This is a genomic window from Methanoculleus thermophilus, from assembly GCF_001571405.1.
Taxonomy (GTDB): Archaea; Halobacteriota; Methanomicrobia; order Methanomicrobiales; family Methanoculleaceae; genus Methanoculleus; species Methanoculleus thermophilus.
In genome coordinates, this window is sequence record NZ_BCNX01000007.1 from 1 (window position 1) to 57,671 (window position 57,671).

The window sequence follows — 57,671 nt, forward strand, 5'->3', positions numbered from 1 at the left end:
GGAACTAAAGGCACGAAAATACTGGTACCAGGTCAAAGAGATCAAGATCAAAGTGATCCTCCATAACCTAACGAAGGCAGTACAAACAGTCGTGATTGTCGTTGTCTGGAAGGAATTCAACAGAGCCGTTTTTCCGTTAACATTGTCGCGCTCCCCAGGAGAGTGAAACCCCACATCCCATATCGATGCTGCGACTTTCAGGTGCACGCTTCATGAAAAAAATGCCCGCCGATATCGTCCCACCTCATTGTTGAACCCATCTCGGCGGCCAGATGGCTGAAGTCAGACATCTGTGGCATCGATTTTCTAATATATCGGCAGTAATGTCACAAGAAAGTGATCAGAGCCGAAGCATAATATATATTTTTCTCAAAAGTGTCCAATAATAGTAATAAGGAAATAATGTAAAAACAACGATATTTTTGATCATAATTAGATTATAAATGATATAATCTGATATCCATTCATGGAAGAGCATAAATACGAGAAGTTGCGAATGTAATACTGAGGGGAGACCCTCTACGAGCCTTCTGGAGACAGATGCAGTCTCCAGAGGGGATTCCAAGGAGATGATGCATGAAGAAGACTCAAATTCTGGTACTGACACTATCCATGATGGTAGCTTTTGTTGCACCAGCACTGGCAGCCCAGAACCAGGAAGTCTCCCAGGGATCATATGATGCCGTTGTATACATCAACGGCACAAAGATCCTTGCAGAAGACAGCAACGGCCAGTTAATCAGCAGCGGAACTGCGGGAATTGATGACAGCAACGTCATACAGGCCGCAGTGAAGGCTATTAGCAATGGGACAGTTGTCCTGCAGGCCGGAACCTATACCCTGAACAGCCCGGCTAAGATCAGGGTATCAAACCCTGGGGCTGACATAGAAGACCCATCCGACGGGGCAAAGCCCTACAAGGCGCACTCCATCCCCGGTCGGATCAACTTCGTCGACTTTGACTTCGGAGGCGAAGGTGTTGCGTACCACGACACCGAAGCAGGCAACCAGGGCGGCTACACCTACCGCACTGACAATGCCGATGTCGATATCGGTAAGAGAGACGGTGTCAACACACCGGTCGTCTCACACACGTACGCTGGAGAGTGGCTCCAGTTCTCCGGGGTACAGGTAGCTGAGTCCGGAACGTATTCTGCGACGTTCTACACCAGCACCACACAGGACCAGATGTCCTTTAAGGTACTGGTCGATGGAAAAGAAGTCTCCACAGTCACGGTCCCCAACACCGGCAGCTGGTACACGTTTGCCCCCACCACGGTGAAGATCCCGCTCACCGCAGGAGTGCACACGATACAGGTTGCCATGGAGACCGGGTGGGCCGACATGGCCTACGTCGAGTTCGCAACCAATGCACCTACGCCCACGCCCACGGCCACACCGACCGTGACGCCGACGCCCACTGCAACGGCGACACCAAAGCCAACCCTGACGCCCACGCCAACACAAACCCCATCCGATGGGGTAAAGCCCTACAAGGCGCACTCCATCCCCGGTCGGATCAACTTCGTTGACTTTGACTTCGGAGGCGAAGGTGTTGCGTACCACGACACCGAAGCAGGCAACCAGGGCGGCTACACCTACCGCACTGACAGTGCCGACGTGGATACTGGCAGGCGGAACGGTCTTGATGTCCCGGTCGTTGCCCACACCTATGCTGGAGAGTGGATCCAGTTCTCCGATGTGCAGGTAGCCAAGTCCGGCACCTATGCAGCCACCTTCTACACCAGCACCACGGAAGATAAGATGTCCTTCTCGGTGCTGGTGGACGGAAAGAAGGTCGCCACGGTCAATGCGCCCAACACCGGCGACTGGTATACGTTTGCACCCACCACCGTCCAGATCCCACTCACCGCTGGAAAGCACACGGTGCGGGTCACCATGGACACCGGGTATACTGACCTTGCGTATGTCGAGTTTGCGACTGAAGCACCCACACCCACGCCCACAGCCACACCGACCGTGACGCCGACGCCTACCGCAACGGCGACACCTAAGCCAACCCTGACGCCGACACCAAAGCCGACCCAGACGCCAACACCAACCCCCAGCGACAAGGTCTACGGAGCGGATGCAAACCCGACCGGAAACCCCATCGGCGGCGGTGAAGGGTATACAGAGATCATCAGCCGAAACGACCCGCGTGTGAAGTACATCGTCGATACGCGGGATGAACTGCTCTCGGCCCTCAAGAACGCACGGTCCGGAGATGTTATCTACGTCGAAGGTAACGCGAACATCGACATGAGCGGCTACTTCAACGTTGGAGTGCCGGCCGGCGTGACCATCGCGAGCAACCGGGGCGAGGACGGAGCAGCAGGAGGGCGGATCTACCAGAAGCGGCTGTCCAGCGACTCAAAATCTCCGGACCTTCGGCCAATATTCATTACCAAAGGCTCTGGAGTGAGATTTACCGGTCTGCGCATAGATGGACCGGACACCGGAGTGAGCGTCTCGGAGTGGCGCGCTGGGATCCGTATTGAACACCCGATGGCCGAGATCGACAACTGTGAGATCACCGGCTGGGGTGGAGCCGCGATTGTCTTCTGGGGCACAGGATCTGCAAAGGATATGAAAGACGGCGGATATGTCCACCACAATTATATCCACCATTGCCAGGGATCGGGCTTTGGCTACGGTGTCGTCACCTATCTCGGATCCGTCTGCCTGATTGAGGCGAACTACTTCGACTACACCCGACACTCGATCGCCGGAGACGGGTCTGCCGGAAGCGGGTACGAAGCGAGATATAACATAAACGGCCCCAATGCCACCTATCAGAACTTCGACATGCACGGCAAGCCCAACTCCTCAGGCTCCGGGAAGATTGCGGGAGATCTCATCAAGATCCACCACAACACGTTCCTCGGCACAGAGCCTGCGGTTGCACCCCCGGTCGTCATCCGCGGCGTACCCCGTGTCGGAGCGTACATCGACCACAACTGGTTCTACTACACCAGTTATGCGCCAGTTTGGCAGGTCGACTCAAAAGGAGGCATCTACATAACGGATAACGTGATCGGGAAAGATAAGAAACTCTCCACATCTGGCCCGATACGTTACGTTACCTGGAATGAGTAGGTAGGACGGGTAAGAAAAACCCGTATAACCCTCCAAAACTTGCCCTTTTTTATTAAAAAGAGATTCCTTCCCATCTCAGATGTAATTTTCGAGGCATGACGGCAGAGAGAAGCACAGCACTCCTCCCCCAGCGTACGCAGGAGCTCTTCCCACCCTGTCTCAGTGCTCCATGGATTAACCCTCCCAACGCACTGAAGCATGCCTATGTTCAACAGAACACCTTCGAGCAAAAGGTTTATTACAGTTCTAGGAATCAGAAAGTGAGATTTAATGCGCCCAGGTGAGATGATTTCCATTGCTCTCATCCTACTTTGCGCAGTGCTGGCGACCTCGATTGTGCTTACCGACCACCCTGTGCCATCGGTGCGGAGCTGGGGAGGAATACCAACATCTCTGGAAGAACCTTCTGAGGTCCAGAAACCTTACAAGGCGCACTCCATCCCCGGTCGGATCAACTTCGTTGACTTTGACTTCGGAGGCGAAGGTGTTGCGTACCACGACACCGAAGCGGGCAACCTGGGCGGTTACGCATACCGCACGGACAATGTCGATGTGGACGTCGGCACGCGGAGCGGTGCCGACGTCCCGGTCGTCTCCCACACCTATGCCGGAGAGTGGATCCAGTTCTCCGAAGTGCAGGTAGCCAAATCCGGCACCTATGCTGCCACGTTCTACACCAGCACCACGGAAGATAAGAAGTCCTTCTCGGTTCTGGTGGACGGGAAAAAGGTCGCTACAGTCTATGCGCCCAACACCGGCGACTGGCATGCGTTTGCCCCCACCTCAGTGCAGATCCCGCTCACCGCCGGGAAGCACACGGTGAAGATCACCATGGACACCGGATTTGCAGATCTGGCGTATGTCGAGTTTGCGCTGGCAGCACCGACGTCGACGCCCAGTGGGGAATACGGAGCGGATGCAAATCCGACCGGAAACCCCATCGGTGGCGGTGAAGGGTATACAGAGATCATCAGCCCGAATGACCCACGTGTGAAGTTCATTGTCGATACGCGGGATGAACTGCTTTCAGCCCTCAAGAACGCACGGTCCGGAGATGTTATTTACGTCGAAGGTAACGCGAACATCGACATGAGCGGCTACTTCAACGTTGGAGTGCCGGCCGGCGTGACCATCGCGAGCAACCGGGGCGAGGATGGAGCGGCAGGAGGACGGATCTATCAGAAAAGGCTTTTCAGCGACCCAAAGGCGCCGGATCTCCGGCCGTTATTCATTACCAAAGGCTCTGGAGTGAGATTTACCGGTCTGCGTATAGATGGACCGGACACAGGGGCGAGAGTGTCAGAGTGGCGCAGCGGGATCCGGGTTGAACATCAGTTGGCCGAGATAGACAATTGTGAGATCTCTGGTTGGGGTGGAGCCGCGATTGTCTTCTGGGGCACAGGATCTGCAACGGATATGAAAGACGGCGGATATGTCCATCACAATAATATCCACCATTGCCAGGGATCGGGCTTTGGCTACGGTGTCGTCACTTATCTCGGATCCGTCTGCCTGATTGAGGCGAACTACTTCGACTACACCCGGCACTCGATCGCCGGAGACGGGTCTGCCGGAAGCGGGTACGAAGCGAGATATAACATAAACGGTCCCCACGCCACTTCCCAGAATTTCGACATGCACGGCAAACCCGACCCCTCAGGCTCCGGGAAGATTGCGGGAGATCTCATCAAGATCCACCACAACACGTTCCTCGGCACAGAGCCTGTGGTTGCACCCCCGATAGTCATCCGCGGTGTACCCCGTGTCGGAGCCTATATCGACCATAACTGGTTCTACTACACCAGTCATGCGCCAGTTTGGCAAATGAATGGAAAAGGAAATATTTCCATGACGTACAGCCTGATCGGGGAAAATAAAACACTCTCAACGTCGGGTCCGATACATTACGTATCCTGGGACTTATGATTGGGAAGATGGGTAAGAGAACTCCATAACTCTGTGACCATATTTTCCCTCTCGCCGGGGCTTCGTGACCCACGATCCAGAAACTATTACCTGCACCTGATATCGCGTGCCACCAGAATCCTTCAGCCCTTTTGCGGCAGAAGAGGCGGGGCAGGCTTTTGGATGCCGTTATCTGTACCCTTCCCGACCAGCGTCTCCAGGAAACCTTTGAGTTTGCGCATCTTCACCGACCAATCAAGGTGCTCCTCAGCGTAGCGGTGCATCTTCTGCGGGTGGTCTGGATCGGCGCCGATCTCTCTCGCGAATGCGAGAATCTGCTCGATATCGACGGGACTCTCATCGGCGGGGAGATGAAGGATATATGGGAAATCTGCGGGGAAGTCGGGATCGCCGCATGCAATAATATAAGGAATCCCCCGGGCACAATACTCCCGCCCTTTCAATTCAGAAGTCTGTGTCAGCCCCTTCCTGTGAATCCCAAGGCTCCCCACTGCGATATGGCACTGGTCAAAGAGGGCGTCGAGGGCTTTTCCTGTGATGAAACCGTGGAAGACTACCCGATCGCTGATGCCAAGGTCGCCGGCCAGTTTCTGGAGATAGGATAGTTCAGTTCCGTCCCCGGCAATGTGGAGTATTACTTTCGGCATTCCATTATGCGTGCTGATACCCCTGATAAGCCGGTCGAGCCCGTGCCAGCGGCTGACATTGGCGACGCAGAGTATGTGGAGGCTGTCGCCGTCGTAGTCTGGAGCATGCCTCACAGGGACTGATTGAACTGCAAACCCATTCCCTATCGTGAGATGGGGTTTTGTCGGATCTTCGGCATAGGCGATCTCATACCGGGTGATCTCATCAGTGACGCCGATTATGGCATCTGATTGGCGTCTTAATGATTTTCCAAGAAGGTATTCTAACCAATACATAAGGGGATTATTATATAGTCTGAACTCTTCCAGTTCTTTTGCTTGATGCTCTATCACAACCTTGCATGCCCTAAACCCTCTTCGGTGGCTCTTTGGGGGATATATGGGGAATGGACCATCATACCGATAATACAGTATATCATCAGAACCCAGCGATTCTATAGTCTTACCAAATATCTTGTTTATCTCGTGGAAAAGCTTGATCCAGCCAAAAATATTTCCAGTCCAGACCCTGTCCACCCTGTATATTGTAAGGTGATCGTAGGAAGGATAGTAAGCATCTCCAATACAGACGAGCACCATCTCAACATCCAGGTCTAATCGATTCAATTCCGAGACCTGGCCCAGCAATTTCTTATTTACGCCATCATTGGGATGATGGGTATTAAATATAAAATATTTTACTTTCACCAAATTCACCAGACATTCATCCACCTGTGATTAATGCAAGATAAATAAATCGATCGGATATGGAACTTGCATTGAGTACCGATTCGTCATGCCTTATTCCAATATCTAAACCGCGGATTTTCGCCGGCATTCCCCAGTCATGATTGAACAGACAGTCAGGCGGTTGTAGTACTCAAAGAAGCCTCATTCTCGCGTACTCGGGGGTGACTCACGCAAAACTTGTCAACCCGCCTATCGTGGCGTGTCCTGATGCAGGTCTAAGCCCTACCCTTCAGGGCGGGATAGTTGACCACTCTACTGATAAAGCCTGTAACACCGCTCACGTCAACTATGAGTTCATTTAGGTCATTGCTCTTCTCATTGACATAGAATCTTTTCAGTTTGAATGGATTGGTATGGCAGGTGTTAAAACCGGGATCGGTAGTAAAGCCGAACTCATATCCCGCAGCCATGCACAATTGAATATCTCTATCAGAATAATCGCCATTCGGATATGCTATTGAATTTATGGGTAAGCCGAATTCATCTTCAAGAACGGCCTTTGAAATAAATATTTCATCACGTGCTTCTCTATCGTCACACTGCGTTAAGCAGGGATGAAATAAGGTATGGGATTGGAAGTTTACATAAGGCAACATTTCGTTAATGTGATTTTTAGATAGGGCATGAGGATTTGTGTATTCTTTCTCCTGTCCAAATTCAATCTCTCTCAAAATTCGGAGTCTTTCACCATTTGGTACTTTTTTCAACTCCTCTACAGTAAGTGGGAGGTGCATCTCCTGATATAACGCCTCTTCGAACCAAAAGTGTCTGTTTGTATTTATGATCCCGGAACATAGAAATATGGTTACCGGAATGTTATACTTTTTAAAGAGCGGGAGCAGGTCATAGTTGCTCCTGTGCCCGTCGTCAAAAGTAATTACAAGCGATTTTTTAGGGAAAGTCTCCTTTTTCTTATATATGTCAATAAATTCATTCAGGCTTATGATGTTGTAGTTCCTTACCAAATATTCAAATACCACTTCGGCGGTCTTGGGTTCGATTGCATGAAAGAGTAATATACTAACCTTATTCTTCTGAAATACCTCTCTGAAGATAAAAGGTAATCCAGAGTGCCTGATACAAAAGTATATGAAGCGTTCGATACTGGCGTTCCGTCTCACAAAACTCAGAGATTTTTTTAACATTGCCTGATAATATTGGGATAAACGATCTCTGATCATGCTTCACCACACGCCCGATTAAAAAAAATCCCGTTTTCGTCTGAGATCTGGGTAAAAGTAGACATTATTCTATTAAACACCAGCAATTTTGAAGAGGTCTTTCTGGTGAGATACCCTTCAAAGTAGGTCGCCTTCAAGCATCCATGCTCCATCGGTAAACGAGATACACCATCTACCCTCCGTAGAGATAGGTTACCCATAACCTCACCACCTTCTTGCTGTAAACGGGTTCGTAATCCCTACGAGCCACTAAATATAAAAGCCATTGCTTCAAGCATGATGTTTCGGGAGCCCTTTGCTATACAGTGGATGCGCAACCGATGAAGTGCGGGCAGAGGCATGAAGAACACCATGATCTGGCACCATTATATTTTTTTCTTTCCTTCCCGGGAAACATCAGGAGCGTTTTGCTCTGGAGGCATCTCTCCGGAAATGTGTTGTGGTTTGGTTTCTTTCGACGCATGAGCCGGGAGACGACCCAAGAATGGAGGTGATGAAAGTTGCTTGAGTGAGAACGGCATGGAGGATAGAATAGCAGACCTTCGTCAAGCTCATAACACTATATCGATGGAAGGGGCTGGTGCATTTAGGCGAGGCACGCCTGTAAACATATCATTCAATCCACCTTTCGGATTGGTGCACCTGGATTGATGCACTTAGACTGTGCCATTATGATTAGAAGAGTTATGGGATGACCTCTTAATCTCCTCGAAATAATCAATAATATCTGATGTAGAGGTCTCTGATAAGTATCCTTTGGAGAAATCGAGGTCTACCTCCACAGGGCATTCATTTGTCAGTATTTGATTGATTTTATGAACGAACTCGCTTGTTGAGGAGGCTGTATGAACACACATACTAATATCCTCAGGCAATCCGGCTTTTGCCTCTGGAGAAGCGATAACCGGCTTACCACACGCAAGAGATTCGAGTATTCGGACTTTTACACCACCAGAATTCTTTAATGGTACAAGGATCGCATCCGCACCCCGGATATATTTCTCCACATTATCCACATAACCTAAATAGTTTATATCGGGGTTTCCCTTAAGATCGATCTCTTTTGGTGGTTTTCCCGATCCGAAAATGTTCATTCGAATTTTTGGCATCAATCCAGATTGTTTCAACGCCGGTATCAATGAAGATATAATAAATCTTAAACCTTCAACATTCTGTTCCCTATCCAGAGCCCCATAGAAAAGAAGATTGAATTTATCGCCACCGAAATCATATTTAGATCCGTTGCTTTGATACTTTGTAGTATCCACTCCAAGTGGGATGTAGAATACCTTTTGCTTAGGGAAATTACTCCTGACATACTCACAGTCCCTTGGCGAAAGAGCGATGATTGCATCTGCGTGTGCCATCGCATAGTGCTCGTATATTTTCATAGGGATATATAGGAGAGATTTGTTTCCCTTCAGGTATTGCCACTCGATATTATGCATCACCAGCACTAGAGGAACCTTTCGATTCTTCGAAATCATTCTTCCAAAGTGATAACTGTAAATAGTGGTGAAAACGATGTCGGCAGGGATATCCTTAAAGACTTCCCGATGAACCAGGTATTCCGGTTTGTAAATCTCTAGAGTTTTCGTAAATTTTCCCCAGGGTAGAATAGAAGGGATGTGCCTAGTACTGAATGGTATACGTGGGGGGAGAAAACCCGTTTTCCCATCTTCTTCGTACATGAAATATTCCGTTACTTCATGCCTTTGCCCCATATCATTCAGAAGGTGGAATCGGTACCAGTCTCCGCCACTGTTAATTGGAATTGGATTATAGACATCGAGAAATGCAATTTTCATTACACCTCTACCCCTCTAACTCTATTTCGTCAGCAGTATGAATGAATTCAGAATGGACTCTGTTATCATCGATAGCATTCCCATGGTCCTCGAGCATTCCACTTATTATCGTAGGCTCAATGACCCTCCTTGATAAGACGCAGAAATCTGTTGTCACGTCGTCAACAGCGAGGGCAGCAGCAATGTGCTTCTGCGCATCGGCAATGATCTCTGCAATGTAAGCCTCTTTGTCATAGACGGGCATGGCAACGAGGGTGCTGACTGCAGGGGCCTGCTGCGGTGGCAACCAACTTGGGGCGTAGGTTGTTGGACCCTTAGCGAAACGGACTGCCTCTTCAGTCGTATAGGTGACGGGAGGAAATACAACTGGTTCCCTATCAGGAACTCTCCCAGGATAGGGAGAAACGCAAGCCCGAGTTGAGAATACCTCAACCACTCTGGAGACCGTGTGGTGAGGAGGATTTCCCACACCCCCGGCTACCTGGACCCGGTCGTCAACCGCAATCCGCCCTAGCCGAACTACGCTCTCCACATAGAAAGGTATCCACCCAGACACCACAGAATCACGTCCATACACAGGCCCTCATCCAGCCACATCACTGCCTGCCGGGATGAAACAGGCGGCCCTCTTCCGGATCGGGATGACCGGAAGGTGGATGGAACACTACTACCTAAGCCAGGGGGCCGGTGGGTTATTATAATATATATATTTTTCATCGGCCTGCTCAAGGCTGGGGGAGAGCCTTCTCGACCGGCTGGGGGTGCTAACGCGGTAATTTCACAAGAAAAAACCCCAGCGAACGAATAATCGGTGCCCCCCCGCATAAAAGGGATGATCTCAGGGACTCACGAACTTTACTATGATAACAATTCTAGTAGTTATCCTCCCGTGGCGACCGCTTTAGGAACAATTTTTTGAATTATCCACTTAAAAGGGAAGTGATATCATCTCCCGGTAATTGGCGACAAGCGGAAATGCCTCTCGAACGTGAGTACCGAGAAACAGAGATCGTGCTTCAGGGAATATTGGGACTCGGGTAGGGCCTGCCCGAGTCCCTTCTTCAATAGGAGATGCAGATCCCGGTTTGGTGGGGAAACCCCCAGGAGGCTAGTGTTGCAGGTGCGTCTCCAAGTAGCAGCGGGTCGTATGTTTGCCCACGTTAGTTAACATCGGGCGGTCATGATAAGTTGTCTATGGGCAGGAGGATTTGCGAAATATTTTTAAATGACTGTTAGCATCCACATGCGACAACTGCTGTGAGGTTATGAAGCATGCCCAGTTATCAAGTGTGTACCCGTTGCGTAATGGATGTCACAGCAAAGGATATAGTATTCGATGAGGAGGGCAGATGCAACTATTGTACAGCGTTTCTGAGAGAGATGGAGGATTTCAAGGCGAGAACTGCAGACTCCCAGTCTCATTGCGATGAACTCATCTCCAGGATTAAGGCCGCCGGGAAGGGTAAGGAATACGATTGCATTGTGGGAGTATCTGGCGGTGTGGACAGTTCATATGCACTGTACCTCGCAGTAACGCATGGGCTGCACCCATTAGCGGTACACCTTGATAACGGCTGGAACTCAGATGAAGCTTCCCAGAATATCGCAAATATGATCGATAAGTTAGGTGTAGATCTCCACACGCATGTGATTGATTGGGAAGAAAACCGAGATTTACAACGATCTTTTTTCAAGGCGAGCGTCGTCGATATCGAGCTGCTGATGGATAATGCCATGACGGCCCTGAATTATCAGCAAGCGGCAAAATATGGAGTCAAATATATTCTGCTCGGAACTAACATAGCAACAGAAGGCATGAGTATGCCTCCGGGTTGGAATCACTATAAATATGACGCCTACAATATCCGGCAGATCCACAAGCGTTTTGGCAGTGTTCCAATAAAAACACACCCTCTCTTTTCGACCATGGATTATTTGCGGTATAGGCTCATACATAAGATCAAAGCAGTCTCGTTCCTCGATTATTTCCCATATAATAAGTCTGAAGCACTGGAGTTGTTACGCAAAAAGTTCGGATATAAGCCCTACCCATATAAACACTATGAATCGGTATTCACCAGATTTTATCAGGGGTATATCCTTCCGCGCAAGTTTGGATACGATAAACGGCGGCTACACCTTTCCAACCTCATTGTAAGTGGACAAATGACGCGCGATGAGGCACTGCAATTGCTAGAAGGTTCCCCTTATCCGGATCCTGAACTGGAGGAACAGGATCGCATTTTCGTGATGAAGAAACTCGGGTTTTCTGAAGATAGTTTCAATCAATACATGAATGCTCCTGAAGTTCCCCATCAGGCGTATGGGTCAGAGGAATGGTTATGGAACCTCTTGGGTTCGGTGGCAAGAACCGTCCGGAGAAGTCGATCCAGTACTCAAAATCATGCGGTCATCCCCATTCTATGAAATGAAGACTTGAATGGGGTACATAGTACTCTGGAAACTAGTGCTATCTCCAGGTAGTTACTGAGCCCCATCTACCTCTCAGAAGCATCATGCAAGGCGACCGCGAACCGACCATCGGACGAGTCCAAGGACGGCAATTACACCGTCGGCATCAAGAACTACAAGGCCATACTCCAGTTCTTCCCAAGAAGGATTCTCAATACCAGGAGACTGTTTCGGAAATGAATCGTCTTTCCTCCATCACCTCACATTGCAACCATCTGCAAACTCAGGAGATTAAAAAGACCATTCCCCGTAAATTCTTACCTTTTTCTAGAGCATTGGGAAGATCTCCACCCGATCCACCCGGAGCAAAGATCTCTTCAAGTTGACCAAAGAAATCTTTGCTCTTCGCAGTGGCACCGATATTTGCAATTGACTATAATGAAATGTATCGCTCTAACGTACTTTCAGTAGAAACGACTGTTCTTGCCAAGCGAACCAAAAAGACCACTTTCAAAGCATCGATGAGTGGTGAAGCATGGAGGGAGTTAGATTTATAAATACCAACGGCAACATTCGCCCTGATGGCATCTATTCTCCCATCCATACCACAGCAAATGAAGGAGGTTTTCGTGAGAATAGAGAGGAAGTTCCTCAGCACGATCGATCTAGGGAGATTGGATAGTCTTCACCCCATCAGCACCTCCTTTGGCAACGACCGAGGGCAGCCAATTGATCGATATTATATTGAAGACTTTCTTTCGCAGCACAAAAATGATATTTACGGCCGAGTATTGGAAATCGGAGATAATACATATACAAGAAATTTCGGCGGCAATAAGGTCGAGCAGTCCGATATCCTTCACGTCAAAGGGACTCCATCTGCCACGATAGTGGCTGACATTACACGGGCGGATAATATTCCCTCCAACACCTTTGACTGCATTATCCTGACCCAGACCCTTCAATTCATCTATGATCTCCCCTCAGCAATAAGCCATCTTCATCGCATCCTGAAGCCGGGTGGTGTGCTCCTGGCAACGATGCCCGGGATAAGCCAGATCTCTCGCTACGATATGGACAGATGGGGCGAATTCTGGCGTTTTACTACCCAGTCGGCGCAACAGCTCTTCGAGAAAGAATTCACAGAAAAAAACGTTCAGGTAAGAGCATATGGGAATGTTCTTATCGCGACTGCCCTGTTACATGGCCTTGCTGTTGAAGAACTCAAACCCGAGTATTTCAGGTACCAGGACCCTGATTACCAGGTCCTTATCACCGTGCGTGCGGTAAAGTCCCAGGCAGGGAACTAACCCGAGATGATAACGGGGATAGGTCGTATATGTCAGGCGAACTCCCCTGTCCGCTGGAACCACACCCTCTAAGAAGAACTCATAGATTTGAGATTATTAGACCTTAAGCACCCCGTTCCACCGGGCAACTGCCGACTCAAACGTAAAATTCTCCTCTACAAACTTCCGCCCGTTTTCTGAGATCTCTTCCAAATTGGGGGTGTTCAGCGCCCGGATGACATTCTCCGCGATGCACTCCGGCGAGTTGTTCTCCATGATAAATCCAGTCTTGCCATCGGTTATGATATCCGGTATTGCCCCGACCTTCGCTGCGAGCACCGGGGTCCCGCAGGCCATGGCCTCGAGTACGATGTTCGGGAGCCCTTCGGTGTAAGAAGGAAGGACAAGGAGCCGGAGTTGGTTGAAGTATTTTGGAAGGTCATCGTGGGAGATCCAGCCCGGGAGGTCGACGCGGATGGTAAGCCCCTCTTCCTGCAGGAAGGCGGCGATCGTCTCTTTCAGCGCCCCATCCCCGCCGATGAGCACACGGAGATCCTGCCGGTCATTGAGGATGGCAGGGAGGGCCCGGGCCAAGTGCTGGACACCTTTCTCCCAGCTCAACCGACCAATGTAACCAATGAGAGGCGGGCGGGCGGCCAGAGGGGTGGTGACGGTGAAGGTCTCGAGATTAAGGAAGTGCTCGTGGGCGATGCGAATCTTCTGACGGTAGGGTTCAAGATTCCAGAATGAAATAAGGCTTGTAGAGTACAGTATGATACTGGTGCACAAGTTATAACAGACCTTCGAAGGGACCGCAATTAGGCTGCATAAGATACTATTTGGCGAGAGCGAATTTTTGGATGGCAATAACCAGTAGACTTTATTGTTAAAGATCTTCGCGGTGATCATGGGTAAGAGGGGAGGGAACTCATTAAAGAAGATGACGCTCTGAAACTTTTTCCTCAATGAAAATAATTTAGAACTAACCTTTAGTTCCAATACAGCATATTTTAGAATTCGCATGATCATCGATGATCCAGGTTGATAAGGAATGGAGTGTATGCGCACCAAATCGTTTGATTCTTGAAAATGAATTTGACCGAATGCACCGATGATAACATGTGTTTCATTGGTAGCAGATAATATTCTAGATAGATTCGATATCGGAACACTGAAGGCTGTGCCAATGGGAAAAGAGACCACTGAAATACCACAAAGATCGGTATCATCCATTTTAGAGGAACTCCATCAGATTAATTAGATCGGAATGAAGCACGGCGGCTTTCATGTATCTTACACCCTCGGCCTCTGAAACTCAATGACCTGAAGAAGCATAACTCTGGCTTTTTACAGGGTATCATAATAACGCTTCAAAGGCTCTGGAACAGCCAGGTGTTCTGTGGATTTCTGGAGAGGCACTGGATCGACGAACTCTATGCCTGACATGGTGATCAACCCCACACCTTGAGGGGGAGAGCGCCAATATAAATTTTTTGGCGGCCTGCTGGTACGAAAACTACCTCAGAATATATGGAGCGTGTGCTCGAAAAGATCACTATTATTGATGAGATTCGGTTATAGCCGGCTTTCATCCGCCCTATGTGGATCCGTTCCCGAGGCGGAGATGATAACCAGGAAGAGCCGGACAATAGCACGGGACAGTTCACGTGATCTCGATCACTGCAACAATCAGTTGTGGATATGATACCTTAACCAGGCCCGGCAAGCACTTCGAAGCGATGCTGTACGGAAGAGCAGCAGGGGCGTTCCCGCAGAATCCATCAGTTCGAGAAGTAATATAGGTCGACCCCAACGTTTGAGTAAATTTTATCCTCCACAGACAATTTCCTCGCAATCTTTTGCACATTCTCTTCTGTCGGGAGATAAGGCTGAATATTCTCCGGATCTAGTTCATTACCCTTCCCGAAGACAAGGCCACCATGCTGGAACTGATTCTCTAGGAGAATAATATACCCGCTTTCTTCTGGCGTCTTCAGATCGTTGTTCATCCAGTAGCTGATGTAGTAAGGCAGCCCCAGGCGTTCAGATTGATCGAATTTTCCCCGTTCGAAGAATCGGGACGTATAGTGATCTGAGTACAGGGACGACCCACTCGGCACTGTCTTCAGTACATGATCAAATCCAACCACCTCATCCTGATTGAAAGAATCCCGTGTATAACTCAGTTCATCAGACTCAACCTTGATAAGCCCAAGAGAACCAATGCCGTAGAGGACGACCAGAGCGATCAGCAGAATCCCAACCACCCTTATCGGTATCCTCCCGGCAGTTAGATAGCGGCTGAAAATAGATAGCCCGAAACCCATAGCAACGGCAAGGAATGGCAGGAATAGGAGCGCATATCGGTCTATCCTGAGGATCTCTACCAGTTGGAAGACAGTGCTAAGGATGTTGGGAACATTCAGGAGGATTGCTAAGAACCCCAATACACCAAGCACAACCGAGTATCTCGGCTGTTGCTTCCATATGAGGTAGATCGCCCCCGCCAAAGCGAAGAATACGATTAGTATTGTATCGATATTGTTCATCAGAAAACTCAGGCCCAGATGGTGTAACGCATCGGTGAAGGCGATATTCTGATACAGTGAGAGATCGGTGCGTGGGGCCAACTCTCCCAGGAAAGAGTAGGCTATAAAGAGCCAGTAGGAGGCGCATAGAGAAATAGGCACCATCAGGAAGGCTGGAGTTACGTGAATTTTATTGTGAGTATACAACTCAAAGACAAAGAGGAGGCCAAGCAGGACGATAATCATTGGCGTAGATATCTGGTGGACCAAAAGCATGAAAAAAACTGTAATCACAACAAGAACTTTCCTGGCCGTGGGCTTGACGGTGGAGTATCGTGCATCTGCTTCGGAGGTCGTCAGAGAATAGAGGAGGTAGAGAAGGATGAGAAATCCAACATAGGCCATGGTCCTTGTCACCATATATGTGCCGTAATATATGACGTCGGCGTTCATAGCGTACATAAGAGCGATAATGAGCGAGATCTGCTCGTCGTGGAATATGACGTTGACCAGGTAATACAGGAATAATACCGTTGAGGAGAAAACCAGACCCGTGATGATAAAGAGCGAAGTCTGAATATCCAGCCCGAGGATATGCGACGAAATGGCCACAAACACGTGGTACAGAGGGAAGTAAGTGTAATTCCCAAGTTCTCCCGGGATGACATGCCCAGAGAGATAGGTGACAGTGGACATGTAGGTGTGGGGCAGAATATCTGTCCACCCGAAGTACAAGGCCGGCCGAAGGGTATAGTTGTAGATCGTGGCTGTAAGGCTAAGCATGATCTCAAGGAGCACCACTGCAGGCACCAGTCTCCGGGATAAGATCTGGATGAAAATGATGGCATATAGGATAAGTATCGTCAGAAGACCCCAGTTTGATCCGGCCGGAGTCATCAGAAAGGCCAGGATGGTGAATACGTAAAAGAGCGAGAACAACATCACCGACGTTGAGGGATTGGAGAAATATACTTCAGTTTTATTTGAAAAGTCGAGATCCTTCTTTTTCATGAGAATAAACATGAAAGATCCCAGAATTGCTGGCACTGCCATGATCGAACCGTTGATCAGATAACCAATTCTGTCGATCAGAAGACAGAATATGCAACCTGCGATATAGGCAAGTATTAGCAAGTACGGGAAAATGTTGGCCAAATTCTCAAACAACCGGATCTTCATCAGAGTTTCCGTTCCTTTCTTTGAATGGAGACATTCCTTAGGCATTCGGATGTAATGAATCGCATCTTATGGATGGAGCCTATAGGCTCGTTAAGAGAGGTACTCTGATATATAACCTTCTGGGCATCCCCGCTGGTATGAAGATCCCCTTCGGATATGGGGATCAGCTTGGACAGGCTCGCCCTTCTTTGGTTGCAGACGGTTTGAGTTGCCGCAGGCAATACCTTGAGTTGCTTTGATGAGCGTTATCCACGCAAAGAAGGATTCTGGGTAACAATAGGAACAATCCCCTTACTGACGCCCATCCCGTCTAGATGATCGTCCCACAGGTGAGGCATTGCCGGGAAAGACTTGTCCAGAAGAAACATTTTAAATATGTGAATAGGACAGGAGAACCAATTCATGAAATGATACCGGGACTTATGCCAGAAGATGTATTGAAATTAGGGCGTTCCCCTGTCATTATGGAACAGAAGAATGCTGGATATCAATTAGTCAAAAAGCCAGTGAGATATTTTCAGGGCACCAGGATTTACATCTTTCAACGGATGAGAGATCATGAACGGGAAAATAGAAGTGAGAAGGCTGGACGACGGTGAATTATCTGCGTGGGACGCGTTAGTCGCCGATTCAGTTCAGGGAACCGTTTTCCATACGAGTGACTGGTTACTCAGGACTGCTGCATCTCTGAATCAGAATCCAATTATACTCGGCTGCTATGAAGACGAAGAACTGATCGGGGGCTGTTCCCTTCTCCAGCCAAAGCAGTATAAATGGCTTAAAGTAACTTCTTCAATAGCAATGCTAACACCCTATGGCGGCGTGGTGGTTGGCAGTATAGAAAGTACAAAGCGAAGAGAGCTGGAATTGCAGAACAATAAAGTCATCGCAGCCATTCAGGAATATCTCACTCAGCAGAGATTTGACTACGTAAACCTGATAAATTCTCCCGGATTGCAAGATATTCGGCCATTCACCCAAAATGGGTGGAATTCAAAAGTGTATTACACATATATACTTCCTATCAACGAGAATCTCTTCGACAAGATATCAAAGAATGCACGGAGAAGTATTCGTAAAGCCCAAAAACTTGGCATAGATGTAATGCAGCATTTCGATCCCGAGTTGTATTGGGAATTAACCACTGATACCTTCAGAAAGCATAAATCTCCCCCTCCTTTCTCTAAAGAGCATCTTGTGAGCATGCTGAACATGATCAGGGATAAGAACATAGGTGAGATGTGGATCGCCAAGACCTCTTCAGAGGAAATTGCCGCCGCAGAAATAATACTTAAAGATACAAAGAATATTTATCGTTGGTCTGCTGCATCTTTGAAAGAACATCTGGGTTCGGGGGCCGTTTCGCTTCTGCTCTGGGAAATTTTCAACGACATCAGAGATCGCGATTATACATCGATCAATCTGATGGCAGGAAACACCGCGCACCTGAGTACTTTCATAGCAAGTTACAATCCCGATCTCGTCCCATACTATGGCGTAGAACTGCAGAGAATAAAGTATAGGATATTAAAGGGATTAAAATCGATACTCTCATGATAAATATTTCCAGTCGGGTCCGCGACACGGACGCTACACTTGACCGGTCACCAAACGAAAAAAAGGAAACCAATCCGAATATTACAACTTTAACCATTCAGTACGAAGAATGAAGTGGTCATGGCTCGACTCGTTTCAGCCAAGCTTCCCTCCAGAAAAGGAGGCAAGACCTGTCGCACGCATGGTGCCTTTTCCCATCGCAGTAGACCCCTTCCAGAAAAACCGTAGGACTCCGTAATATCCTTACTTCACCATTAAATTCAAGAGTGATCGAGCGCACCTTTTTAAACACGCGGTATTTTTTTCCACAAAATTCCTCCATTTCGGGCATGAAAAGCAAGCCCTTGTACTTCCCGTTTTCATCAAGCGTGGAAAGGATTTCTTCTAGAGACCGGACCTGAACAAATTCACCTGGCTGCAGATCAAGATTCTCCTCCACAGGCATAACGTCCTTTTTAACAATTGTTGATAATTTTGTATCGCTAGCGTCGTTACTTGCAGGTGATATTATAAGCTGAACCTGCCTCCACAGCGGAACGACATATGGAATCTGTTTGACAATAGATACCAACGAAGCCTTGATAGAATCCTCCCACACCCTCTGCATGCGAAATTTGTATGATGGCCGTGTGAATTCACAGACCTCCTGAGCCATGAAGGTACAGGACTTTACTTGGTTGTTCACATTTCCCCCCCATACTAAAAACTAACTTTTGGATCTCTTTGGCCAGTCTAAAGTGCGAGATTCAATCCCACACTTTCACATTCTATCGAGCAATATGTCCGGCATGAACCCTGACTTGACAGGGGCTAGTGCAGTAATAATATATAAATCCTCTGTCACGGACCCGTTGTGTTGAATATCCAATCATCCAACCGCGAATCTGTTCCCCAATAGAGCAGCCATCTGCCGTGCAGGAGCAGGGGCTGAACTTTACCATTTTATGATCATAAAACCCTCACAAAGGCGATCATTCCCTTACTGATACCTGCACGATGTATCATAGAAAGTTTTTTGGTATCTGGAAGAATAGTGGCCCATCAATGGGCTATTCGATACAGGAACTGTCAGAAGAAACTGCAGAGGCCTGGGACGAGTTTAACAACCAATGTCCAGAGGGGACATTTTTCCACAGCATAAAATGGAAAAAAATACTGGAAAATGTACTCCATATCGATCCAAAATACTGGATCATTTCAAGTGGGCAGAAGATAGTCGGCATCGTACCTTCAAAAAAATGCACATTAACGTACCTAAAGGGGCTAGACACCCTCCCTCATTCGGAGTTCAACAGTATCTTACTGGATAATAATTTCGATCCCCGTGATCTGCACGAGGTACTTACCCAGTTCGCATCAAAGTATTCCTTTTTTTTCCTGAATACGAACAGACAGGAATTTCTGGACTATATAGGATACGACCATTATCCCTATGAGATTGTGGGGAATATGGTATTGAACTTGCAACAGAAACCGCCAGAGACCATCTGGGAAAACTTCTCAGCCAAAAAAGGACAGAGAAAATTCATTCGCAGATTCGATGAAAAGGGATTTAAAATCCATGAAACTCATGAACCGGAGGATATGAAGATATTTCATCGATACTACGCCGAAAACTTGATACGCATAAATGCAGACGTTTTGCCGCTCACTTTCTTTCAAAAACTTCCAGAAGTGTTCTCATCCGACGAGATGCGCGTGACATTACTATCAAAAGGGGATACTTACGCCGGGGGGTTACTTACCTTCATGCATCCAGCCAGCAAGACTGCATATTTTCAGTATCTATCATTGAATAGAAACCTGCCTAATACATATCACCCCACCTATTATCTCTTCTGGGAAGGACTTAACTGGGCATGGGACAACGGATATGAGAAGATCTCTTTTGGCCGGCAAAAATTGGATCCTAAAAATCCCCGTTTCCAGATAAAGGCAGATTTTGGAGCGGAGTATAAACCAATATATTCACAAATTGTTCTATTCACTAAAACAACCTCATTACTCTACCGGATAAGAAAACTGCGCGTCAGAAGAAACAGTATGCCCCTAGATACAGGAACACCGGTAAGACAATTAGAAGCCAGCGTGCTCGATAAAAGATGCATTGAACACCCCAGGCATATTGGCCGCCGACCCGGACCATAGGACTGTATGGGCACCTGTTTGCGAACAGAGTCATCCAGAGTACCACCGAGTAGGGTCAAAACTCATATCATCACCAAGCACTCGTGCGGATCCCAACAGAGGCCGACGGGTGCATCTATCGATGAGAAAGAGCGAACATCCTCAATTCTTGATCGGAAGAACGATCTGACGGTGGAAGCGCCCGGTCTAAAATCAAGGTAACCTTGTTAACCCTCCAGATCATAAGGCACAGATCTGGTGAGTCAAACCGAAAAATGAGTGCTCATAGCGCTCATAGTGAGGAGCATTTTCCTTAGGCACCTCGATCCATCTGAAGAACCGTCCGATTATTCTTCTATATATAGGATTGGATCAACCGACATGGCCTTCCCCGCTCCGGGTGTTCCCGGGATCTCAGGATGGTTGAACGTTGCTGAACTCTCGTTTTCGATAGGCCACAGACCCAAACTCCTCGCGTTGGCATGTTGCCACGAAGCCCGGTGCCAGGGTATTAAAAATGTTGTTGTACTTTGTCGCACGAGGTTGTATTTGCTCATGGCAGGATGACAAAACCCTTTTTTCCCAGGTGAAAAGCAGTCTTCGGGCACTGCGCCCGAATAATGGTGGGCAGGAGATATACCACTATCATGTATCTCTGTGAGCCCGACCTCCAACACTCAACCAGAGTTTCAACGCGAGATGAAGGGTAAAGCTGGAGGCATCTTCATCAGAAGATGAATCTACAACCATATGAGGCTTCATAGCAGTTTTGGGTTGCACTTACCGGAAACCGAGATTAATGGTTGGACCCAGGACATGATGTAAAAATACTTTGTCTTTTTCCAAGACAGAGACGGAGTGGAGGAAAAAGCATAATACATACTGCCGCAAGTATGCGGAGGGGGAGCTGGTTGCAGAGAATAGACCTGTTCAGGCAGGATAATGAGATCTGGGAGTTATTTACCAGAAAGGAAGAGTACGATGGGTGCAGTCGTGATTGCTATGACCGGTTCCCATACTACAGGAGCCGCCATCGGGACATATTTGTGCCTCGGGCATCAGAAATGCTGATGGAAAATGGCTATTACTGCGAATATCCAGATGACCAACCTTTTGCAATCTGCCTGACTCACGATATAGACACGGTGTACAGGCCCCTCCATTCCAAGGTGTACGAGATCGTATGTGCGCTGAAACACAGGGACTTTGCTCAGGCCGGCTGCATCGTTCCACAACTATGCTCGAAGAAGCGTCCGGAGTGGAATTTCAGCGAGATCGTCGATCTCGAAGAGTCCTATGGGGCATGCTCCAGTTTCTATTTCCTGGCCCTTGAAAAGGGAGATGAGGACTACACATACGCGATCGAGGATCTGGAGCGGGAGATGTGTATGCTCCAAGATAGGGGGTGGGAGATCGGCCTGCATGGAGGGGGCGAGGCTTACCGCGACTCTGAACGACTACAGAGGGAGAAGCGGCACCTGGAAAAAGTCCTGAATCGGACAGTATACGGATATCGAAATCATTTTCTCAAGTTCAGGGTCCCGGACACCTGGGAACTGCTAGAGCGAGCGGGGTTTCGCTATGATACCACCCTCGGCTATCCGGACTGCGTTGGGTTTCGGAACGGGATGTGCCACCCGTTCCATCCGTTCAACTTAAACACCAACCGGAGGATGGAGATTCTAGAAATCCCGCTCACAATAATGGATCAGACATTGTTCTCCTACATGCGATTAAACATGGAGCAGGCTTGGACCCTGACAAAAGGCCTTCTTGAGACAGTCGAAAAGCATAACGGTGTAATCACCATCCTCTGGCATAACACGTACATGACCGGTGCGCCGCTTCGATTCTACAGCAAGATCCTGAAGTATGGTCGTGAGAGAGGTGCTTGGATGACAAACTGCAAAGAAATTGAAACCTGGTGGCAGAAGGGCGGCATGAGATCGCCTCACGAAATTCAACGACACCGATCTCCGCCACCCTTTGCGTACCTTTCACCCGATGACATTTCAGCCAGTTTACCAGTCAGCCCCATCATCGAGGGAGACCTGACGGTTCTGTCCAAACAACGCGTTTGTGAGAGAGAACACACCCCAACCATTTTCACGAGATTGTTGCAAAACAAGGGATCTGCAGCAAAAGGGCAGAAAAGGTAGGCAACCACAGACTTCAGCCTACAACTTCAGGAGGCTGCTAAAGAGCGGGCACATACCCGGGAAACCATTCGGTCGATTCGCAAATCATGCCATCCGTTGCATCTCCAAAACATCTTTCCACAGGAGTCACCTCGATCCTATGTTAAGACCATTTAACTAGTTGAAGGGATGAAACCACAAGGAGAAGAGATTTTTTATCAGAAGGGCAGACAGGGGTCTGCTTTCATATTATCCAGCAGAGGCAAAAAGAGCCGAAGCCGAAAGACCGGTCCTCACTTAACGGCGTTATGCCAGGGGATTTGGCACCCCAAACGGACCTGTTTGTCGATATAACCCCAATACAGGCAACTCTGCCCGCCAGCGTTGGAACTGTTTACCAAAGCAGGCCCAACCGCTCCATCCATTTCATGCGATCCGGGGAGATAGAGCCCCGGATCATCCCCATGACCTCTTGGCGAATCAGGGTATCCGTGAAGAACATTAAGAGGTAGTAGGCAACCGCAGTTATCCCTGCAACCGTAAGCAGGAGGATGAATGGGGCCTCTAAGTATGTCGCGATGATAAGAGGTATGGATATAGTTATGCTGAGTGCCAGGTGCCGGGCCAGGCTGCTAATACTGCTCCGATACCCGGCGCCGGACACCATTATGAGGTATACACTTTTTAACCCCCATATGAGCAGGCCACCGACAGAGAAGAGTATAAGCACAAGAATGGGGTCATGGATATTGCTACCAAAGATAAAGAGGAGCGACCATGCACATAGGGTCATGATCTCAAAGAAGAAATACGCCTTTTGCCTGTTGAGGACACTAAAGAGGGATGAGATGGGGGCGAATATAAATACAGCAAAGAACCACGGAGCGAGGATCGCCGCATAAGTGCCTGCAGAAAGCCAGTTTGCACCGAAGATAAATGTAAAGAGATCTTCGGCAAGGATGGCTAAAACGACGAACGGGAAGATCCCAATGGATATGAGCCGTGTATAAACCTCATGCACAACGTTCTGGACGCTTCCAGTCTGGATCCTCTCTTCACTCGCTTTCTGAAAGAACACCTGTGTGATAGACGTTCCCACTATTGTCATGGGCATCCGCACTGCCATCATGGCAAGAGAATAATACCCAACAATCGTCGGATTAAAGAAATAAGCGAGCATGAATGCCGGCAACTCCCAGGACATGCTGTTTGCAAGGGCTCCGAGAGTACCATAGAACGAAAAATACCTGTACTCATGGGCAAGTTCCTTTATCCGTTTTGTTGTAACCTTCTTTAAGAGGGCAATATCCTCCTTTAATCCCCGGAGGAGCAAGAGGTTGGCAAGGCCTGCCCCCATCACCGAACCGAGAATGAGACCCAGAGGAGAGGCATAGATTAACCCGCCTCCGATCTGGAATATCCGTGCCGCAACAGAGTTCACCACGATGCCCCTGGCAACAACACCATACCTTACCTTTCGGGAGAGCCACTCATTCAGGATTAAGATAAGACTGCTAAAGAGGAGGTAAAACGGCAGCCAGATAAAGTAACCGGCGATCAGGGGCATGTTGAAGAGGCTCCCGAACCAGTCGCTATATCCAACGAATACTACACCGGATGCAACCGCAAAACCCAGTGCACAGATAGTACTGAGCACGAGGAGGTTCATGGAGTCATCATCCTTTTCCGTCACCATTATTGCAAAGTTGTAAGAGAGGGAAGAGACGACCAGAAGCACCGCTGCTATAGAAAGGAAGAGTTGATTGACCCCAAAGAACTCCGGGGGATATATACGTGTAACCACGGGTATGAGGAGTATAGTAAAGGCCTGGGCGATCATGGTGCCCGACGTCAGTTTGAAGAGATTACTGAGGAAACTCGGCATGAAACCCATTCAGTGCCTACATCCCCATCCAAATATATGTTTTGCCCCCATCCTGGGTGTTTAGATCCGCTCCATCCAAGCATCGCTGGAGCCTATATGTCAGTTCTGACTTAGAACCGCAGGATGATTGCAAGGCTGGTAATAGAACAGGGTGGTATCGGCTTATACAGCCCAATGGCCAGAACAATGTTAATAAAAAAGCGCGACATGGCCTTTATCCGTGAGAAGGATGTACCACCCGCCATATCAGCCACAGCCGGGCCCCCTTTAGGTCGGCACTCCCTCACTTTTCTTCAGGATATAGGATATCTGCATGCTGTGCGAGCGAGAGGTGTCATCCAGGATAACCTGATCCAGGCAAACTTCAGACTTAAGGCCTTCCGCGACCATACACGCAAGCAGACTGCAGATCGAGCAGGGACAGAGTGCACAGAACTTGGAAGACCCCTCACGGAGTGAAGCACAGCCGGGGAAGAACAGATAGTTATGCAACGTAAAGGTTACAGTATCACCCTCTTGTTTCATATCCACCCAATCGGCAACTGAGAGTATATCCTCGCAGACTTCCCGGACCGCTACCTTCAGCAGGCTGTACTCCGAAGGCAGGGTGAGACCATCCTCGCGTTTTAGGATCTCGATGATTGGGCCTGCCAGGGGACGGTACAGGGCCCCGGTGATCCCGTTGTGGCAGGCAAACCCGCCCCCATCCCCCAGAAGAGATTGGCTGGGTGGCTGTGTAGGAATGAATTGCATAACCTCTCCGCCTTCACCATTCGGCGGAAGAAAAACTGCAGCCCCGTGACCACCCAGGTCATGGATGATACTGCCGAGGGTGGAGACTCCCTGCATGGAGAGCCAGTTGGCTAACCGTGCATCTACGGATCTGCCGCCACCGAGCGCAAAGAGAAACGCTCCACCGATGAAACTGGTTGCACTCAGTAGGGTTAGCGGATTCTGCATAACCCCAAACGGATCTGCGAGCAGGACTGCAGAGAGAAGCAGAACTGCAAAGCAGATTAGGATGAATGAACCGAGTCTATAACGATCATATCGCTTTACCGGCGCATCTTTCATCAAAACTGAACTACCAGACATGAGAGATATCCACCATACTAGTTGAAGAGTTCCAGCACTCGCAGATAGATGACAATACCAAAGATCACCGTAGCGACCATTGCCAAGCGATTCACGTTACGGATATAGCGCGGTTTCATATACATCGGATGAATCATATAAACAATAATAAAGAACCCTACAAGGGTAAATGCCAGAAACATTTTCAGTTCCGATGCATGGAGCAGGTACATAAGACCCCCCACGGTGAACATCCAGGCTGCCAAGGTGATTGATGCTATATTCTTTTTATGCATCGTTGAGCCTATTACAAACTGAATATATAAAGTCTATGGAGTACAGAGCAAAATGTAGGGACCGTCGTTTTAAATCGTAGACGGCTTCCGACGTGCAGGCCCTATCCCGTTTGCATCGCTTCGTCTCTTTGTTCCAGGATCTCCTCCGTTCCCATCTCTGAAGAGAGGGAGTAACCGACAGAGCGCACCATAGCAGTCACAAACATGGTAAGATTCCCGGCAGGCCAACAATATCGACGCACAGCCTGCGTCGAGCTCATTAGATCCGTGTCAATTGATCTCTTCCGTGACCAGGTGCGGGTATAGACTGGACCCTTATAGCGGCGGCACAGACGTCAGGTAACTGCAATCTTCAAGAGGTCTTAACGTATTGGAGCGAGGGAACTTCGTTCCCGCTTACGGGATCGAGACATAATTGTAACAGTCGCCGATGGCTAAAGAGTCTCACGATCTTTTCGGGCACCCCATGCCATGGGAGATCCAGCTTTTCCTGTGCCTGTGAGGGACGCCATAGGTGACCGATATCGGGATCTCGACCATCATAAGGCCGATCGAGTCGAGATGGGCGATCATCCGCAACCCAACGACGAGGTCAGCAACCCCCGCAAACACCGGCGCCGCCACGATTGGGGCTCTTCCAGGTTGTGATGACCATCAGTGTTGGTCATCCCGAGGGTCTCACAGCCAGATTCATGCGTTCAGGCAAATTCGGCCGTCACGACCTTCGTCTTGCCGCCGCTCTCCGGCATCTCGGCAACCAGCCCGGCGGACAAGGAAGATCCTTTGCGAGATGACGGTGATCGCGTAAGGTACCTACGTTTCACCCGCCCGCCGTTCAATCATCGATACTAAGAAATTGAGGATCAGCCCGGATGAGACCAGCAGGAGCCCAAGAATGAGTGCGGTTATCCCCAAAGTGAATACAATGTAATGGAACTGATTGATCCGATAGAACTCGGAGAAAGTGTAGAGCTCAAGAGCGATCCCGAAGAACGCGATAACTCCTCCCGGTACTCCAAAGAAGAGGAGCGGTTGCTTATATCCGATCAGCCCCGCGATCCGGGTAAGCACCCCGAAGCCGTGGGAAAGCGGATTCTTCTTGTGCTTGTGGGGAACGTCGTAGGTAACGGAGATCGGGACCTCGGTCATCCGGAGGTTGCGGGAGGCAAATTGGACGATCATATCGGTTTCGATGTTGTAGCCCTCCGATGCGAAGGTGAGGTTCTCAAGGGCCCGGCGGGAGAGGGCCCGAAAACCCGACTGTGAATCCGTCGTCGTGAAGCCGCCGCCGTCAACCGAGAGGTTCGTGAACCTGTTGAGCACCAACTGCCCGGCCCGCCGGTAAGCAGGGATCTCAGCCCGGGTGTTCAGGAACCGGGAGCCGATGACCAGATCGGCCTCGCCGGCAATCACCGGCGCCACGACAGCCGGGATCTCGTCGGGATCGTGCTGGCCGTCGCCGTCGATCACCACGACGGCGTCGTAGCCGAGCTCACGTGCCCGTGAAAATCCGGCCATCATCGCCTTTGCCTTACCGGCGTTTTCCGGCAGTCTGATGACATCGGCACCGGCGAGTCGGGCGATCTCGGCGGTTTGATCGATCGAGCCGTCGTCGACGACGATCACCCGGTCGGTGTGCTTCTTCGCTTGAAGAACGATGGAACCGATGACGAGGGCCTCGTTGTATGCAGGAGCGATAACCGCGAACTGCGGGTGTTCTGCCACAGGGGTTGCCGAAGTACCCGTAATGTCACGTGGTTTCTCCAGGATCGTTCTACCGGAGAAGCGAATTTCTCCAGGGATCGGATTCCACCCCCGAGAGAGGAGACCGGAAGGGGGAAGGCACACACTCCTTGCAGGCTGCTCTCCGCGGGCATCCGCCGTACGTGCAGCCTTTCCGCCCCTGCCATTGGGATGTACCGGCGCGATGTTGCTGCCGGACTGGGGAAAAAACCTGGTATCTGTCAGTTTCGCACATGTAGAAGCCTCGGTAGTAACTGGATGGATAGATCCTAACCAGTGCACGTGAAACCCTCCATCACAGCATCTCCCGGACAACCCCTCTAAACAGGCAGGGCGCCAGAAGGATGGATCGGAACAGATCTGGGGAGTTGCCCGACTCAATCACACTGCACAGGGCCCGCCATATGGACTACTGGCATATATAATTTTCCGAATCGCTGATTATGGCAACCGTATCGCATTGCATTCGGTAAATTGGCGGCGGTAAAGCCACCTGGGAGACGAACGGCCCAACCGGGAGCAAAGAGACGGGATAACAGTGCCGGTACACAGCCCCTTTTTCATAAAACTGCGGCATCAGTCCCCTGCTTCATCATAAGTTCAGTGGGGGTAACTTTCATCATCTGCCGCTGAAGTGCTCGATCAGTAGTTGGTGTGGGAGTAATTAATGGTTCGGCAGTTCAGGCAGTATCACGGAACCCTCCGTACCAGGTCCGGCACCATAAAACATCCCGGGCGCCTTACGCAGCAGGACTGGCCCGTTGGCGCCCCCACGTGGGGCAAAATATATATTTCTCAACCTCCAGTTTGGAGCAGTGCGTCAAGGGGGAAGGCAATATTCCAGACTGCCCATACCTTAAGAGTTTTCTATCCGAAGGCAGCAGGGACCTGCTGCCGGGGGTGAAGAGTGCAGAGATCAGCCGTCAGATACTGATGAATCTCAGTGGCGACCCCAGGCAATTTTGTGGTAACAACGAGTCTGCCGGGAGGGAGGTATGACATCTGTGCGGCTTCGAGCTGTAGGGGATGTTCTGCTCTGGACGAGGAACGGGAAAGAGCCGTTTGCCCTGATTCAGCACGAACTCCGGCAGAAGGATCTGCTCTTTGGGAACCTGGAGACCGCCCTCTCCGAGACCGGAACCGAGAGCAAGAAGCGCTGGATCAATACAAACCCGCCAGAAGCAGGCGACTACCTCAGAGATGCCGGATTTGACATCGTCAGCGTGGCGAATAACCACACGCTCGATATGGGCCGGGAAGGGTTCGAGAAGACCCTCGAGGGTCTGGAAACCCGAGGAATCGCCTATATCGGTGGAGCAAGGGGTGACGATCCCCCTGCAGGGCAGGTTATCGAGCGGAACGGGATCCGGCTGGGGTTCCTGGCCTACACGAGCGGACGATTCCGGTCGCCATCAGGAGTCACGGTAGCAAAACTGCGGAAAAAAGCCATAATCAACGACATCAAGACGCTGAAGGACCAGTGCGACCATGTTATTCTCTCCCTGCACTGGGGAATCGAGAATACGTACTATCCCTCCCCCAACCAGGTCCGGCTTGCCCATGCCCTCATCGACAGCGGGGCGACCCTGATCCTTGGGCACCATTCGCATACCATCCAGGGGTTGGAACGGTATAATGACGGATTGATCGCCTATTCCCTTGGAAACTTCCAGTTTGATACCGAGATCTTCAAGGAGAAGATTAACAGCACCATGATCCTCTCTGTAGACTTTGACCGGCATGGCATCCGGGATTACACGACCATCCCCTGCATCATCAATAGCGACTTCCAGCCTGAGGTTGCGAAGGGATCAACCCGGGAACAGGTGCAGCGCTGGATTGCAAAATGTTCTGAACGAGTGCAGAAAGGGGAAGTCAGCCGGCGGTGGTGGTTTGAAGAGATCGGTGAGGACTACCTGGTATATAATCTGGAGAGTTATCGCTACCGCATCCGACGGCACGGGCTCGCACCTCTGATCGAGTGTGGAGTCTGGTTGGTGACACCGTTCTGCCTCAACTGCTATGCGGGTATGATCAGGAAACGGCTGAAACAACGGAGCATAAGAGGATACGCATGAATATTTTACAGGTTACCCCGTTCTTTAAACCACTCTGGGAATCGGGAGGAGTTGCGCGAGTTGCATATGATATTTCTCATAACCTTCACGCGAATGGGCACGACGTCACGGTATATACGACGAACAGGAGCCTCCACGCCTACGATCTGCCGACGAATCGTCCAACCAAAGTTGACGGGATGAACGTCTACTACTTCGAAAACCTGCGCAAGTACATCCCGATAACAGCTCCTCCGGTGATGCCGTACTACATGCCGGCAGTCGCACGAAGGGAGATTGCAGGGTTCGACGTGATCCATATCCACGACCATCGTACCCTGCTTACCGTCATCGCGTCGCATTATGCAAGGAAATACGGCATTCCGTATGTGCTCCAGGCGCATGGGGCACTCCCGCGGGATACCGGATCTACACGGATGAAACGGCTCTTTGATATGCTCTGGACAGAGGATGTCATTCGCGGCGCTGCAGGGGTGATTGCGCTCAACAAGATCGAGGCGGATCATTACCGGATGCTGGGGGTTGATGACGAAAAGATAGCAATTATCCCGAACGGACTCGATCTTGCTGAGTATCGCGACCTCCCTCCCCGCGGTAAGTTTCGCGCAGCATGGGGCATCGGCGAGACCACCAAAATCGTGCTCTACCTCGGACGGCTCGACCCGACGAAAGGCATCGACCTCCTGATCCGATCGTTTGCGCTTCTTGCGCGGGAGTTCGATGATGTTGTCCTCATGCTGGTAGGCGAAGATATGGGATTCAACCATGAATTCAAACAGTTGATCCAGTCGCTGGGCATCAGTGACCGCGTGATCTTCACGGGATTCGTAAGCAAGGAAGATAAGTTGGCTGCATATATTGATGCAGACGTCTTCGTCACACCGAGTTTCACTGGATTCCCGGTCACATTTCTTGAGTCCTGCCTCTGCGGGACGCCAATCGTGACAACGGGGCATGGAGATCTGCTCGAATGGATAGACAATACCATCGGGTTCAATACCGAATACACACCGGAAGCGTTCGCCGAGACTGTCGGTCGCCTGCTCAACGACGATGCCCTGCGGGCAAGGCTTGGTGAACAGGCGAAAGAGCTCGTCCTGACAAGATACAACTGGCAGTCAATCGTCCATGAGATTGAGAACTTTTACGCAAAGGTCGCAAACGGCAGCCTCAGCAAGCGGGGTTCCGTCCGGGTCTGACGGATTCAAGATCCCCTAAAACTCTTTTTGGAAGTTCGCGAAGACCTGCCCTGCATAAAATCAGGTGCCCAGGGTTCACGCCAGAAGTCCGAACAAGATGGCGACTATCCGCCGCATAAAGACAAAAAAAGATTGGGGCCAGACCCTGTGCGGGCCAGGCGGTATCGACCGATCTACTCACCGGCAGACGTAGCCTTCATGCCTGCAGTCTGGACATTCTGGCCGCCCTCGACCAGGAAGGCCTTCGGAGAGTCGGAGACGATCTCGCCGGTGTACTGGACATTCTGGTTGTTCTTCGCCCAGACCAGTGTCTCAACCCGATCGCCGGATGCATGGATGTCAACCACAGCATCGCCAAACTGGCCGTTTGTACCGCCGAGACTTGCACCCTTGCCGTCGATTCCGGCCGGGTTTATGAGGTTGAAGTTCTTGATCTGGATGTTCTTTGCAAGATCAACCTGGAGACCGTAGCCGTGCGAGTCAATGCTCGAGCAGTTCTCAAGCACCAGAGCGGGGTCAGTCGAGCGGCACGGGATGCTGTAGTAGCCGGCCGGCTTACGGTATGTGTAGTCTGTCTTTCCGGCACCGGTATCCTTCTCGACGCAGTTGTAGAGTTTGCCGCCGTTCGTGGCATAGAAACCATACAGCGAGTTGCCTTCCGCCGTACAGTTGATGAACGTCGCGTCAGCGTTCGGAGCGTAGTAGCCGCACCCGAAGTAGTGGGTCGACATATCGCTCTGCTTGTAGGGCACCGTCGGATACGGCTTCTGCCCGTTGTTCCGGCTCACACAGTTCTCAAGGACCGCGTCCGTCACCGTGGGATCGAACTCGAAGTGGAATCCGGACTCAAGATTGCCTTCTGCAAGACAGTTCGTCACGCGGAGGCCGTCCATGTCATTGAGTTCGGCAAAGTCGAACCCGGTGATCCAGGGGTTGAAGGCACCCGTGCTCCCGCAGTTGATAGCCTCACAGTTATCGTAGCGGACGTTCTTGATCACCTTGTTCGTTGTGCCCCAGGCGTTGTGGAGGAACCCATATGTCCCGGTATCCACGGCCTTGCAGTTGACGAACTCGACATCCTCGAGGGTCGGCGCATAGACGGCCGGGTCGTGGATCAGGAGGAAGACCGCCTGGATGCTTGCATCCGCAGTTCCTGTAATGTTGTGGATCTTTGCGTGGCTTGCCCGGACAGTCACCACACCAAGCCACTTGACGTTGCTGCTGTAGCCGGTGCCCTCGACGGAGAACCCGTCGAGCGTGATGGACTCCTGGTCGACACTGATGCGCCCGTCATGGGTGAACATAAGGTTTGTCGCATCCGGACCCTGCCCAGAGAGCGTCGTGCCTGCCGGCGGAGCGATAATGCCGGCGCAGTTGAACGTACCATCCGAGAGGACGACCTTACCACCATCCGGCAGTGCGTCAAGCGCTGCCTGGATCTCAACGTGGTCGTCGACTCCGTCACAGACATAGTCTGCCTGGTCCTTCGACAGTTCGGTGCTATCGCTTGCAGCCACGGTGAGCGTGGCCGGAGTTGCAGACTCGACTGCACTTACCGGAGAGAATGCTGCAATCAGGCAGCCTACCAGAAGCAGTGCAGTCAGTCTTAGTATATTTCGCCTATCTGTCATGCCATTCAGCCTCTCTGTGAGGTAGAACTATCGTTTTTTGGCCACCGCATATATATTTTATTATAAAAATAAAATTTGTTAGAATAATTGTCTCGATATATAACGGGATATGATCCGCCTGGTTTGGAAGAAGGCGGTATAGATGCGAGAAAAAGGTCTGCAAAAACATTATATAATATCACTTTAATTTAAATCGAAACAGATAAATACTCGCGCTTTCTTCCGGCAGCCACCCAAAAACGGCCCCCCATTAAGCAGGTATGCGCAGAGTTGAAGGAGAACGGGACTGTGCGTCTGGATGGGTCGAGGACTCCGAGAATGATAGCCGGACAGTGACACGAAGCAATACTGGCGCCGCCAAACTCACCAAGAACGGGACAGAGAGAAACCGGGTACTGCATGGACACCGCTTGAGAGCGCCGTCAGGTTCGTACCATCCTGTGGTGGAATATTCGGTCTAACGGTGCTTGAGAAGAGAATATCTATATAGAGGGGGCCCTAGAGAGGGGCCTATGCGAGTGGCATGCCTGACCTTCTGGTTCTACGACTACACCATCCAGATGGCAAACGAGCTTGCCCGGCACACCGATGTGTTGCTGCTGCTTCCGGACTACAGGTCGGAGGAGTACCTGGAGAGCATTGACCCGAGGGTGAGGGTTCGCGTCTTTGGCTACTCACAGTATGCCGGAAGACTTGGGCCGTCGTGCTACCCGATGCTTCGGGAGATCGTTGCCGCGATCGACGATTTTGGGCCGGATATCGTTCACTACCAGGTGAACAACCCCATGCTCTGCCCCCTTCTGCTAATGCTTCGAAAGTATCCGCTCGTGGCGACGTTCCACGACATCGAGCCGCATGCCGGTGAAGACCGACTCCTGGATCTCGGTTCCCTCCTCTATCGGCTCACCCTGTTCGTATCGAGGATTGTACCCGATCGGATCTTCGTTCACGGGAAGGCGCTCAAAAAGGCCCTGGTAGAGGACTACCGCGTCCCGGACCAGAAAGTGCGTGTCATCCCGATCGGGGAGCATGAGGTGACACCGTTTAAAAAATACGAAAAGGTTGATCTCAGGCCGGAGGGTCATCGAATCCTCTTCTTCGGCCGCATCCACCGCTACAAAGGGCTAGAGTGCCTGATCCAGGCAGAACCGTTTATCACCAGGGAGATCCCGGATGCACGGATCGTCATCGCCGGAACAGGAGAGGACTTTGGCAGGTACAGGGCGGCAATGGCGGGCCGGGACGCATTCGAGGTCTACAACTACAGGATACCCTATGAAGAAGGAGCCCGGCTCTTTCAGCAGGCGAGCGTTGTGGTGCTCCCCTACATCGAAGCGTCCCAGAGCGGCGTCATACCGACCGCATATGGGTTCAGACGACCGGTGGTGGTCACAGATGTAGGGAGCCTGCCCGAGGTCGTCGATGACGGAAAGACAGGATACATCGTGCCTCCACGCGACCCGACAGCACTGGCAGATGCGATCGTGAGACTCCTTAAAGACCCGGAAGCATGCCAGCGCATGGGAGAACAGGGCTACATAAAGCTCAAGACGGATATGGCCTGGTCAACGATCGTCCAATCGCTTCTTGCGGTCTACAGCGAGATTGTACCCGCCTCAGAGATTGTCGAAAAGCCTGCAGACGAGGTCCTGATCGAGAGAACGCACGCTGGTGTAAGAGAGCGATGACCGGGAGAGTTCCGCAATGAGACGGTCATCGGGGAGAAGGGATGGACAGTTTCCCCCGGAGCTAGCATACCCAAAGAGAGCGTCCCCGGACCGGGGACGCTGCAAAGGTTTTAATAGGCAGACTCGATAGTAAGTGCACGGACAGGATAATAACCGATCAGAGGCCCCCAATGAGGAAGAGGCCCACCAGAGACTCGCCTGATGTATCATGTACCTGCTCAATCCACTTCAGATGAACGACTGGGATAACAGGAGATTCTTCTGGGTATTTCAGGCGATTCAGCTCGCTTTCATCGGGGTAATCCTCCTTGACCTCCTCGGACACTACATACCGATTGCAAGAGAGGCTCTGGCTTTCCTCTATCTGACATTCCTTCCAGGGGTCCTTGTGCTGAAGGCACTCAGGTTTCATAATCTCGGCACGATCGAGACACTGCTCTACTCCGTCGGACTGAGCCTTGCAGTCCTGATGCTCACAGGTTTTGCCGCAAACATCATCTACCCGCTGCTCGGGTACGCACGCCCATTCTCGTTTGCGAGTCTCTTTCTTACAACCGTCGCTGTTGTGCAAGTTCTGCTCTACATAGCGCTCACAAGAGACCGGGGGCATACCACATCCAACCCTAAAGTGGAGATCCCCCCATCCCCTGCCGTACCATTCCTGATGCTGCTTCCGTTTCTTGCAATCCTCGGGACATATATGCGCGACGAGTATCACATGGTCACTCTACTCTTTCTGCTCCTCATCCTGATCGCGATCATCGGCCTCGCCATCGGATATGACCAGTTCATCCCCGAATCATGTTACCCGCTGGCGGCCTACACCATTGCGCTCTCGCTCCTCTATCATACCGCACTAATATCGGAGTATGTCTGGGGCTATGACATCCATCACGAACTCCATCTCGCAAACAGCGTGTTGATTCCGGGATTCTGGGACATGAGCATACCATACAACACAAACGGGATGCTCTCCGTCGTTGCGCTCGTACCTATCTACTCAATCATCTGCAGTCTCGACCCGGTCTGGGTCTTCAAGATCCTCTACCCACTCCTCTTTGCGTTCGTGCCGCTCGGACTCTACCGGGCAATCGAGAGACAGACAAGCCCGAAGATCGGCCTTATATCGGTCTTCTTCTTCGTCTCGTTCTTTACGTTCTACACCGAGATGATCTCGCTTGCTCGCCAGCAGATCGCAGAACTCTTTCTTGTCCTGACGATCCTCGCGATGATCGACAAAACCATGGACCGCGGCAGGCGGGCATTCCTCATGATCACATTCGGCTTTGCCATGATCGTCTCGCATTATGGCCTCTCGTATATCTACCTCTTCTCACTCATTCCGGCATGGCTGCTGCTGATAACCCTGGAACGCCTGCCGTTCGGCTTGCAGGAACTAGTCCGGAAAGTGGCAGGCACCCTGGCGCCCGACCTGCTTGCTCCAAGAGGGGGCAACCCGCAAGAGATAAGGACACTTGTCCTTCCCTATATCCTGATATTCGCCACGTTCACCTACCTCTGGTACTCGACGATAGCCGAGGGTATGGCATTTGCCACCATCACAGGCATCTGGGATAAGATATGGAACACCCTCTTTGTAGATCCCCTCAATCCGACAACCGCTCAAGGGATGCAGATCCTCACCAGGCGATCATCCACACTCTTGCATAGCCTGGCAAAGATCGTCCATATCACCACCCAGGGGCTCATCGCGGTGGGACTGCTCGCAACCCTGGTAAAGGCGAAACGGTGGCGTATCGAGCCCGAGTATCTTGCTCTCTCACTCATCTTCCTCCTCATAAACGTAGCCGGGATTATCGTTCCGTTCTTTGCAAGCTCCCTCAACACCAGCCGCCTCTACCACATCACCCTGATCTTGCTTGCCCCGTTTGCAATCATCGGTGGTATAACTCTCTACGAGACAGTAGCATCAAGGATACGCATGATAACCGCCATCCCGCTGATGAAAACACCATATCAGATATTATCAGCATTCTTTGTCGTATTCCTCCTCTTTAACAGCGGACTAATCTATCAGATCACAAACGACAACCCGACATCGATGGCGCTCGAGACCACTGGCGATAAACCAGTCTTCAACGGCAAAGAGGTGCAGGGGGCCAGATGGCTCTACTTAGAGGGTATCAACCGTCCAATCTACGTCGACGGTATGCGCTGGTGGCTCCTGCTGGGCTTTGATCCGGATCATCAACGTTACCTACCGGCAAACGTGTCGCTGGTGGAGCCGAACTCCTACCTTTACTTCGGCACGTATAACCTGGTCCGAGAGAGCGTCCGGCTCGAAGCACAGGAGGGCACGGTCACCGTGGCAGGCTATACCGATGCTGAACAATTCATCAGCAATAAGAATCGGATCTATGATAATGCCGGATCCGTCATCTATTACAGGTGACGGACAGAAACTGGGCACCTGCAACCGGAATTACCCTCAAATAGGGGGTGATCCGGGATCATATCCACCCTTTTCTCTTCAGAATAAGCACCACCAGGATTGTGCCCAGCACATACGTAATAAGCCACGCATACCCCATGCCAATGAGGCCGAAGAGATGCATCAGGGTAAACCCAAGCCCGAGCAGCGCGACACTGACAAAACTGCTGATGACGATGAGACTCCTGAGATCATTTCTCACCTTTGCGATGGATATGAACGTCTGGCAGACGGAGACGAATATAGCGGAGAACGCAAGCACCCGCAGAAGAGCCATTCCTTCGACGTAATCCTTGCCAATCAGGTTGAGGATCTGCTCCCCAAAGAGAGAAAGACCGATGATCGCAGGTATGAGCAGGGCGAACATGCTCGCGAGCGTCCGGAACACGCTTCTTTTCATCTCTCCTCCATGGCTTCCCTCAACAAAGAGCGAGGTCGTGAACGCATACGGGATCATGAAGAGGATTGAGACGATAGCATAGGTGATGTAGTAGCTCGCGGTGCTCTCCGCTCCCAGCACGTGGAGGACCATGATCGGGATGACCATGTTCGGGGCGGACATCAGTATCCCGGCGATATACGCACCGGCAGAGAATTGCCACGCCTCCCGCAGAAAGACCCGGTCTACGCAGAGTGCCGGCCGTACGGAACACCGGGAGAGTAGGAAGAGGGAGAGAATGAGCCCGAGGACAAACGAGAGACCATAGGCGCTGAAGATTCCCATTGCCCCAAGGAAGATCAGAGGGGGGAGGAAGAGGATCCTCGAACCGTAAAGGAGATTCAAAGTAAAGTAGTGCTCAGACTTCCGTAGAGCGTTGAACGCCCCCTCAAAGACCCAGGTGATGGAGTAGGTACCGAGGAAGGCAAGGTAGAGCGGTGCGACCGTCTTGACGATCGTAAGCTCGGGGGATATGACATCCACTGCCGCAATGAAGATCAGCCCCGCACCAAGCGCCACTGCTGTCGGCACAAGGAGGGCGGTTCCGAGCACCCGGTTCTTGTCACGGCTGGGGAAGAACCGGATCACTGATTGATCCAGGCCAAGCCGCGAGATGAGGATGAGAAGCCCCATGGACGACATCAGAGCGGTTGCGATGCCCACATCGGCCTGCGAGTAAAGCCGGGCTGCAATCATCCAGAAGAAGAATCCAAAGCCCGCAGCAACAAGCGAGGAGGCCATGATGAAGAACGAATTTCTGATAAGCGGCTCCTGCAGGTGATGCCTGACCTCACTGAAGTTTTTGGGGAGTGCTACAGCCATCGGGCGCCATTATCGAGCGACATCTATATAGATGTATCCACCGCTCTGCTCCCTTTACCCCCGATGTTAAAACAAAGGATGAGGCTAGAGGACAACTCTAGCCCCGACAAGTGTTCACAGTGACGTTGTTCTGCCAAAGAAGAGATCTGCAATCTTGGCAACGTCAGACCAATCCACGACGCCGTTTCCGTCAAAGTCGGCAGCGGCATCGGGCTTGGTAGTCCCCTGGACCATTCCGGCGACGATCGTCACGTCTGCCCAATCAACGGTGCCATCTCCGTTGAGGTCGCCCTTCGTGGGGGCGGACTGGGCTTTGACAACAATAACCTTGCTCATGATGTTATTGTTCTCATTGCTCTCGGCAATCCGGTTGACATCATCTACGGTAGCTTTCACGGTATGAGTTCCCGTGATGGCCTTCCAGGTTGCACCGACCGAGCCGCCGTTTGCAGTCAGCGTGATTGACGCACCAGGGGCAAGCGAACCAGTATGGGTGTCGGACCAGACACCGGGACCGGCGGCGCCGTCATCAAACGTGAAGAGGACGCCGTGCTTTACGCCCGCAGGTGTCGGGGCGCTACCCTGGTTCTTGATGGTGGCCTGGAGGGTCACCGCATCCCCGGCGGCCGGATTGGCTGGCTTCCAGGAGATGTTGGTCACCACAAGGTCCGGCTTCCCGGCGGGAGCCGGCGTGGTGGTGGGGGTCGGGGTGGGCTTCGACGCCGCACCTTTGACTACAATCTGCTCAGTCTTACTGTTGTTGTTCTCATTGCTCTCGGCGATCCGGTTGACGTCATCTACGGTGGCCTTCACGGTATGGGTACCCTCGAGGGCTTTCCAGAGCGCACCGGCTGAGCCGCCGTTTGCGGTCACTGTAACCCATGAGCCCGGAGCAATAGACTCCGTGTGGGTATCGGACCATACCCCTGGACCGGCAGCGCCGTCATCAAACGTGAAGAGGACGCCGTGCTTTACGCCCGCGGGTGTCGGGGCGCTACCCTGGTTCTTGATGGTGGCCTGGAGGGTCACCGCATCCCCGGCAGCCGGGTTGGCCGGCTTCCAGGAGATGTCGGTCACCACAAGGTCCGGTTTCCCGGAGGGAGCCGGTGTAGCGGTGGGAACCGGGGTTGTCGGTGTGATTGTCGGTGTCGGTACCGGTGAACCGGTGCGTGTCACCTTCACGTTCTGAAGAGTCACCTGACCGGCCGGGACCGTGTTTGCAATTGTCACACCGGAGGAGGTCGCAGGGAGCGTACTGGAGACAATCTCCATGTCCTTAACACGGACATTCTTGGTTCTGTAACCTTCGATCACGAACGGCTTTGAGGAGTTGGAGACAATCTGGCCAGAGAAGACAGTGTTTATGTTCTCTTTGGCCCAGACCAGCGTCTCAACCCGATCACCCGAGGCGTAGATGCTCACCTCGGCATTGTCGAACTGGCCGTTGGTGCCCCCGAGGCTCGAACCCTTACCTTTGTACCCGATCGGGTCGATCAGGTGGAAATTCCGGATCTTGATGTTGTTTGCAAGGTCAACCTGAAGGCCGTAGCCGTTCGTGTTGATGCTCGTGCAATTCTCCATCACCGTGGAGGGGTTAAGCGAACGGGACGGGACACTGTAGTAGCCGGCCGGCACTCGATAGGAGAAGTCAGTCCTACCGATACCGGTGTCCTTCTCGACACAGTTGTAGAGTTTGCCGCCGTTGGTCGTATAGAACCCGTTCATGGAGTTGCCTTCCGCCGTACAGTTGATGAACGTCACATCAGCGTTCGGAGCGTAGTAGCCGCACCCGAAGTAGTGGGTCGACATGTCGTTTGGATTGTAGGCCCGCGTTGGGAAAGGCTTCTGCCCGTTGTTTCGGCTCACGCAGTTCTCAAGGACCGCGTTCGTCACCTTGGGATCGAACTCGAAGTGGAACCCGGACTCCAAGGTCCCTTCCGCAAGACAGTTCGTCACGCGGAGACCGTCCATGTCATTGAGTTCGGCAAAGTCGAACCCGGTGATCCAGGGATTGAACTGCCCGTACTTACCGCAGTTGATCGCGGAGCAGTTGTCATAGCGGACGTTCTTGATCACCTTGTTCGTCGAGCCCCAGGCGTTGTGGAGGAACCCGTAGGTCCCGGTGTCCACAGCCTTGCAGTTGACGAACTCGACATCCTCAAGGGTCGGCGCATAGACGGTTGGATCGTGGATCAGGATGAAGACCGACTGGATGCTTGCATCCGCAGTTCCTGTAATGTTGTGGATCTTTGCGTGGCTTGCCCGGACGGTCATCACACCGAGCCATTTGGCGTTGGCGGTGTGGCCGGTCCCCTTGATGTGGAACCCGTCCACAGTAACGTACTCACGGTCGATGTTGATGCGCCCATCACGGGTGAACTCAAGGAACGTCGCATCCGGCCCCTCCCCAGCGAGCGTTGCCCTTGCTGGGGGGGAGATGATCCCGGGACACTTGTACGTTCCACTGGAGAGAAGGACAACACCACCGGATGATGGCAGGGCATTCAGTGCTGCCTGAATCTCCACATGATCGTTGACCCCATCACAGACATAGTCAGCCGCGGCTTTATCAGCCGCACTGCTGTCGCTTGCCGCGACAATGACTGTGGGGGTCGTCTCGAGCGCTCCGACAATCGGGACGAGCCCGACGATCAGGAGAGCTGCGATTAGCAACTTGGTTGTCCGTTTGTCTCGCATTATCTCACCTCTCGGGAGATACAGCATTATCTGACAAACCTGATTTAAAATGTTTTTTAAATTAAACAAACAAACACAATCACACTAAAATTTAAAAAAACTGATAAATTTCTTTAAATCAACTTTTTTCATATGTCAGCCATCATCAACATAAAATGAAAAATACTAAATATAGTAACAAAAATTTGCGCACATACCTTATAGTGTGCGTCCAGACAGGTCACGTTCTACAAACATACGGAAATTCAGACGGATTTGGAGTAATTGACCGGATAACTCAATATGCTCAAGAATTCAAAGAGGTCGTCCGGTCAAACGATCCGGCAATCCGTCATCCCTGCCGCATCATGGCGAGGGAGAGGCCGCCCGGAACAGGAGGGGTCCGTCAGACAAGAAAAAAGTAGTTCTCTTGGGGCTCGACGCCCCAAAACAATACCGCACAGTCTATTGCGTCCTCGAGGTGACCGCCACATTCTCAAAGGTCACCGCACCGGCAGGCACCGAATTCGAGAGGATAACGCCATTCGAGTAAGGCGCGAGACTTGCGGAGACAATCTCCATATCTTTAATTCGAACTGCCCGGGTACGATCACCCTCAATCACAAAAGGCTTTGGGGCATTTGAGATGATCTGGCCAGAATATTCGACATTTTCATTATTTCTGGCCCAGATCAACGTCTCAGCCCGGTCTCCCGACGCATAGATATTAATCACCGAATTCGCCAGCGGTCCCCCGTAGGAGCCCCCAAGATTAGTTGCCTTTCCGTCGATTCCGGCGGGGTTTATAAGGTGAAAACCGCTAATCCAGACATCACTTGCAAGGTCAATCTGGAGGCCATAGCCGTTTGAGTCGATACTCGAACAGTTCTCAAGCACCAGGGACGGGGCTATTGACTGGGTTGGGGCGGCGTAAAACGATGCAGGCTGGACGATCCGATAGTCAGTCTTTCCAGCACCGACATTTCGATCGATGCAATTGTAGAGTTTACCGCCGTTCGTTGCGTAGAACCCATACCGACTGTTCCCCTCGGAGTAACAGTTGATGAAGGTGATATCACCACGGGGAGCGTAGAACCCGCACCCGAAGTAGTGGGTTGACATGTCGTCCTCCCGGTAGGGTTTCATCGGGTAGGCTTTTTGCCCGTTATTCTTGCTGATACAGTTCTCAAGGATGCAATCGCGTTTTTGGGGCTCCCATTCAAAGTGGAATCCGGACTCCAGGGTCCCCTCCGCAAGGCAGTTTGTTACGCGAAGACCCTCGATATCGTTTAACTCTGCAAAGTTGAATCCGGTCACCCAGGGGTTGAATTGCCCGAACTTGCCGCAGTTGATAGCCTCGCAGTTCTCGTAGCGGACGTTTCGGATCACCTTGTTCGTTGAGCCCCAGGCGTTGTGGAGGAACCCGTAGGTTCCGGTGTCTACAGCCCTGCAGTTGATGAACTCAACATCCTCAAGGGTCGGCGCATAGATATCTGGGTCGTGGAGCAGGAGGAAGACCGCCTGGGTGCTCGCATCAGCTGTCCCCTCGATACCAAGGATCTTTGCGTGGCTCGCGTAAATGGTGAGCACACCCAGCCAGGGTTCTTTCCCGGTTCCTGAATAACCGGTGCCCCGTATGTGGAAGTTACAGAGAGTGACTGATTCATTGGAGACGAGAAGCCGTCCATTTTTGGTAAACTCAAGGAACGTCGCATCAGGACCTTCCCCACGGAGCATGGAGTCCGCACGCGGGTAGATACTCCCGGCGCAATTAAACGTACCTTCGGTCAGGGCGACCGTGCCGCCCGACGATGGCAGACGCTCGAACGCCCTCTGGATATCGAGGTGATCATCGGTCCCATCACAGTGGATATCAGCCCGGGCCTTTGAGGCAGGGCTGCTATCTCTTGCCGCGACAACGACCGTCGGCCCGGGGACCTCCGGGGGCACCACCGGTGTTGTGGGGATCGGTGTGATCGGTGAGGGAGGGAGAGGGGGGGGTTTTGGGACCGGCGGAAAGAAGTGCATAAACAGCACAACAGCACCGATTACAGCCACCAGGAACGCGATGGCAATGAGAATGCGCTTCTCTTTGGCTCCCAGATGCAGTCTCGTTGGCATGGAACTATGACCTACCCATTACTCGTTCAGCGTCGTCAGGGCGCCATGGCCGTCTAATCGCGGGACCAAGAGAAGTCCCGGCGTCTTCTGCCTGACGTATACCCTATGATAGCCAAGTACCATTTAAGGTTTTAGAAAGGAAACAGGCAGAAGGGCAGCCACTTCAGTGGGGAGGAGCGGTCGCCCGGCACATCCTCACCAATAAAGGCGACTCGATAGCGATAGTGAGGAACAGCGGCATCTCTGGACCAGGAGGTATCCTTCACTATGGTCTGCGGCGCTTGCGGAACAGGAGCACCTGGAATAGTCTACGCATCTATTCGGTACTGTTCGCCGGTAACACCTCAAGCCTTGAGAGATCCACACCCAAAGCCCCATCGTCCTCAGCCAGAACAGGGTGTGCGGCATCAGAGACAATCCTCCCGGAGTATGTGACATTTCTATTGTTCGCTATGTACAGCAACGTCTCCAGTCCTCCTCCCGACGCGGAGAGATCGATAGTTGAGTTAGAGACACCCGCATCGATCGTTGAGTTCACCAGGAGGGTTCCGGAGGGGCATCCCAGGATCGACCCGATGCCGTCGACACCTGCCGGATTCGTCATGGTGAAGTTCCGGATAAGGGCATTCTCCGTACCGCAGACGAAGATACCCCAGCCACCGGAGTCAGCGCTCTTGCAGTGCTCCATGACAAGGGATGGGTTCTCGGAAATGGGCATCGACTGGAGGATACAGTACGATATGGGTGCTACAGGGAGGTCTGCAATCCGGGTGCGCCCGGTGCTGCTCTCGGTACAGTTGTAGAGGAGCATACCGTTTGGGTTGACGATAAAGTAACCGAACATACTGTTACCTTCGGCATGACAGTTTATCAGAGAGACCTGACCTCCAGGGAGGTAGAAGCCGGATCCAAAGATGCTCGGGTCGCCGATACGATACGTCTCGGGACAGGGCTTATTTCCGTTATTCCGACTTGAGCAGTTGATGAGGACACAGTCCCGCTTCACCGGGTCCCACTCAAAATGGAATCCGGACTCCAGACTTCCCTCAGCAGAACAGTTGCTCACCCAAAGACCTTCGATGTTGTTTAACTCTGCAAAGTCAAAGCCGGTCACCCAAGGATTAAACGCCCCGTTTCTACCGCAGTTGATTGCCTGGCAGCTTTCGTAACGGACATCGCGGATCGTCGTATTCTCCGTTCCCCAGGCGTTATGAAGGAACCCGTAGGTCTCGGGATCCACGGCCCTGCAGTTTACGAACTCGATATCCTCGAGAGGAGGAGCGTAGACATTCGGGTCGTGGAGCAGGAGGAAGACCGCCTGTATACTTGAGTCAGCCGTACCGGTGACATTATAGATACGAGCGTGACTTGCATAGATAGTAAGCACGCCAAGCCACTGGCTGAGATCAAGAGTCGTTTCTGTGCTCAGATTTTTATAGCCGGTCCCTTCGATGCGAAAACCATCCAAGGTAACACGCACCTGTGAGAGATTGAGCCTCCCGTTCTGGCTAAACAATATGATTGTGGCATCCGGTCCCTGGCCGGAAAGCGTCGTTCCTGCCGTCGGGGCAATGCTTCCTGAGCAGTTGAACGTGCCATCTGAAAGGACAACCTTACCGCCGTCCGGAAGGGCGGAAAGCGCCATCTGAATTTCCACCTGGTCATCGAAGCCGTCACAGGTGTAGTTGGCCTGCGCCTTTGATGCGGGGTTGCCGTCGCTTGCCGCAACATACAGTATTGTGGGTACGGCAACAGCACCCTGGACAAGCAGGAGACTGAGAGTTATACCGATAAGGAGGGAGATTGATCGGCATTTGCCAGCGGCGTGTATCCGGGCTGGTTCTGCCAGCCAGGCATGCAGATAGGTGATCATTGTGCTCCCTGGATAACGTATGGATTACCGGGCATAGCCACCGGGCTCCACCCAGTATAGCAATAGGGATATAAAAATCAATGGGCAGACAAATCGGCCATTACATCAACCACGAACCTGGTTTTCGCTCAGTTCTACAGAAATCTCCATTGGTCCCGTGTGCTCACCTGACGGCCGGGATCAGAATTATGTGAACACTTTGGAGGGTTCTTAATTCTACAGAATAGATGATCAACTACGAAGATCGATTCCACTGCAGGAGCAAAGATCGAGGACCGGAGAGACCGAATGGCAGGCCGATACAGGGCGCCGGTGGAATTGTATATATTGGAATACAATATTTATTAGAATATATGTCAGGAAAGAAGGAAGTCACCATCGGGATCACCGTCAACCTCGAGAATTATGAAAACCTCCGCCTCGAGGTCGAAGGAGATGTAGAGACTCACGAGGATGTGGACGACCTTATCGCGTTCCTTGACGGGATACTTGCCCGGCTCGGGCGTGGCGATCCGGCAACCGCCGAACGGGTGGATGCATACCGCAGGCGTGTCCTGGTAGCAAAACCCGCAGAGCAGACGAAAGCGGCCGCAGAGGTAGAACCTGCCATCCCGACAGCACCGACGATGGTGAAGGGTGAGCCGGCGCAACAGCAAAAGGAGAGTTCCTGTCCCCCGGTGGAGGTCATTGAGACGGCTATTCCGCCGGCCCCGGAGCAGCCGCAACCTGCGAATATTCCAAAACCGCCCGAAACCTCAGAGGAGAAGGCCCCGATTGCTCAAAAACCAGAGCCCGACCAGAAACAAGCTCCAGAAAAACCGGAGCAAACGGAAGGTAAGCCGGCAGCTGCACCGGCAGGTGACGTCTGCGAATTATGCGGGGCAGAAGTGACGAAATCCCAGGCAAAGCTCTCCCAACTTTTCATGAGCAAGACGCTCTGCAAGAAATGCATGGAACAGCCCTAAACCCATTTTTGATTGCGCAATGAGGATATCACAACCTGGAGGTTATAAATACTACAATATCCGAGGATTGTATGATGAAGAGGAACCTGCTCATGTGGGATGAGACGCTCTTTCGGGACCCCGAAGTCTTCGAGATCGATTACGTCCCTGAGCAGTTTAACCATCGCGATGCTCAAATGCAGGAGCTCGCCTTCCAGATACGGCCGGGCCTGCGGGGCGTCCGACCTCAGAACACCATCTGCCGGGGCCTCCCGGGAACCGGGAAGACGACAAGCGTAAAGAAGATCTTTGCCGAGATCGAAGAGGCGACAAAGAAACTGGTCCCGGTCTACATCAACTGCCAGATCGACAACACCAAGTTTGCCATCTTCTCTCAGATCTACCGACGGATAACCGGCCACCTGCCTCCAGCATCCGGCACATCCTTCAAACAGGTCTTTGACGCCATAGCCCGACACCTTCAGCGGGAGGAGCAGGTGCTCCTTGTAGCGCTCGATGATGCAAACTATCTCCTCTATGAAAACGAGATCAACCAGGTTCTTTATCCCCTGCTCCGCTCTCATGAGACCTATCCGGGGGTTCGGATCGGTGTTATCGCCATCGTCAGCGATATGTCCGTCAGCCTGCAGAGCGAGGTGGATGCCCGGGTGGCGTCGGTCTTCCGTCCCACCGAGATATACTTCCCCCCCTACTCGGAGGGGGAGATCCGTGCCATCCTCGAAGAGCGGGTCATACAGGGGCTCTACCCGAATGTTCTCCGGCGCGAGATGCTGGACCTCGTGGTTGAGCAGACCATGAAGAGCGGCGACCTCCGGGTCGGCATCGACCTTTTGAAGCGGGCGACCCTGAACGCCGAGAAAGCGGCCCGTCGCTCAATCGAGCGGGAGGATATCTGCAAGGCGTATGAGGTCTCGCGGTACCTGCATCTGGCCTACTCGATCCGGGCGCTTAAAGCGGAAGAGAAGAAGGTGCTCGGCAGAATTGCCGAGATGTCGATCCGTGATCAGGAGATGAACGCCGGTGATGTCTACCGTTTCGTCAAAGAGAAAGTTGGCGTCAGTTACACCAAATACTACGAGATGGTCAGGAAATTCGACGCAATGCGCCTCTTAAACCTCCATTATCGCCAGGGTCGGGGGCGGACCCGGTTGATCAGCCTCCGCTATGATCCCAAGCGTGTGCTGGAGCAACTGGGATTGGAGCAGACAGCAGCGTCATAAGCCTTTCATAACCCACCTTCGACTGCCTCGGAGGCGGGTGATATATCCCGCTATCCGCAACCGATTGATAACCCTTATCTGTTCTGCCACCGCTTGTACTCTGATGAGGTTTTCCACATGCTCAGCGTGAATGAACTGGCACTGGATATTTTTGAGGAACTCTTCGAATATGCCGAGGAATTCCATGCCGTCCCCCATGAGCTCGACAACGGCGCACGCATTATAGACTGCGGCGTCAGTACTCCCGGCGGATACCGGGCCGGAAAGCAATTCACCGAGATCTGTTTGGGTGGACTCGGTGATGTTAACATCACAATGGGCCGGATCAAAGACGTCCCAATCCCGTTCATCGAGGTCAGCACAGACTTTCCGGCCATTGCATGCCTTGGCGCCCAGAAGGCGGGCTGGACGATCAACGTCAACAAGTACTTTGCCATGGGCAGCGGCCCTGCACGGGCGCTCTCGCTCAAGCCCAAGCATACCTACGAGGTCATCGACTACGAAGACGAGTTCGACTACGCGGTCATCTGTCTTGAGAGCGACCACCTCCCGAACGCCGGTGTGATGGAGAAGATCGCCGAGGCATGCAATGTGGATGTGGCAAACACCTGCGCGGTCGTCGCCCCCACGGCATCGATTGTCGGCTCGGTTCAGGTCGCCGGGCGCTGCGTCGAGACAGCAGTCTACAAGTTAAACGAACTCGGCTTCGACACGAAGAAGATCACCGCCGGTATCGGCCACGCCCCGATTGCCCCCGTCAAGAAGGACGGCACGAAGGCGATGGGGAGCACCAACGACGCAACGATCTACCATGGCAGCATCATGCTGACGATGAACGCCCCAGAGATCAAGGACTACCTTGAGAAGATCCCAAGCAACAAATCCAAGGGGTACGGAAAACCGTTCTACGATATCTTCAAGGAAGCCAACTTTGATTTCTACCAGATCGACACCTCGCTCTTCTCTCCGGCCGAGGTCGTCATCAACGAGCTCTCCGAGGGTGTTGTCTACCACGTGGGAGCCGTCAATCCCGAAGTGACGCTGAAGTCCTTCGGATTCATCTAACCATTTTTTTGACGCGGGAGATCTCATCCCGCCCAAGATAGCACCTGCTTCAGAGTTATCCATACCCCCTGAACACCGCGAAAGCGCGATGAAACCCCTGACAGGGCAACAACGTTTATCCCTTACGATGCGAAACACTATAGAGCATCCACGGGCTTGTGGTCTAGCTGGTCATGACGTCGCCCTTACACGGCGAAGATCCCCGGTTCGAATCCGGGCAGGCCCATTCCAGTATGGCCCTGCAGCGGCAGGGTCATCTCGATCGTTTTTGATCCACCATGCGGTCTTCAGGGAAGTGTGACAGCCCCTAGCCCGGGGTGTAGGTCACAATCTATGCCATGGTCAAGTCGACCGAGGTCATGGTTGCCACCGATTGAGAAAATCCCACCTTTTTCCACGCAAGGCGGCAACACATAAATAGACCGGCAGCCGCTATGCCCATACCCCGGGACGTTGAGGTGCCGGAGCCATGATGCGAGAGGTCTCATCTCTTCTGATCGCGGTCATCATCTGTATCATACTCACCGGTGCCGTCATCGTCTACATTACCCTCCAAGACGGGGGCGCACCTCCCTCTCCAGGGCTGACCGGCCCGTCTCCGACCCCAACATCAGGGATACCGGTCGCGACAGAGGCATCGGAACCAACAACGGCCCCCCGTACATTCTCCATCAGCGTGACGCCCACAACCGTCACAGCCCGGCCCGGAGATCCGGTCAACTTCACGCTCACGGTGCACCCCGAGAACGGCTTCGCCGCACCCGTCAGGATTGAGGTCTCTGCTACGGCTCTCGACGGCGCGTACCGCGATACCAGGGACCTCGGCACGGTCTCCCCATCCTACCCGCCGGTCACATATATGGTCATAACCCCTGATCTCCCGCCTTTCGTCTCCACAACGACAGTGGACGCCACGGTGAGAGCAACCGGGGAGGGGATCGTCCAGACCAAGCAGGTGCAACTGATTATCCGCAGATAGGGTAGGTATGATACCGACCAACACGGCTCATCCAGGCACTGCGTGGAGCTTTCAAACCATACCTTTCGCACTCATAGCCCCACACTCCAGAGGCTTTTTGAGAGAGTCCCAAATTGCCCACGAATCCCTGGAGATGGTCCGAAACAAAGACCATTTCTGAGCGGTCCATACGGTCAGCAGAGAGGTTAGGAGAGTTGGCTGCCGGTATGGAGTGAGGAGAGGATCTCAAAAATTTAGAGAGATTATCGCAAACCCCACAATTTCCACTGGAGATTTAGACGCAGACACTGGAGCGGCCCGGAGGGGTTGGCACACCGCATCCAACCGCCAGCGCCGGATACCATTGAGCTCGCGTCTCCATCAAGACCGATCGCCACCATCCGATGTCGGGAGAGATATCGCAGGCAACCTGGGTGATGTCCGGGTAGAAACCGAATGAGCATGCCCAAGGCCTACAGGAGATCGCGCTTTCAGTGCCTGATAGAGGATTACGGGGCGAAAAGAGGCTTAGCAGGAGAGGAGTTACCCATCCTCTCCCACGACGTCGAACCAGACCGGGTCAGGGCAGTCCGGCCGGCCGCCATAGTTGATGGTGATCTCCTCGTCTTTCTCTATGGTCCGATGTGCATAGATGCGGATCTCCCCCCGGGGAACGTCGCAGATATGATCTGCATTTGCATGGTAGGAGTGATTGTAGAGAGACCCATAACCCAGCGCCACGGCGGCAAGTTCCGGGTCTTTCCCCCAGGCAAAGTAGTAGTCAAAGAGGCGCGTTTGGTCAAGGAGTTTCTGATCATCTGCTCCACCAAGCACGATCACCGGGCAGACCTCGATCAGCTCACCGGCATCAATCCTCCTGCGGGCGAAGACGCCCCGTCCACGACCGCTCGACGAGCTGATATACACGGAATCGGAAGGGTAGATAGCCCAGCCCATCTCTGCAACATTATCCGTCATGGTATCGCTGTAACTGCGTACGAAGTACAGTGGTGGGTTTTGTTTGTGTAAAAGGGATGCGCAAGGCTCAGCCAGGCGGATTGAGATCCCGGCAAAATCGCCCAGGGATCAAGAACACCAACCGCCTGCGCGGAAAGTAGGTCCCGCACCAACCCGGGAGCAGGGCCATTAAGCGAAAGAGTGTTGTACTTGCACGACCCCACAGCGTATCAGGAGGCAGAGAGAATCGGCGACATCATCGTAGCGCAGGACCTCGAGAAGCGGTTTGAAGACCTTGTTGCGGTCGACCGTATCTCCTTTCGTGTCAGGGAGGGAGAAGTCTTTGGGTTTCTCGGCCCCAACGGGGCAGGAAAGACGACGACCATGAAGATGATCCAGTGCATCTCCCCTAAGACCGGCGGAACGCTCGAGGTCTTTGGCATGGACGTGGATACTCACCAGCAGGAGATCAAGAGCCGCCTCGGCGTGGTGCCTCAGGAGACCAACCTCGATCCGGATTTCTCAACCTACCAGAATTTGCTGGTCTATGCACGCTATTTTGGTATCCCCAAGCATGAGGCGGAGCGGCGAGCCGAAGAACTCCTTGCGTTTATGCAACTGGAGGAGAAACGGGATGTCCTGATCGAGAAACTCTCCGGCGGGATGAAACGCCGGCTGATCATCGCCCGAGCACTCATCAACGAACCAAGACTGCTCATACTCGATGAGCCCACCATCGGGCTCGACCCGCAGGCACGGCACCTGATCTGGGAGAAACTCCGGAACCTGCAGGCGAAAGGTAACACCCTCGTCCTCACCACACATTACCTTGACGAAGCAGAACGCCTCTGCGACCGGCTTGTGATCATGGATCACGGGAAGATCCTCGTTGAGGGGGCGCCGGCGGACCTCATCCGGGAACATGCCGGAAGCGACGTCGTCGAGGTCAAGCGGGTGGAGACGGCAGTCGCTCGCCTGGACGAGCTCGGCGTGGACTACGACCTTGCCGGGGATGTGGTCCAGGTCTTCACGGATAACCCCCATGAGATTGCACGCGACCTGCTCGAGGTCTGCCGGCACAAAGCGGCGGTGACGGTCCGCCCCGCAACTCTCGAGGATGTCTTTCTGCGGCTGACCGGCCGGAGCCTGCGGGAGTGAAGAGACGATGGTCGAGATCAGCAGCAGGGTATGGAGCGTCTGGCGGAGAAACTGGGATGCGTTTCTTCGAACCTACCGGGTGAACTTCATCCCACCCTTCGTCGAGCCGGTGCTCTACCTCCTGGCACTTGGGTTTGGGCTTGGGACCTACATAGAGGCTGTGGACGGCATACCGTACCCGGTCTTCATCGCACCGGCCCTCGTCTCGATATCGGTGATGTATTCGGCCTTCTTTGAGTGCACCTACTCGTCATATGTCCGGATGTACTACCAGAAGACGTTTGACGCCATCATCGCAACACCCGTCAGCATCGATGAGGTGATCGCCGGGGAGATGCTCTGGGGCGCGACCAGGGGGATGATCTATGCGGCGCTGATGCTCCCGGTGCTCGTCATCTTCGATGTCGTGGCCATGCCCTCATCCTTGCTCCTCATTCCCTTCGCGTTCCTTGCCGGTCTTCTCTTTGCGGCGATAGCGATGTGTTTTACGGCGATCACGCCGAGCATCGATGCGTTGAATTATCCGTCATTCCTCTTCATCACCCCGATGTTTCTCTTCTCAGGGACATTCTTTCCCCTCGACCTCCTGCCGCAGCCGGTCCAGTACTTCGCCCTTGCCGCCCTCCCGCTCACGCATATCGTCAGCGTCAACCGGGCGATCACCCTCGCTGCATTCTCGCCGATCAACCTCTTCAGTCTCGCCTGGATTGCCGTGGCGACGCTGCTCTTCTTTCTTCTCGCTATCAGGCTGATGCGAAGGAGGCTGATCGTCTAACTCTCTCACGTTAGAAGGATTCACGGAGCGCGTCTGCACAACCGCAGAACAACGTCAGCTGAAAAAAAGGGATTAAAATCGGGGTTTCCTGTACTTTGGAAGGCAGTCGCGACAGTAGACAGGCCGACCCTCCGTCGGCTTGAAAGGAACTTCGCACTCCTTGCCGCAGTCGGAGCAGACTGCTTTGTGGAACTCGCGGGGGCGGTCCTGGTATGAACGGGAACCCCGGCCAGAAAATCTCTCTTCCATCGGAATTTCACTCACATTAATGACTTTATTCGAACAAACTACTCAAAAGCGGGGTTTCCTGTGCTTTGGAAGGCAGTCGCGACAGTAGACGGGCCGACCCTCCGTTGGCTTAAATGGAACTTCGCACTCCTTGCCGCAGTCGGAACAGACTGCCTTGTGGAACTCGCGGGGGCGGTCCTGGTATGAACGGGGGCCCCTGCCAGAAAATCTTTCATCCATATAATTCAACCATGCAGATAATCTGCACACATACAGACTACCTGCCTGCATATATAAGTGCGTCTCATAAAACCCAACAACGATCTGCAACTTCGGTGCACCCATCCATGCAGTATCCGCGGCCCCGGCGCGTGGGGGACATCTGTAGAATGAAAGAACAGCGTAGTTCGGGCATTTCCACGGATGGAGAAAGTTGCGGCATAACCCTTTTATCGATACTATCCTACCGAATGATCATCCAGATATGGCACACGTTAAACCATTTCTCTTTTACAACCGAACGAATTGCTATTTCCTCCCAGATTATGGGAACAGGGTGAGTGGCCCAGCATGACAGACGATATTCACACGGACGAACCCCCGGATAGTAGACAGAAGAATAACCACAGACGGACAATTGGTCCTGTCCCGAATCTTGAAGAGCACGTGAAACCCGACTGGTGGAAGGGTATCTTCAACCATCTCTACTTAAAGACCGATGGCGACGTCGTTGACGACCAGCGGATCACCAGCAGCGAGATTGATAGAATAATAGAGATCCTGCATCTGGAGCCGGATCAGAAGATCCTCGACCTCTGTTGCGGCCAGGGAAGACACACGCTCGAACTCGCGCGCAGGGGCTATAACGCCGAAGGTCTCGACCAATCGCACTACCTGATCCAGCGGGCCCGGTCGACTGCAAAGAAGGAGGGGCTCTCTGTCAGATTCCGTGAGGGAGATGCGCGCCGGCTGCCGTATCGCACCGACACCTACGACGTCGTCCTTGTTCTCGGGAACAGTTTTGGTTACCTGGACTCTGTCGAGGAAGACCTGCGGATTCTTACTGAGTTGCGGCGCATCCTCAAACCATGGGGGCGAGTGCTTCTGGATGTGGCCGACGGCGAGTACTTAAAAGAGCATTTCCAGCCGAGGTCATGGGAGTGGATCGACCGTACGATGTTCGTCTGCCGCGAACGGTCGCTCTCGCTCGATGCCCAGCGCCTGATATCCAGAGAGGTGATCACCGACGTCAACAAGGGCGTCGTAGCCGACCAGTTCTATGCCGAGCGCCTTTACACCCCCGACGCGCTCCGGCGGCTCCTGGAACGGGCAGGATTCTCCTCCATCACCTTCCACGAGATCGCCACGGAATCGCAGCGGAACCAGGACCTCGGCATGATGGAGCGCCGCTATATCGTCACCGCGGTCACAAGGAAAGAGTGGTCGTCAACGAAGACGAGAGGGCAGAAGAAGGCAAAGAACGTCGTGGTGCTGCTGGGCGACCCGTCCAGACCCGACGCGTTGAAACCCTCCTGCACCTTCGATGATGACGACTTCTACACCATCGACCAGATGAAGGCGGCTCTCCGGGAGCTTCCGGGATACCGATTCACGTACCTCTCCCGGCACGAGACCATGCTCCAGGATCTCACGAGACTGAAAGGGAAGATCGATTACGTCTTCAATCTCTGCGATGAAGGCTTCAACAACGACCCCCGAAAAGAACTTCATGTGCCGGCACTTCTTGAGATGCTCGGTATACCGTATACGGGCTCCGGGCCGCAAGCGCTTGCGTTCTGCTACGATAAGTCGCTTGTACACGGTGTCGCAAGAGAGATGAGGATCCCGGTGCCGGACTCCTGCTTCATCACCCCGGGTGACCGGACTTACGATATCGGGATAAATTTCCCGGTGATCGTCAAGCCGAACGAAGGAGATTCCTCATACGGCATCACCCAAAAGAGCATCGCCCATTCCGTTGAAGAGCTCGCCGACATCATCAACTCACTGCGGGCGAAGATGGGATACGACCATTCACTTCTTATCGAGGAGTTCCTTACTGGAAAGGATATCAGTGTAGGGATCATCGGGAACCCTCCGGGATGCTGCACAGTACTGCCTATTACAGAAGAGGACTACTCCGCACTGCCTCCGGATCTTCCCAGGATCTGCGGCTATGAAGCAAAGTGGCTCCCTGACTCGCCGTATGGGATGATCGTCTCACGGCCTGCAGAACTTCCGGAAGAGACCGAGAAAGCGATTGTGCGGTGCTGCATCGCCCTCTTTGAACGCCTGAAGTGCCGTGACTACTGCCGGTTCGACTGGCGTCTTGACGAACACGGCAATCCGAAACTTCTCGAGGTCAACCCGAATCCCGGCTGGTGCTGGGACGGGCATCTCGCAAAGATGGCAAAATATGCGGGCATATCATACCCCGAGATGCTCGGCCGGATCCTCAAAGCTGCAGAGGAACGGTTCGGGATGGATCATGAGAAGGTGGCACAAGAGGGCGATAAGGAGACTCTCTCGCTCGATCTCGACCGTGAGGAGGCCTGATCGGCCTCTATTTTTGAGCAGGGTTAAGGGCGGTCTGCTCAACCAACCCTTGCGAACGCATTGATCCCCCCTTGACGGGATACGGATGAGCCTGCAGGAGATGATCCTGGTCGGATGGCAAACAGCAATGCGGGCAGTCCTCTTTGTTGCGGCCCTCGGGGCCGCAAGCGGGAAGCTTGCCGCATGCGCGCCAACTTCCGACGGCTGATGGTGTAAACCCAGGAGCACCATAGCCACCTCGGTTTCTTCCCGGTCAATCTCATCCGGCCCGAGATCCGCCTCACCCTTGGTCTGGATCAGGGAACATCGGCACATCTGTATGGGTGGGCGAAAGCCATAGGGTGCAGGCACCATCAACCCGCAGATACCCATCAGTATATAACGTCCCCTGACAGATAGATCACGTAATATGGCCGATGAATCGTATCGGACCGCGACGGTCCAGGGCAGGGAGGTCCCCTACGATCCAGAGCAACTGCGCAAGATCAGCGAGCACCCCTGTTACTCCGACAAGGCATGCCACGCCTTTGGGCGGTGCCACTTGCCCGTCGCTCCGAAGTGCAATATCCAGTGTAACTACTGTATCCGGGACTTCGACTGCGTGAACGAGAGCCGGCCGGGCGTAACAAGCAGAGTCCTCTCCCCCGAGGAGGCGCTGGAACTCACGAGAAACGTCATCAAGGAACACCCGTATGTAAAAGTGATCGGCATCGCAGGGCCGGGCGAGCCGCTCGCAAACCCCGAGACGTTTGAGACACTGCGGCTGGTCCACGAGGAGTTCCCACATCTGATCATGTGCATCAGCACAAACGGTCTTGTGCTCCCGGAGTCGATCGAGGAACTCGCCAAATACGACGTCGGGAACGTTACGGTCACGCTCAACGCGATCGACCCCGCAATCGGCGAGAAGATCTACTCCTGGGTCGATTACAAGGGAAAGAAGTATTACGGGCGGGAAGCAGCCGAACTCCTCCTCTCTCAGCAACTGAAGGGGATCGAGATGGCGGTTGCAAAGAAGATGTTTGTCAAGATTAACACCGTCTACATCCCCGGAATCAACGATGAGCATATCCCCGAGATTGCAAAGAAGGTCGGAGAGATGGGGGCGTTCACGTTCAACGTCATACCGCTCATCCCGCAGTATAAGTTTGCCGGGATCACGCCGCCAACACCAAAAGAGAAGCGGGAGATGCAGGACCGGTGCGCTCCGTATATCAAGCAGATGCGCCACTGCGCGCGCTGCCGGGCGGATGCCATCGGAAGACTCGGCCAGGACATTCAGTCCTGTGTCTACCAGCAGATGAAGAATGAGAAGGCAGAATAAGCAACCTCTTTTTACCTGCCGGACACCCCGGGCATGACAACGACGATCGATCTCTTGCCCGACCAGCCGTTTGACCTTGATCTGACACTCTCCTGCGGGCAGGCCTTCCGCTGGGAGAAGGTAGGCAGGTGGTGGCAGGGCGTCGTCGACGGCCGGGCAATCCGGATACGGCAGGATGCAAACCGGCTCACGTTTTTCGGGGCGGATACGGAGTTCATCCGCGACTACTTCCGGCTCGATCAGGATCTTCCTTCCATCCTCTCGTCAATCGACCGTGATCCTGCAATCAGCGCCGCCATAGAGGAGTGCCGCGGCCTCCGGCTTGTGACGCAGCCGCCGTGGGAGTGCCTGGCCTCATACATCTGCGCCACGAACACAAACATCCCCGCAGTGAAGCGTCGGGTCGCCCTCATGGCGGAGCGCTACGGGGAGCCGATAGACGGACCTTTCGGCACGGCATACGCGTTCCCGGAGCCTGACGCACTTGCTCCGTGCACCCGTGCGGACCTATGGGAATGTAAACTCGGCTACCGAACGGACTATCTCCGGGAGGCTGCTTGCTTTGCGAGCAAAAACCCCAACTGGGCAGAGCGGGTCGCAGCCCTCCCGTTCGAGGAGGCGCGGCAGGCCCTGATGCACCTTCGGGGCGTCGGGCCGAAGGCGGCGGACTGTGTGCTGCTCTTTGGATTCGGGTTCTATGAGGCGTTCCCGGTCGACGTCTGGATCCACCGGATCGTGGCGGAGACCTACCTCCCCGACCTCGCCGGGAGGAAGTGCACCCCGGCAGACTACGATCGGATCCGGCGGTTTGCGCAAGGCTATTTCGGGGAGTATGCCGGGTACGCCCAGGAGTACCTCTACTGCGCTCGTGGCCCGGCACGCCGGGTACAGTGACACTCACTTGTTCCTGTCGCGGAGCCGCTCCCGGACGAGCAAGACTCCCGTGAGCAGGATGAGGATACCGAGGGCGGCAAGGCCGAGGGTGACGAGGGCAACTGGCACTCCGAAGACCGAGATCACGGGCGAGGCGGTGGTGATGGCGACGTTTCCTATCTCCAGGGGCGGCACAAACTCCCTGCCGGAAGCGAGATCTCCGTACCGCGCCATCGTCGTGCTATAGAGATGCGCCCTCACATCCGGGGGCATGCTCTCCAGGTACTCGGGGCAGACTTGCTCATAATACTCGCCGAAGGATGCGTTCCGCTCAAGCATCTGCTGGTGTATCTCCGCGTGCGACTCGTTGAACGAGTAATTGATGGAGATCTCCCCTGCAGCCGAGCCGGGCGCAAGAGAGACCGCCGCGAGCAGTGCGAGGAGGAGAGCGTATCCGCGTATCTTCATGGTCATCATCCGAGGAGCCGGGAGCATGGCGGCCTCCGGCTATGACTTGAAGTGGACGCCCGGGCCATAAAGTCATTATTGTTCCAATCCGGTGAAACTCGCGATAAACTCGTTATCCCGCATCGAAAGCACCTCCTCCGGCGTTCCCAGGGCCGCCACCCTTCCCTCCTCGATGAGGCAGACACGGTCGCCGAGTTCGAGAAGATCACGGAGATTGTGAGTGACGACGATGCAGGGGATGCCGGCGTTCCGGAGACGGTCGCGAAGTTCTTTCCGCATCGCTCCTTGAGCCCGCATATCGACGGCGGCGAGCGGTTCATCGAGGAGGAGGAGTTCGGGATCGAGCACCAGCGCCCGGGCGAGGGCAACTCGCTGCCGCTGCCCACCCGAAAGCCTGGCGACGTTGACGTCCGAAAGATCGGCAAGGTTCATCGAGCGGAGCTGCTCCGCTACGACTCTGGCTATCTCGGCTTTGGGGACCTTTCTGCACCGTAGACCGAACGCCACATTCTCAAAGACGGTCATGT

43 protein-coding genes, 1 tRNA gene and 1 pseudogene (1 of these 45 running past the window's edge) are annotated in these 57,671 nt (G+C 52.7%); 23 read left to right on the top strand and 22 right to left on the bottom strand.

Annotated elements, in window-relative coordinates; translation table 11 throughout:
* The 3 genes and pseudogenes from MCUTH_RS11945 to MCUTH_RS05890 form a co-directional block, all read left to right on the top strand.
* A pseudogene (locus tag MCUTH_RS11945) lies at positions 1 to 166 on the top strand (IS5/IS1182 family transposase); the annotation flags it as partial.
* 410 nt (positions 167 to 576) lie between these two features.
* Positions 577 to 3,099 (top strand): carbohydrate-binding protein, encoded by a 2,523-nt coding sequence (locus MCUTH_RS05885; protein WP_083524796.1) that lies wholly within the window; start codon positions 577 to 579, stop codon positions 3,097 to 3,099.
* Positions 3,100 to 3,384: 285 nt separating this feature from the next.
* Positions 3,385 to 5,025, top strand: a complete 1,641-nt coding sequence (locus MCUTH_RS05890; RefSeq protein ID WP_161937577.1) for a carbohydrate-binding protein — start codon at positions 3,385 to 3,387, stop codon at positions 5,023 to 5,025.
* 122 nt (positions 5,026 to 5,147) lie between these two features.
* Here MCUTH_RS05890 and MCUTH_RS05895 read toward each other — a convergent pair whose 3' ends face one another.
* From MCUTH_RS05895 to MCUTH_RS11570, 4 genes are all read right to left on the bottom strand, one after another.
* Positions 5,148 to 6,383 carry a glycosyltransferase family 4 protein gene (locus tag MCUTH_RS05895; protein ID WP_150468741.1) on the bottom strand — a complete coding sequence of 412 codons (1,236 nt, stop codon included), beginning with the start codon at positions 6,381 to 6,383 and terminating at the stop codon, positions 5,148 to 5,150.
* 233 nt (positions 6,384 to 6,616) lie between these two features.
* The gene (locus MCUTH_RS05900; RefSeq protein WP_161937578.1) at positions 6,617 to 7,366 is read right to left on the bottom strand and encodes a polysaccharide deacetylase family protein; all 750 of its coding nucleotides are present in this window, start codon (positions 7,364 to 7,366) and stop codon (positions 6,617 to 6,619) included.
* A gap of 872 nt (positions 7,367 to 8,238) precedes the next feature.
* The gene (locus MCUTH_RS05905; RefSeq protein WP_066957035.1) at positions 8,239 to 9,390 is read right to left on the bottom strand and encodes a glycosyltransferase family 4 protein; all 1,152 of its coding nucleotides are present in this window, start codon (positions 9,388 to 9,390) and stop codon (positions 8,239 to 8,241) included.
* 7 nt (positions 9,391 to 9,397) lie between these two features.
* A complete protein-coding gene (locus MCUTH_RS11570; RefSeq protein WP_150468740.1) occupies positions 9,398 to 9,922 on the bottom strand; it encodes a hypothetical protein in 525 nt (174 codons plus the stop codon).
* A gap of 740 nt (positions 9,923 to 10,662) precedes the next feature.
* Between MCUTH_RS11570 and MCUTH_RS05915 the strand changes: the two genes are divergently transcribed.
* On the top strand, positions 10,663 to 11,817 hold the full coding sequence (locus tag MCUTH_RS05915; RefSeq protein ID WP_083524798.1) for an N-acetyl sugar amidotransferase: 1,155 nt from the start codon (positions 10,663 to 10,665) through the stop codon (positions 11,815 to 11,817).
* Between the two features lie 566 nt (positions 11,818 to 12,383).
* A complete protein-coding gene (locus MCUTH_RS05920) occupies positions 12,384 to 13,112 on the top strand; it encodes a class I SAM-dependent methyltransferase (RefSeq protein ID WP_066957045.1) in 729 nt (242 codons plus the stop codon).
* 96 nt (positions 13,113 to 13,208) lie between these two features.
* Here the strand turns inward: MCUTH_RS05920 and MCUTH_RS11725 are convergent, their stop codons facing one another.
* Positions 13,209 to 13,880, bottom strand: a complete 672-nt coding sequence (locus tag MCUTH_RS11725) for a glycosyltransferase family 4 protein (protein ID WP_161937580.1) — start codon at positions 13,878 to 13,880, stop codon at positions 13,209 to 13,211.
* A gap of 992 nt (positions 13,881 to 14,872) precedes the next feature.
* Complete coding sequence (locus MCUTH_RS05930; RefSeq protein WP_066957051.1) at positions 14,873 to 16,798, bottom strand: hypothetical protein; 1,926 nt, start codon at positions 16,796 to 16,798, stop codon at positions 14,873 to 14,875.
* 558 nt (positions 16,799 to 17,356) lie between these two features.
* On the opposite strand from MCUTH_RS05930, the gene MCUTH_RS05935 reads away from it, so the two are divergent.
* The gene (locus tag MCUTH_RS05935) at positions 17,357 to 18,355 is read left to right on the top strand and encodes a GNAT family N-acetyltransferase (protein WP_066957054.1); all 999 of its coding nucleotides are present in this window, start codon (positions 17,357 to 17,359) and stop codon (positions 18,353 to 18,355) included.
* Positions 18,356 to 18,473: 118 nt separating this feature from the next.
* Here MCUTH_RS05935 and MCUTH_RS05940 read toward each other — a convergent pair whose 3' ends face one another.
* Positions 18,474 to 19,010: a hypothetical protein gene (locus MCUTH_RS05940; protein ID WP_150468739.1), complete on the bottom strand. Its 537-nt coding sequence runs from the start codon at positions 19,008 to 19,010 to the stop codon at positions 18,474 to 18,476.
* 389 nt (positions 19,011 to 19,399) lie between these two features.
* Between MCUTH_RS05940 and MCUTH_RS05945 the strand changes: the two genes are divergently transcribed.
* Together MCUTH_RS05945 and MCUTH_RS05950 are read left to right on the top strand one after the other, a co-directional pair.
* A complete protein-coding gene (locus MCUTH_RS05945; RefSeq protein ID WP_066957060.1) occupies positions 19,400 to 20,503 on the top strand; it encodes a GNAT family N-acetyltransferase in 1,104 nt (367 codons plus the stop codon).
* 890 nt (positions 20,504 to 21,393) lie between these two features.
* Positions 21,394 to 22,641, top strand: a complete 1,248-nt coding sequence (locus tag MCUTH_RS05950) for a polysaccharide deacetylase family protein (protein ID WP_191092832.1) — start codon at positions 21,394 to 21,396, stop codon at positions 22,639 to 22,641.
* Between the two features lie 373 nt (positions 22,642 to 23,014).
* Here MCUTH_RS05950 and MCUTH_RS05955 read toward each other — a convergent pair whose 3' ends face one another.
* The 5 genes from MCUTH_RS05955 to MCUTH_RS05975 all read right to left on the bottom strand — a co-directional run bounded on the left by MCUTH_RS05955 (position 23,015) and on the right by MCUTH_RS05975 (position 27,600).
* Complete coding sequence (locus tag MCUTH_RS05955) at positions 23,015 to 24,514, bottom strand: lipopolysaccharide biosynthesis protein (RefSeq protein WP_066957063.1); 1,500 nt, start codon at positions 24,512 to 24,514, stop codon at positions 23,015 to 23,017.
* 258 nt (positions 24,515 to 24,772) lie between these two features.
* Positions 24,773 to 25,579 (bottom strand): hypothetical protein, encoded by an 807-nt coding sequence (locus MCUTH_RS05960; protein ID WP_066957066.1) that lies wholly within the window; start codon positions 25,577 to 25,579, stop codon positions 24,773 to 24,775.
* A gap of 38 nt (positions 25,580 to 25,617) precedes the next feature.
* Entirely contained in the window at positions 25,618 to 25,875 is a 258-nt protein-coding gene (locus MCUTH_RS05965; RefSeq protein ID WP_066957069.1) for a hypothetical protein, read from the bottom strand.
* Positions 25,876 to 26,319: 444 nt separating this feature from the next.
* Positions 26,320 to 26,499 (bottom strand): hypothetical protein, encoded by a 180-nt coding sequence (locus tag MCUTH_RS05970; RefSeq protein WP_066957072.1) that lies wholly within the window; start codon positions 26,497 to 26,499, stop codon positions 26,320 to 26,322.
* A 189-nt stretch (positions 26,500 to 26,688) separates the two neighbouring features.
* Entirely contained in the window at positions 26,689 to 27,600 is a 912-nt protein-coding gene (locus MCUTH_RS05975; protein ID WP_066957075.1) for a glycosyltransferase family 2 protein, read from the bottom strand.
* Positions 27,601 to 28,613: 1,013 nt separating this feature from the next.
* Between MCUTH_RS05975 and MCUTH_RS05985 the strand changes: the two genes are divergently transcribed.
* Together MCUTH_RS05985 and MCUTH_RS05990 are read left to right on the top strand one after the other, a co-directional pair.
* A complete protein-coding gene (locus MCUTH_RS05985) occupies positions 28,614 to 29,696 on the top strand; it encodes a CapA family protein (protein ID WP_066957081.1) in 1,083 nt (360 codons plus the stop codon).
* On the top strand, positions 29,693 to 30,895 hold the full coding sequence (locus tag MCUTH_RS05990) for a glycosyltransferase (protein ID WP_066957084.1): 1,203 nt from the start codon (positions 29,693 to 29,695) through the stop codon (positions 30,893 to 30,895). The genes MCUTH_RS05985 and MCUTH_RS05990 overlap by 4 nt, the downstream gene beginning before the upstream one ends.
* A gap of 173 nt (positions 30,896 to 31,068) precedes the next feature.
* Here MCUTH_RS05990 and MCUTH_RS05995 read toward each other — a convergent pair whose 3' ends face one another.
* The gene (locus MCUTH_RS05995; RefSeq protein ID WP_066957087.1) at positions 31,069 to 32,526 is read right to left on the bottom strand and encodes a right-handed parallel beta-helix repeat-containing protein; all 1,458 of its coding nucleotides are present in this window, start codon (positions 32,524 to 32,526) and stop codon (positions 31,069 to 31,071) included.
* Between the two features lie 512 nt (positions 32,527 to 33,038).
* Between MCUTH_RS05995 and MCUTH_RS06000 the strand changes: the two genes are divergently transcribed.
* Positions 33,039 to 34,214, top strand: coding sequence for a glycosyltransferase family 4 protein (locus MCUTH_RS06000; protein ID WP_066957091.1), 1,176 nt, complete (start codon positions 33,039 to 33,041; stop codon positions 34,212 to 34,214).
* Between the two features lie 232 nt (positions 34,215 to 34,446).
* Entirely contained in the window at positions 34,447 to 36,627 is a 2,181-nt protein-coding gene (locus MCUTH_RS06005; RefSeq protein ID WP_224732818.1) for a DUF2206 domain-containing protein, read from the top strand.
* A gap of 58 nt (positions 36,628 to 36,685) precedes the next feature.
* On the opposite strand, the gene MCUTH_RS06010 is transcribed toward MCUTH_RS06005, so the two are convergent.
* The 4 genes from MCUTH_RS06010 to MCUTH_RS06025 form a co-directional block, all read right to left on the bottom strand.
* Positions 36,686 to 37,927, bottom strand: a complete 1,242-nt coding sequence (locus tag MCUTH_RS06010) for an MATE family efflux transporter (RefSeq protein WP_066957098.1) — start codon at positions 37,925 to 37,927, stop codon at positions 36,686 to 36,688.
* A 114-nt stretch (positions 37,928 to 38,041) separates the two neighbouring features.
* Positions 38,042 to 40,624 (bottom strand): CARDB domain-containing protein, encoded by a 2,583-nt coding sequence (locus MCUTH_RS06015; protein ID WP_066957711.1) that lies wholly within the window; start codon positions 40,622 to 40,624, stop codon positions 38,042 to 38,044.
* Positions 40,625 to 41,068: 444 nt separating this feature from the next.
* On the bottom strand, positions 41,069 to 42,724 hold the full coding sequence (locus MCUTH_RS06020) for a hypothetical protein (protein ID WP_066957100.1): 1,656 nt from the start codon (positions 42,722 to 42,724) through the stop codon (positions 41,069 to 41,071).
* Between the two features lie 316 nt (positions 42,725 to 43,040).
* A complete protein-coding gene (locus MCUTH_RS06025) occupies positions 43,041 to 44,597 on the bottom strand; it encodes a hypothetical protein (protein ID WP_191092831.1) in 1,557 nt (518 codons plus the stop codon).
* A 353-nt stretch (positions 44,598 to 44,950) separates the two neighbouring features.
* Here MCUTH_RS06025 and MCUTH_RS06030 point away from each other — a divergent pair, with 353 nt between their 5' ends.
* The 5 genes from MCUTH_RS06030 to MCUTH_RS06050 all read left to right on the top strand — a co-directional run bounded on the left by MCUTH_RS06030 (position 44,951) and on the right by MCUTH_RS06050 (position 48,826).
* Positions 44,951 to 45,562, top strand: a complete 612-nt coding sequence (locus MCUTH_RS06030) for a hypothetical protein (RefSeq protein WP_066957103.1) — start codon at positions 44,951 to 44,953, stop codon at positions 45,560 to 45,562.
* A 74-nt stretch (positions 45,563 to 45,636) separates the two neighbouring features.
* A complete protein-coding gene (locus tag MCUTH_RS06035; protein WP_066957715.1) occupies positions 45,637 to 46,782 on the top strand; it encodes an ORC1-type DNA replication protein in 1,146 nt (381 codons plus the stop codon).
* 117 nt (positions 46,783 to 46,899) lie between these two features.
* Positions 46,900 to 47,847, top strand: a complete 948-nt coding sequence (mch, locus tag MCUTH_RS06040; protein ID WP_066957108.1) for a methenyltetrahydromethanopterin cyclohydrolase — start codon at positions 46,900 to 46,902, stop codon at positions 47,845 to 47,847.
* Positions 47,848 to 47,999: 152 nt separating this feature from the next.
* A tRNA-Val gene (locus MCUTH_RS06045) sits at positions 48,000 to 48,073 on the top strand.
* A 243-nt stretch (positions 48,074 to 48,316) separates the two neighbouring features.
* On the top strand, positions 48,317 to 48,826 hold the full coding sequence (locus MCUTH_RS06050; RefSeq protein WP_066957111.1) for a hypothetical protein: 510 nt from the start codon (positions 48,317 to 48,319) through the stop codon (positions 48,824 to 48,826).
* Between the two features lie 522 nt (positions 48,827 to 49,348).
* Here the strand turns inward: MCUTH_RS06050 and MCUTH_RS06055 are convergent.
* Positions 49,349 to 49,783, bottom strand: coding sequence for an SET domain-containing protein (locus MCUTH_RS06055; protein ID WP_066957114.1), 435 nt, complete (start codon positions 49,781 to 49,783; stop codon positions 49,349 to 49,351).
* A gap of 225 nt (positions 49,784 to 50,008) precedes the next feature.
* On the opposite strand from MCUTH_RS06055, the gene MCUTH_RS06060 reads away from it, so the two are divergent.
* On the top strand, positions 50,009 to 50,920 hold the full coding sequence (locus tag MCUTH_RS06060) for an ABC transporter ATP-binding protein (protein ID WP_066957716.1): 912 nt from the start codon (positions 50,009 to 50,011) through the stop codon (positions 50,918 to 50,920).
* 7 nt (positions 50,921 to 50,927) lie between these two features.
* Positions 50,928 to 51,695 (top strand): ABC transporter permease, encoded by a 768-nt coding sequence (locus tag MCUTH_RS06065; RefSeq protein ID WP_066957117.1) that lies wholly within the window; start codon positions 50,928 to 50,930, stop codon positions 51,693 to 51,695.
* A gap of 72 nt (positions 51,696 to 51,767) precedes the next feature.
* On the opposite strand, the gene MCUTH_RS11355 is transcribed toward MCUTH_RS06065, so the two are convergent.
* Together MCUTH_RS11355 and MCUTH_RS12105 are read right to left on the bottom strand one after the other, a co-directional pair.
* Entirely contained in the window at positions 51,768 to 51,944 is a 177-nt protein-coding gene (locus tag MCUTH_RS11355; RefSeq protein ID WP_083524802.1) for a CxxC-x17-CxxC domain-containing protein, read from the bottom strand.
* Positions 51,945 to 51,986: 42 nt separating this feature from the next.
* Complete coding sequence (locus MCUTH_RS12105) at positions 51,987 to 52,163, bottom strand: CxxC-x17-CxxC domain-containing protein (RefSeq protein ID WP_083524817.1); 177 nt, start codon at positions 52,161 to 52,163, stop codon at positions 51,987 to 51,989.
* Positions 52,164 to 52,493: 330 nt separating this feature from the next.
* Between MCUTH_RS12105 and MCUTH_RS06070 the strand changes: the two genes are divergently transcribed.
* The 4 genes from MCUTH_RS06070 (at position 52,494) to MCUTH_RS06080 (ending at position 56,697) form a co-directional block, all read left to right on the top strand.
* Positions 52,494 to 54,479 (top strand): methyltransferase domain-containing protein, encoded by a 1,986-nt coding sequence (locus MCUTH_RS06070; RefSeq protein ID WP_066957120.1) that lies wholly within the window; start codon positions 52,494 to 52,496, stop codon positions 54,477 to 54,479.
* An 85-nt stretch (positions 54,480 to 54,564) separates the two neighbouring features.
* Complete coding sequence (locus tag MCUTH_RS12065) at positions 54,565 to 54,687, top strand: hypothetical protein (RefSeq protein WP_263478224.1); 123 nt, start codon at positions 54,565 to 54,567, stop codon at positions 54,685 to 54,687.
* A 201-nt stretch (positions 54,688 to 54,888) separates the two neighbouring features.
* Positions 54,889 to 55,803, top strand: coding sequence for a nitrogenase cofactor biosynthesis protein NifB (gene nifB, locus MCUTH_RS06075; RefSeq protein ID WP_066957122.1), 915 nt, complete (start codon positions 54,889 to 54,891; stop codon positions 55,801 to 55,803).
* Positions 55,804 to 55,836: 33 nt separating this feature from the next.
* The gene (locus tag MCUTH_RS06080) at positions 55,837 to 56,697 is read left to right on the top strand and encodes a DNA-3-methyladenine glycosylase family protein (protein ID WP_066957125.1); all 861 of its coding nucleotides are present in this window, start codon (positions 55,837 to 55,839) and stop codon (positions 56,695 to 56,697) included.
* A 3-nt stretch (positions 56,698 to 56,700) separates the two neighbouring features.
* On the opposite strand, the gene MCUTH_RS06085 is transcribed toward MCUTH_RS06080, so the two are convergent.
* Positions 56,701 to 57,144 (bottom strand): hypothetical protein, encoded by a 444-nt coding sequence (locus tag MCUTH_RS06085; protein ID WP_150468738.1) that lies wholly within the window; start codon positions 57,142 to 57,144, stop codon positions 56,701 to 56,703.
* 75 nt (positions 57,145 to 57,219) lie between these two features.
* On the bottom strand, positions 57,220 to 57,671 hold the 3' portion of the coding sequence (locus MCUTH_RS06090) for a sulfate/molybdate ABC transporter ATP-binding protein (RefSeq protein ID WP_066957131.1). Its footprint extends 268 nt past the window's final position; 452 of the gene's 720 nt are visible here — the last part of the coding sequence; its start codon lies off the right edge, out of view; its stop codon occupies positions 57,220 to 57,222.

Excerpts from the sequence above, each read along its gene's own strand:
- MCUTH_RS06015 (WP_066957711.1), bottom strand. The coding sequence starts at position 40,624 with ATGCGAGACAAACGGACAACCAAGTTGCTAATCGCAGCTCTCCTGATC.
- MCUTH_RS05990 (WP_066957084.1), top strand. The coding sequence starts at position 29,693 with ATGAATATTTTACAGGTTACCCCGTTCTTTAAACCACTCTGGGAATCG.
- MCUTH_RS06025 (WP_191092831.1), bottom strand. The coding sequence starts at position 44,597 with ATGATCACCTATCTGCATGCCTGGCTGGCAGAACCAGCCCGGATACAC.
- MCUTH_RS06085 (WP_150468738.1), bottom strand. The coding sequence starts at position 57,144 with ATGAAGATACGCGGATACGCTCTCCTCCTCGCACTGCTCGCGGCGGTC.
- MCUTH_RS05960 (WP_066957066.1), bottom strand. The coding sequence starts at position 25,579 with ATGAAAGATGCGCCGGTAAAGCGATATGATCGTTATAGACTCGGTTCA.
- MCUTH_RS05890 (WP_161937577.1), top strand. The coding sequence starts at position 3,385 with ATGATTTCCATTGCTCTCATCCTACTTTGCGCAGTGCTGGCGACCTCG.
- MCUTH_RS05965 (WP_066957069.1), bottom strand. The coding sequence starts at position 25,875 with ATGCATAAAAAGAATATAGCATCAATCACCTTGGCAGCCTGGATGTTC.
- MCUTH_RS05930 (WP_066957051.1), bottom strand. The coding sequence starts at position 16,798 with ATGAAGATCCGGTTGTTTGAGAATTTGGCCAACATTTTCCCGTACTTG.
- MCUTH_RS05915 (WP_083524798.1), top strand. The coding sequence starts at position 10,663 with ATGCCCAGTTATCAAGTGTGTACCCGTTGCGTAATGGATGTCACAGCA.
- MCUTH_RS06070 (WP_066957120.1), top strand. The coding sequence starts at position 52,494 with ATGACAGACGATATTCACACGGACGAACCCCCGGATAGTAGACAGAAG.
- MCUTH_RS06050 (WP_066957111.1), top strand. The coding sequence starts at position 48,317 with ATGATGCGAGAGGTCTCATCTCTTCTGATCGCGGTCATCATCTGTATC.
- MCUTH_RS06035 (WP_066957715.1), top strand. The coding sequence starts at position 45,637 with ATGAAGAGGAACCTGCTCATGTGGGATGAGACGCTCTTTCGGGACCCC.
- MCUTH_RS06000 (WP_066957091.1), top strand. The coding sequence starts at position 33,039 with ATGCGAGTGGCATGCCTGACCTTCTGGTTCTACGACTACACCATCCAG.
- mch (WP_066957108.1), top strand. The coding sequence starts at position 46,900 with ATGCTCAGCGTGAATGAACTGGCACTGGATATTTTTGAGGAACTCTTC.
- MCUTH_RS06030 (WP_066957103.1), top strand. The coding sequence starts at position 44,951 with ATGTCAGGAAAGAAGGAAGTCACCATCGGGATCACCGTCAACCTCGAG.
- MCUTH_RS06055 (WP_066957114.1), bottom strand. The coding sequence starts at position 49,783 with ATGACGGATAATGTTGCAGAGATGGGCTGGGCTATCTACCCTTCCGAT.
- MCUTH_RS05985 (WP_066957081.1), top strand. The coding sequence starts at position 28,614 with ATGACATCTGTGCGGCTTCGAGCTGTAGGGGATGTTCTGCTCTGGACG.
- MCUTH_RS05945 (WP_066957060.1), top strand. The coding sequence starts at position 19,400 with ATGGGCTATTCGATACAGGAACTGTCAGAAGAAACTGCAGAGGCCTGG.
- MCUTH_RS05920 (WP_066957045.1), top strand. The coding sequence starts at position 12,384 with ATGGCATCTATTCTCCCATCCATACCACAGCAAATGAAGGAGGTTTTC.
- MCUTH_RS11355 (WP_083524802.1), bottom strand. The coding sequence starts at position 51,944 with ATGGAAGAGAGATTTTCTGGCCGGGGTTCCCGTTCATACCAGGACCGC.
- MCUTH_RS06080 (WP_066957125.1), top strand. The coding sequence starts at position 55,837 with ATGACAACGACGATCGATCTCTTGCCCGACCAGCCGTTTGACCTTGAT.
- MCUTH_RS06065 (WP_066957117.1), top strand. The coding sequence starts at position 50,928 with ATGGTCGAGATCAGCAGCAGGGTATGGAGCGTCTGGCGGAGAAACTGG.
- MCUTH_RS05995 (WP_066957087.1), bottom strand. The coding sequence starts at position 32,526 with ATGACAGATAGGCGAAATATACTAAGACTGACTGCACTGCTTCTGGTA.
- nifB (WP_066957122.1), top strand. The coding sequence starts at position 54,889 with ATGGCCGATGAATCGTATCGGACCGCGACGGTCCAGGGCAGGGAGGTC.
- MCUTH_RS05940 (WP_150468739.1), bottom strand. The coding sequence starts at position 19,010 with ATGGCTCAGGAGGTCTGTGAATTCACACGGCCATCATACAAATTTCGC.
- MCUTH_RS05885 (WP_083524796.1), top strand. The coding sequence starts at position 577 with ATGAAGAAGACTCAAATTCTGGTACTGACACTATCCATGATGGTAGCT.
- MCUTH_RS06005 (WP_224732818.1), top strand. The coding sequence starts at position 34,447 with ATGAACGACTGGGATAACAGGAGATTCTTCTGGGTATTTCAGGCGATT.
- MCUTH_RS12065 (WP_263478224.1), top strand. The coding sequence starts at position 54,565 with ATGAGCCTGCAGGAGATGATCCTGGTCGGATGGCAAACAGCAATGCGG.
- MCUTH_RS05935 (WP_066957054.1), top strand. The coding sequence starts at position 17,357 with ATGAACGGGAAAATAGAAGTGAGAAGGCTGGACGACGGTGAATTATCT.
- MCUTH_RS05905 (WP_066957035.1), bottom strand. The coding sequence starts at position 9,390 with ATGAAAATTGCATTTCTCGATGTCTATAATCCAATTCCAATTAACAGT.
- MCUTH_RS06020 (WP_066957100.1), bottom strand. The coding sequence starts at position 42,724 with ATGCCAACGAGACTGCATCTGGGAGCCAAAGAGAAGCGCATTCTCATT.
- MCUTH_RS12105 (WP_083524817.1), bottom strand. The coding sequence starts at position 52,163 with ATGGATGAAAGATTTTCTGGCAGGGGCCCCCGTTCATACCAGGACCGC.
- MCUTH_RS05955 (WP_066957063.1), bottom strand. The coding sequence starts at position 24,514 with ATGGGTTTCATGCCGAGTTTCCTCAGTAATCTCTTCAAACTGACGTCG.
- MCUTH_RS06010 (WP_066957098.1), bottom strand. The coding sequence starts at position 37,927 with ATGGCTGTAGCACTCCCCAAAAACTTCAGTGAGGTCAGGCATCACCTG.